56 protein-coding genes (2 of these 56 cut by a window edge) are annotated in these 56,244 nt (G+C 67.2%); 27 read left to right on the top strand and 29 right to left on the bottom strand.

The genetic code is table 11. The features are described 5' to 3' along the window. Positions 1 to 139, bottom strand: partial view of a helix-turn-helix domain-containing protein gene (locus tag OG326_RS27575; protein WP_327140030.1) — the 5' end (the start) only. Its footprint begins 470 nt before the window's first position; only the first 139 of its 609 coding nucleotides appear in the window; its start codon is at positions 137 to 139; the stop codon falls past the left edge of the window. A gap of 100 nt (positions 140 to 239) precedes the next feature. On the opposite strand from OG326_RS27575, the gene OG326_RS27580 reads away from it, so the two are divergent. After that, positions 240 to 1,274 carry a Rieske 2Fe-2S domain-containing protein gene (locus tag OG326_RS27580; protein WP_327140031.1) on the top strand — a complete coding sequence of 345 codons (1,035 nt, stop codon included), beginning with the start codon at positions 240 to 242 and terminating at the stop codon, positions 1,272 to 1,274. Positions 1,275 to 1,456: 182 nt separating this feature from the next. Here OG326_RS27580 and OG326_RS27585 read toward each other — a convergent pair whose 3' ends face one another. The 8 genes from OG326_RS27585 to OG326_RS27620 form a co-directional block, all read right to left on the bottom strand. Continuing rightward, positions 1,457 to 1,591: a hypothetical protein gene (locus OG326_RS27585; RefSeq protein ID WP_327140032.1), complete on the bottom strand. Its 135-nt coding sequence runs from the start codon at positions 1,589 to 1,591 to the stop codon at positions 1,457 to 1,459. Positions 1,592 to 1,762: 171 nt separating this feature from the next. Further along, positions 1,763 to 2,731, bottom strand: a complete 969-nt coding sequence (locus tag OG326_RS27590) for an NAD(P)-dependent alcohol dehydrogenase (protein WP_327140033.1) — start codon at positions 2,729 to 2,731, stop codon at positions 1,763 to 1,765. Then, positions 2,731 to 2,937 (bottom strand): helix-turn-helix transcriptional regulator, encoded by a 207-nt coding sequence (locus tag OG326_RS27595; RefSeq protein ID WP_327140034.1) that lies wholly within the window; start codon positions 2,935 to 2,937, stop codon positions 2,731 to 2,733. The genes OG326_RS27590 and OG326_RS27595 overlap by 1 nt, the downstream gene beginning before the upstream one ends. Before the next feature lie 11 nt (positions 2,938 to 2,948). Next, complete coding sequence (locus OG326_RS27600) at positions 2,949 to 3,374, bottom strand: hypothetical protein (RefSeq protein WP_327140035.1); 426 nt, start codon at positions 3,372 to 3,374, stop codon at positions 2,949 to 2,951. Positions 3,375 to 3,435: 61 nt separating this feature from the next. Then, on the bottom strand, positions 3,436 to 4,704 hold the full coding sequence (locus OG326_RS27605; protein WP_327140036.1) for a cytochrome P450: 1,269 nt from the start codon (positions 4,702 to 4,704) through the stop codon (positions 3,436 to 3,438). A 72-nt stretch (positions 4,705 to 4,776) separates the two neighbouring features. Beyond that, entirely contained in the window at positions 4,777 to 6,105 is a 1,329-nt protein-coding gene (locus OG326_RS27610; RefSeq protein WP_327140037.1) for an FAD-dependent oxidoreductase, read from the bottom strand. Continuing rightward, complete coding sequence (locus tag OG326_RS27615; RefSeq protein ID WP_327140038.1) at positions 6,102 to 7,316, bottom strand: cytochrome P450; 1,215 nt, start codon at positions 7,314 to 7,316, stop codon at positions 6,102 to 6,104. The genes OG326_RS27610 and OG326_RS27615 overlap by 4 nt, the downstream gene beginning before the upstream one ends. Beyond that, positions 7,313 to 8,566 (bottom strand): cytochrome P450, encoded by a 1,254-nt coding sequence (locus OG326_RS27620; protein ID WP_327140039.1) that lies wholly within the window; start codon positions 8,564 to 8,566, stop codon positions 7,313 to 7,315. Before OG326_RS27620 ends, OG326_RS27615 begins: the two co-directional genes overlap by 4 nt. Positions 8,567 to 8,792: 226 nt before the next feature. On the opposite strand from OG326_RS27620, the gene OG326_RS27625 reads away from it, so the two are divergent. Genes OG326_RS27625 through OG326_RS27650 form a run of 6 tightly spaced genes read left to right on the top strand, consistent with a single transcriptional unit; the run spans position 8,793 to position 13,784 of the window. Beyond that, entirely contained in the window at positions 8,793 to 10,448 is a 1,656-nt protein-coding gene (locus OG326_RS27625) for a fatty acyl-AMP ligase (protein WP_327140040.1), read from the top strand. A 6-nt stretch (positions 10,449 to 10,454) separates the two neighbouring features. Then, complete coding sequence (locus OG326_RS27630) at positions 10,455 to 11,276, top strand: ferritin-like domain-containing protein (RefSeq protein WP_327140041.1); 822 nt, start codon at positions 10,455 to 10,457, stop codon at positions 11,274 to 11,276. A 2-nt stretch (positions 11,277 to 11,278) separates the two neighbouring features. Further along, positions 11,279 to 11,830: a PaaI family thioesterase gene (locus tag OG326_RS27635; RefSeq protein ID WP_327140042.1), complete on the top strand. Its 552-nt coding sequence runs from the start codon at positions 11,279 to 11,281 to the stop codon at positions 11,828 to 11,830. Beyond that, positions 11,827 to 12,078 (top strand): acyl carrier protein, encoded by a 252-nt coding sequence (locus OG326_RS27640; protein ID WP_327140043.1) that lies wholly within the window; start codon positions 11,827 to 11,829, stop codon positions 12,076 to 12,078. Before OG326_RS27635 ends, OG326_RS27640 begins: the two co-directional genes overlap by 4 nt. Continuing rightward, positions 12,078 to 12,926, top strand: coding sequence for an SAM-dependent methyltransferase (locus OG326_RS27645; RefSeq protein ID WP_327140044.1), 849 nt, complete (start codon positions 12,078 to 12,080; stop codon positions 12,924 to 12,926). Before OG326_RS27640 ends, OG326_RS27645 begins: the two co-directional genes overlap by 1 nt. A 15-nt stretch (positions 12,927 to 12,941) precedes the next feature. Next, on the top strand, positions 12,942 to 13,784 hold the full coding sequence (locus OG326_RS27650) for an acyl-ACP desaturase (RefSeq protein WP_327140045.1): 843 nt from the start codon (positions 12,942 to 12,944) through the stop codon (positions 13,782 to 13,784). An 83-nt stretch (positions 13,785 to 13,867) separates the two neighbouring features. Here the strand turns inward: OG326_RS27650 and OG326_RS27655 are convergent, their stop codons facing one another. Further along, on the bottom strand, positions 13,868 to 14,332 hold the full coding sequence (locus OG326_RS27655; protein WP_327140046.1) for a PaaI family thioesterase: 465 nt from the start codon (positions 14,330 to 14,332) through the stop codon (positions 13,868 to 13,870). A gap of 153 nt (positions 14,333 to 14,485) precedes the next feature. Between OG326_RS27655 and OG326_RS27660 the strand changes: the two genes are divergently transcribed. Next, positions 14,486 to 15,706: a cytochrome P450 family protein gene (locus tag OG326_RS27660; RefSeq protein ID WP_327140047.1), complete on the top strand. Its 1,221-nt coding sequence runs from the start codon at positions 14,486 to 14,488 to the stop codon at positions 15,704 to 15,706. Here the strand turns inward: OG326_RS27660 and OG326_RS27665 are convergent. Together OG326_RS27665 and OG326_RS27670 are read right to left on the bottom strand one after the other, a co-directional pair. Further along, positions 15,686 to 16,723, bottom strand: a complete 1,038-nt coding sequence (locus OG326_RS27665) for a methyltransferase (protein WP_327140048.1) — start codon at positions 16,721 to 16,723, stop codon at positions 15,686 to 15,688. The two genes, OG326_RS27660 and OG326_RS27665, sit on opposite strands and share 21 nt — an antisense overlap. A 106-nt stretch (positions 16,724 to 16,829) precedes the next feature. Further along, positions 16,830 to 17,282 (bottom strand): winged helix-turn-helix transcriptional regulator, encoded by a 453-nt coding sequence (locus tag OG326_RS27670; protein ID WP_327140049.1) that lies wholly within the window; start codon positions 17,280 to 17,282, stop codon positions 16,830 to 16,832. 90 nt (positions 17,283 to 17,372) lie between these two features. Between OG326_RS27670 and OG326_RS27675 the strand changes: the two genes are divergently transcribed. From OG326_RS27675 to OG326_RS27685, 3 genes are read left to right on the top strand one after another with little or no spacing between them, the layout of a single operon-like run. Next, positions 17,373 to 17,966 carry a dihydrofolate reductase family protein gene (locus OG326_RS27675; protein ID WP_327140050.1) on the top strand — a complete coding sequence of 198 codons (594 nt, stop codon included), beginning with the start codon at positions 17,373 to 17,375 and terminating at the stop codon, positions 17,964 to 17,966. Then, positions 17,963 to 18,328 (top strand): TIGR03618 family F420-dependent PPOX class oxidoreductase, encoded by a 366-nt coding sequence (locus OG326_RS27680; RefSeq protein ID WP_327140051.1) that lies wholly within the window; start codon positions 17,963 to 17,965, stop codon positions 18,326 to 18,328. Before OG326_RS27675 ends, OG326_RS27680 begins: the two co-directional genes overlap by 4 nt. Positions 18,329 to 18,381: 53 nt before the next feature. Beyond that, positions 18,382 to 19,035, top strand: a complete 654-nt coding sequence (locus OG326_RS27685; RefSeq protein ID WP_327140052.1) for a class I SAM-dependent methyltransferase — start codon at positions 18,382 to 18,384, stop codon at positions 19,033 to 19,035. A gap of 117 nt (positions 19,036 to 19,152) precedes the next feature. Here the strand turns inward: OG326_RS27685 and OG326_RS27690 are convergent, their stop codons facing one another. Further along, the gene (locus OG326_RS27690) at positions 19,153 to 19,473 is read right to left on the bottom strand and encodes an EthD family reductase (protein WP_327140053.1); all 321 of its coding nucleotides are present in this window, start codon (positions 19,471 to 19,473) and stop codon (positions 19,153 to 19,155) included. Positions 19,474 to 19,560: 87 nt separating this feature from the next. Here OG326_RS27690 and OG326_RS27695 point away from each other — a divergent pair, with 87 nt between their 5' ends. Then, positions 19,561 to 20,505 carry an AraC family transcriptional regulator gene (locus OG326_RS27695; RefSeq protein ID WP_327140054.1) on the top strand — a complete coding sequence of 315 codons (945 nt, stop codon included), beginning with the start codon at positions 19,561 to 19,563 and terminating at the stop codon, positions 20,503 to 20,505. Positions 20,506 to 20,599: 94 nt separating this feature from the next. On the opposite strand, the gene OG326_RS27700 is transcribed toward OG326_RS27695, so the two are convergent. Continuing rightward, complete coding sequence (locus tag OG326_RS27700; RefSeq protein WP_327140055.1) at positions 20,600 to 21,298, bottom strand: hypothetical protein; 699 nt, start codon at positions 21,296 to 21,298, stop codon at positions 20,600 to 20,602. 106 nt (positions 21,299 to 21,404) lie between these two features. Further along, positions 21,405 to 22,331, bottom strand: a complete 927-nt coding sequence (locus tag OG326_RS27705) for a PDR/VanB family oxidoreductase (protein ID WP_327140056.1) — start codon at positions 22,329 to 22,331, stop codon at positions 21,405 to 21,407. Between the two features lie 144 nt (positions 22,332 to 22,475). Here OG326_RS27705 and OG326_RS27710 point away from each other — a divergent pair, with 144 nt between their 5' ends. The 8 genes from OG326_RS27710 to OG326_RS27745 are packed head-to-tail and all read left to right on the top strand — an operon-like array spanning position 22,476 to position 30,269. Beyond that, positions 22,476 to 23,636, top strand: coding sequence for an acyl-CoA dehydrogenase family protein (locus OG326_RS27710; protein ID WP_327140057.1), 1,161 nt, complete (start codon positions 22,476 to 22,478; stop codon positions 23,634 to 23,636). Positions 23,637 to 23,650: 14 nt separating this feature from the next. Further along, a complete protein-coding gene (locus OG326_RS27715) occupies positions 23,651 to 24,178 on the top strand; it encodes a YiiD C-terminal domain-containing protein (RefSeq protein ID WP_327140058.1) in 528 nt (175 codons plus the stop codon). Continuing rightward, positions 24,175 to 25,068 carry an alpha/beta hydrolase family protein gene (locus OG326_RS27720; protein WP_327140059.1) on the top strand — a complete coding sequence of 298 codons (894 nt, stop codon included), beginning with the start codon at positions 24,175 to 24,177 and terminating at the stop codon, positions 25,066 to 25,068. The genes OG326_RS27715 and OG326_RS27720 overlap by 4 nt, the downstream gene beginning before the upstream one ends. Positions 25,069 to 25,077: 9 nt before the next feature. Beyond that, a complete protein-coding gene (locus OG326_RS27725; RefSeq protein ID WP_327140060.1) occupies positions 25,078 to 26,211 on the top strand; it encodes an ABC transporter ATP-binding protein in 1,134 nt (377 codons plus the stop codon). Positions 26,212 to 26,245: 34 nt separating this feature from the next. After that, complete coding sequence (locus tag OG326_RS27730) at positions 26,246 to 27,616, top strand: ABC transporter substrate-binding protein (protein WP_327140061.1); 1,371 nt, start codon at positions 26,246 to 26,248, stop codon at positions 27,614 to 27,616. Next, complete coding sequence (locus OG326_RS27735; RefSeq protein WP_327140062.1) at positions 27,613 to 28,470, top strand: metallophosphoesterase; 858 nt, start codon at positions 27,613 to 27,615, stop codon at positions 28,468 to 28,470. The genes OG326_RS27730 and OG326_RS27735 overlap by 4 nt, the downstream gene beginning before the upstream one ends. Positions 28,471 to 28,474: 4 nt before the next feature. Further along, on the top strand, positions 28,475 to 29,428 hold the full coding sequence (locus OG326_RS27740) for a carbohydrate ABC transporter permease (RefSeq protein ID WP_327140063.1): 954 nt from the start codon (positions 28,475 to 28,477) through the stop codon (positions 29,426 to 29,428). Next, on the top strand, positions 29,421 to 30,269 hold the full coding sequence (locus tag OG326_RS27745) for a carbohydrate ABC transporter permease (RefSeq protein ID WP_327140064.1): 849 nt from the start codon (positions 29,421 to 29,423) through the stop codon (positions 30,267 to 30,269). The genes OG326_RS27740 and OG326_RS27745 overlap by 8 nt, the downstream gene beginning before the upstream one ends. A gap of 3 nt (positions 30,270 to 30,272) precedes the next feature. Here the strand turns inward: OG326_RS27745 and OG326_RS27750 are convergent, their stop codons facing one another. Continuing rightward, positions 30,273 to 31,082 (bottom strand): amidohydrolase family protein, encoded by an 810-nt coding sequence (locus OG326_RS27750; protein ID WP_327140065.1) that lies wholly within the window; start codon positions 31,080 to 31,082, stop codon positions 30,273 to 30,275. 248 nt (positions 31,083 to 31,330) lie between these two features. Here OG326_RS27750 and ribB point away from each other — a divergent pair, with 248 nt between their 5' ends. Further along, on the top strand, positions 31,331 to 32,101 hold the full coding sequence (ribB, locus tag OG326_RS27755; protein ID WP_327140066.1) for a 3,4-dihydroxy-2-butanone-4-phosphate synthase: 771 nt from the start codon (positions 31,331 to 31,333) through the stop codon (positions 32,099 to 32,101). Further along, positions 32,098 to 32,787 carry an HAD family hydrolase gene (locus OG326_RS27760; protein WP_327140067.1) on the top strand — a complete coding sequence of 230 codons (690 nt, stop codon included), beginning with the start codon at positions 32,098 to 32,100 and terminating at the stop codon, positions 32,785 to 32,787. Before ribB ends, OG326_RS27760 begins: the two co-directional genes overlap by 4 nt. 126 nt (positions 32,788 to 32,913) lie before the next feature. Here OG326_RS27760 and OG326_RS27765 read toward each other — a convergent pair whose 3' ends face one another. Further along, positions 32,914 to 33,417, bottom strand: coding sequence for a DUF6069 family protein (locus OG326_RS27765; RefSeq protein WP_327140068.1), 504 nt, complete (start codon positions 33,415 to 33,417; stop codon positions 32,914 to 32,916). 200 nt (positions 33,418 to 33,617) lie between these two features. Next, a complete protein-coding gene (locus tag OG326_RS27770; RefSeq protein WP_327140069.1) occupies positions 33,618 to 34,265 on the bottom strand; it encodes an NUDIX hydrolase in 648 nt (215 codons plus the stop codon). 216 nt (positions 34,266 to 34,481) lie between these two features. Here OG326_RS27770 and OG326_RS27775 point away from each other — a divergent pair, with 216 nt between their 5' ends. Together OG326_RS27775 and OG326_RS27780 are read left to right on the top strand one after the other, a co-directional pair. Then, positions 34,482 to 34,997, top strand: coding sequence for a hypothetical protein (locus tag OG326_RS27775; RefSeq protein WP_327140070.1), 516 nt, complete (start codon positions 34,482 to 34,484; stop codon positions 34,995 to 34,997). Positions 34,998 to 35,071: 74 nt separating this feature from the next. Beyond that, positions 35,072 to 35,962: a class I SAM-dependent methyltransferase gene (locus OG326_RS27780; protein ID WP_327140071.1), complete on the top strand. Its 891-nt coding sequence runs from the start codon at positions 35,072 to 35,074 to the stop codon at positions 35,960 to 35,962. Positions 35,963 to 36,034: 72 nt separating this feature from the next. Here the strand turns inward: OG326_RS27780 and OG326_RS27785 are convergent, their stop codons facing one another. Then, a complete protein-coding gene (locus tag OG326_RS27785; protein WP_327140073.1) occupies positions 36,035 to 36,433 on the bottom strand; it encodes a DUF4870 domain-containing protein in 399 nt (132 codons plus the stop codon). A 27-nt stretch (positions 36,434 to 36,460) separates the two neighbouring features. Further along, a complete protein-coding gene (locus OG326_RS27790; protein ID WP_327140074.1) occupies positions 36,461 to 36,988 on the bottom strand; it encodes a winged helix-turn-helix transcriptional regulator in 528 nt (175 codons plus the stop codon). Positions 36,989 to 37,031: 43 nt separating this feature from the next. Here OG326_RS27790 and OG326_RS27795 point away from each other — a divergent pair, with 43 nt between their 5' ends. Further along, positions 37,032 to 37,982: an NmrA family NAD(P)-binding protein gene (locus tag OG326_RS27795; protein ID WP_327140075.1), complete on the top strand. Its 951-nt coding sequence runs from the start codon at positions 37,032 to 37,034 to the stop codon at positions 37,980 to 37,982. Positions 37,983 to 38,035: 53 nt separating this feature from the next. Here OG326_RS27795 and arfB read toward each other — a convergent pair whose 3' ends face one another. Then, positions 38,036 to 38,464, bottom strand: coding sequence for an alternative ribosome rescue aminoacyl-tRNA hydrolase ArfB (gene arfB, locus OG326_RS27800; RefSeq protein WP_327140076.1), 429 nt, complete (start codon positions 38,462 to 38,464; stop codon positions 38,036 to 38,038). Between the two features lie 291 nt (positions 38,465 to 38,755). Between arfB and OG326_RS27805 the strand changes: the two genes are divergently transcribed. Then, positions 38,756 to 40,231, top strand: a complete 1,476-nt coding sequence (locus OG326_RS27805; RefSeq protein WP_327140077.1) for a Clp protease N-terminal domain-containing protein — start codon at positions 38,756 to 38,758, stop codon at positions 40,229 to 40,231. Positions 40,232 to 40,312: 81 nt separating this feature from the next. Here OG326_RS27805 and OG326_RS27810 read toward each other — a convergent pair whose 3' ends face one another. Both OG326_RS27810 and OG326_RS27815 read right to left on the bottom strand, forming a co-directional pair. Then, positions 40,313 to 40,831 carry an LppP/LprE family lipoprotein gene (locus OG326_RS27810; protein ID WP_327140078.1) on the bottom strand — a complete coding sequence of 173 codons (519 nt, stop codon included), beginning with the start codon at positions 40,829 to 40,831 and terminating at the stop codon, positions 40,313 to 40,315. Positions 40,832 to 41,189: 358 nt separating this feature from the next. Beyond that, positions 41,190 to 42,002: a sugar phosphate isomerase/epimerase family protein gene (locus tag OG326_RS27815; RefSeq protein WP_327140079.1), complete on the bottom strand. Its 813-nt coding sequence runs from the start codon at positions 42,000 to 42,002 to the stop codon at positions 41,190 to 41,192. Between the two features lie 149 nt (positions 42,003 to 42,151). Between OG326_RS27815 and OG326_RS27820 the strand changes: the two genes are divergently transcribed. Next, on the top strand, positions 42,152 to 42,529 hold the full coding sequence (locus OG326_RS27820) for a hypothetical protein (protein ID WP_327140080.1): 378 nt from the start codon (positions 42,152 to 42,154) through the stop codon (positions 42,527 to 42,529). A gap of 74 nt (positions 42,530 to 42,603) precedes the next feature. Here the strand turns inward: OG326_RS27820 and accC are convergent, their stop codons facing one another. The 6 genes in view from accC to OG326_RS27850 are tightly spaced (each overlapping or abutting the next) and all read right to left on the bottom strand, a layout consistent with a single transcriptional unit that may run on beyond the window. Next, positions 42,604 to 43,974, bottom strand: a complete 1,371-nt coding sequence (gene accC / locus OG326_RS27825) for an acetyl-CoA carboxylase biotin carboxylase subunit (protein ID WP_327140081.1) — start codon at positions 43,972 to 43,974, stop codon at positions 42,604 to 42,606. Continuing rightward, positions 43,971 to 44,522, bottom strand: coding sequence for an acetyl-CoA carboxylase biotin carboxyl carrier protein (locus OG326_RS27830; protein ID WP_327140082.1), 552 nt, complete (start codon positions 44,520 to 44,522; stop codon positions 43,971 to 43,973). The genes accC and OG326_RS27830 overlap by 4 nt, the downstream gene beginning before the upstream one ends. Beyond that, a complete protein-coding gene (gene accD / locus OG326_RS27835) occupies positions 44,522 to 46,201 on the bottom strand; it encodes an acetyl-CoA carboxylase, carboxyltransferase subunit beta (protein WP_327140083.1) in 1,680 nt (559 codons plus the stop codon). The genes OG326_RS27830 and accD overlap by 1 nt, the downstream gene beginning before the upstream one ends. Continuing rightward, positions 46,201 to 47,772 (bottom strand): PfaD family polyunsaturated fatty acid/polyketide biosynthesis protein, encoded by a 1,572-nt coding sequence (locus OG326_RS27840; protein WP_327140084.1) that lies wholly within the window; start codon positions 47,770 to 47,772, stop codon positions 46,201 to 46,203. Before OG326_RS27840 ends, accD begins: the two co-directional genes overlap by 1 nt. Next, on the bottom strand, positions 47,769 to 49,901 hold the full coding sequence (locus OG326_RS27845) for a beta-ketoacyl synthase (protein WP_327140085.1): 2,133 nt from the start codon (positions 49,899 to 49,901) through the stop codon (positions 47,769 to 47,771). The genes OG326_RS27840 and OG326_RS27845 overlap by 4 nt, the downstream gene beginning before the upstream one ends. After that, positions 49,898 to 56,244, bottom strand: the 3' portion of a protein-coding gene (locus OG326_RS27850) for a polyketide synthase (protein WP_327140086.1). 373 nt of this gene lie beyond the right edge of the window; 6,347 of the gene's 6,720 nt are visible here — the last part of the coding sequence; its start codon lies off the right edge, out of view — the gene reads right to left on this strand; it ends in the stop codon at positions 49,898 to 49,900. Before OG326_RS27850 ends, OG326_RS27845 begins: the two co-directional genes overlap by 4 nt.

The raw sequence follows: 56,244 nt of genomic DNA on the forward strand, positions 1-56,244 counted from the left end.
GCCCGGACACCCCGGATTGCCGTGCGAGCTCGGCCACGGACAAACCCAGCGCGGTGCGCCGCGCCCGCACATTGACACCGACGTCCCGGCTCAGATTCGAGCGGTCATCGGTGAGGTCCGCACCCGCATTCCTGGTCAAAAGCGAAGCCTGTCCACTCGCTGTGCTGTCTGGTATTCGATGTTTCACCCTACCGAAGCCGCTGCCGCACGCGCGATCCACGACCCGATTACGGAGCATCATGACTACGACGTTTTCCAATACTGATCCGGGACTGCGGCGGTTCTGGCATCCGGTGGCCACCCAGGAGGCCGTCGCGGCCGCCAATCCGCTACAGGTGTGGCTGCTCGGGGAGCCCTGGGTGCTGGCGCGGCTCGACGGTGAGCTCATCGCACTGCGAGATCGCTGCCCGCACCGGCTGGTACCGCTGAGCGAGGGCACCGTCGTCGGCGCCACCCTGCAGTGCAAGTACCACGGCTACCGCTTCGATGCCACGGGCCGCTGCGTGCACATCCCGGCGGTCGGCCCCGGTGGCCCGATTCCGGCTCGCGCGCGCACGGACGCGGCCCGCGTCCGGCTGGCCTTCGGATTGGTATGGCTCACCACCGATCCCGATCCGATCGACAGCGACTTCTCCGAATCCCCGTACCTGGACAGTGATTTCGACACATTCCTGGCGGGTCCGTTCACCACCGCGGTGGGCGCGGGGCTGATCACCGATAACTTCATGGACGTCACCCATCTGCCCTTCCTGCATGCGGAGACCTTCGCCGGCCACGAGAGCGGCATATCGGATCTGCATGCGAGCCGGGACGGCTGGACGATTCGGCAGCGCACGCCCGGGTTGCTCGCCGACGAGTCGACCGGCGCACCGATCGACGTCACCTACGACTACATCGTGCGCGCACCGTTCAGCGCCGAGCTGAAGATCACCTACGACGACGGGCGATCAGACTACATCTGGTCCTTCTGCCAGCCCGAAACCACCGGCCGCACAACGTGGTACATGGTCCAGGCCTACGGCGGCCTGCACCACGACGGGGAGATGATCGACCGTGCGGCGCGCACGCAGCGGGCCGTCGGTCTCGAGGATCTCGCGATTCTGGAATCCATGCCCGATCCGCAGATCCCGATCGACCTGACGGCGGAGGTCCACACGAAGGGCGATCGAGGGTGCGTGCGCTATCGGCGCATGCTGCGCGATATCGCCGACGGCGCCCTCACATCGGCGCACACGACAGATATCGACCGACACCAGGAGCATATTCGCGGATGACCGAAGTTCCATCGGAGACGACGCCCCCCTCCACCGGTGTGCGGGCGAAGGGGGTCGCCGTATGCGGAGCTGTCGGCCCCGACGGCTCGTCGGCCTGGGCCGCAGCAGCGGATGCACTGCGCACGAAGAGCATCCGCACCGGCCCATGGGGAAATCGGGCGACAGTCCGCACGGGTGCGGGTTCAGCTCAGCGGGTACTGCCCTGCGCCGCCGGTGCCGCCCATTCCGACAACATCGCCGAACAGGGACACCATCCCCTGTCCGATCGACAGCACGTCATACCCGATCGTTCCGAGATTGGTTGCGAAGTTCTGCATGTCCATCTCCTATCGGTGATTTCGAAGACGGCCGTGGGCCGCGTCGAGATACAGCGAAGCAGGCGGGTGGCGGCAATACGCTGTCATCTGCGGCAAGTCGGCGTACTCGTAGCTGATTCACTGCCAGATTCTCAGAAATCTCACAGTCATATTTCCCGAGTGTCGCGCGGCCTAATCGGAGCCGAGGGTGAGCGCGATCTTCCCACGAGGGTGCGCCGTCACCAGGTAGTCGACCGCCGCGGCGGCATCGGGGAGTGCGAAGGTGCGGTCAATCTTCGGAAGCACGGCGCCCGCTGTCGCGAGTTCGGCTAGGACAGAAAGGGATTCGGGCTTGGGCAGGGAGAGCAGGCCGCGCAGCCGCTGCCGCACGAAGGGGGTGACGAACAGCGCGCGGATCGAGCGCTCGGTGCTGCCGAGGATGCGGCCGCCGCCTTCGCCGCCGCCGAGCACCAGGGTTCCGGCCGGGGTGAGCAGCGCCCGCAGTTCGGTCAGCGATCGGCCGCCCGCCATATCGAGAATGAGATCGTAACTGCCACTGAGCTTCTCACCGGTGTAGTCGATGATGTGGTCGGCGCCCAGCGCGCTGACGAACTCCGCCTTGGCGGCGCTGCACACGCCGGTGACCTCCGCACCGAAGTGCTTGGCCAGCTGTACCGCCAGATGCCCGACACCGCCACCCGCACCGATGATCAGCACCCGCTGCCCGGCCCGGATACCACCGGCGTCCCGCAGTCCGGTGAGCGCGGTGGTACCGGATACCGGCAGTGCCGCCGCCTCCTCGAAACTCAGATTCGGGGGTTTGAGCTGAAGCTTCCGCTCTGGGGCGCAGGCGAATTCGGCGAAGGAACCGTCGGTGGTGCCGAAGACCGCATCGCCGCGCCGGAAGCGGGTCACCTGCGCGCCGACGCCCTCGACGATGCCCGCCACATCCCAGCCGCGAATGGCGACCTTGGGCTTGCGCAGTCCCAGCACCAGCCGCCCGGCCAGCGGCAATCCGGTCATCATGTGCCAGACGCCGGGGTCCACACCCGCGGCCCGCACCCGGATGAGGACGCCGTCCGGGCCGACCACCGGCATCGGCGCGTCCGCGTAGGAGAGCATCTCGGTGGAGCCGTACGCCTGTTGCACAATGGCTTTCATCAGGATTCTTCTTCCGGGTATTCGAAAACCTCGTCCAGCGATGCGCGAAACACCCTGGCGATCTGGAACGCCACCTCGAGTGACGGCGAATATTTGCCCTGTTCGATGGCGATGACCGTCTGCCGCGTAATGCCGAGGCGGTCGGCCAGTTCGGCCTGGGTCATCTCACCGCGCGAGAAGCGCAGGGCGCGAATGTTATTGGTCACCCTGGTCGGTTTCACCACGGCCACAGCCCCCGCCGGTAGGCCACGATCTTGGCGACGGCGCCGACCACCGCGGACAGTGTGAAGCCGAGGTAGATGACATTGGCAATCCAGAACCGATCGCCGTCGGCCAGGGCAAGCAGCAGGGCCGCCACCGCGCCCAGCACCACGAAGGCATTGCCGACCTGGGCGCCCGCCCGGTCGATCTCGCGGTCGCGCTGATCCTTGCGATCGCGGTCCCGGGAGGTCAGCGAAACGACAATGGTGGCCACGATGGACGCCGCTATCGAGCCGGCTACGGCCCACAGCAGCGGCCACACGTAGGCCACCATCGTCAATGCGTCATGCCGTGCCCGAATCAGTACCACGACCAGGTAGATCGTGTACGAGACGACCGCGGCCACACCCAGTATCCAGGTGCGCTTCTCCTCGAACGGCATGCGCTCAGTGTAAAGAACTTCAGACACCATGTAAACAATTTTTTACATGGCCCGATCCGGCTCAGGCAGGCTTGAATCCGACCTGCAGCGATTCCAGCCCCCGGATGACGACATTCGGCTTGAACGGCGGATTCTCCGAAAGCAGTTCCATCGCACCGACTTTGCGCAGCAGCACCTCCAGCAGCACCTCCATCTCGAGCAGCGCCAGCGGCGCGCCGAGGCAGTAGTGGATGCCGAGGCTGAAGCCCAGATGCTTCTTGGCCGGATTCATCGGATCCGAGTAGCGGGTCACATCGGTGCGGTCCGGATTCGTGAAGGCGGCATCATCGTGGTTGGCCGAATTGATCAGCACCACAACGCCTTCGCCCTTCTCGAAATCGTGGCCCGCCACGGTGATGGGCCGGGTCGCGGCGCGGGTGGTGATCTGCACCGACGGCTCCAGCCGCAGCAGTTCGTCGGGAGCGACGGCCACCAGTTCGGGCCGCGCGCGCAGCAGTTCGACCTGACCGGGTTCCCGCAGCAGGCGCAGCATGCCGGTGCCGACCAGATTCGCGGTGGTCTCGTGCCCGGCGACGAAGGTGGTGATGCAGGTGGCCAGCAGTTCCTGCTCGGTCAGCACATCCCCGCGGTCCTCGACCTGGGACAGCACGCTGAGCAGATCGTCGGTCGGGTTGACCCGGCGCTCGTTCAGCAGTTCGCGGAAGTAGTTCATGAATCCACGCGACGCCGCACTGCGCGCCTTCAGGGATTCCTCCGGAAGCGTGTAGTCGTGGTCGAAACCGCGCGCCAGGTCCTGCGACCACTGGTGCACCTGCTGGTACGCCTCACGCGGGACGCCGATGAGCTCGCAGGCGATGATGAGCGGCAGCGGGTAGGCGATGAACTCGATCAGATCGAATTCCCCGGCCTCCAGGGCCTTGTCGACGAGCTGTTCGGTGAGTTCCTCGATGCGCGGGCGCAGCCGCGTCACCATGCGCGGGGTGAAGCCCTTGGTGACCAGATTGCGCAGGCGGGTGTGGTCCGGCGGCTCCATCCACAGGAAGGAGGTGGGCAGTTCGTCGGCGGCACTCTCCGGCGTGACGGTCGGGTGCATCATCCCGGCCTCTTCGGCATGGCTCCACGCGGTGGTGGACAGCACCGCGGCGCAGTCCTCGTACCGGGTGAGGACGTGGTGGCCGATCGGGGTCATATGGATGGGCCCGGCCTCGCGCAGCACGCGCGCCGGAGTGTAGGGATCGGCCCGGCCATCGGGTCCGAAGAGCTGTGCCATTGCCGTGAGAATGGCGGGATCTTGGTCGGCGGCAACGGTGTTCACGTCTGGTGCGGCCATGCGTATCCTCCTGAATTCGACAGCGCGATGACGGTCGACGGCGGCGATGACGTTCGACTGGACATAGGTGGTTCAGCTCGGTGTGGATTTGACCTGGGCGAACCCGCTGCCGCGCAGGATGATCCGGCCTGCTGTGACCGGATGTGCCAGTGCGGCGGGCGGTTCGACCAGATGGGCGACGCGCATGAAGGTCCGCGCCACCACCGCATCGTGGTGGGCGGCTCGTTGCACCTGGGCCACATAGACATTGGTGAGCCGGGTCCGCAGCGAGCGCGGTCCGATCACACCGGGATGGCTCAGATCGGAGGAGGCGGCCAGCCGCCAGGCCGCGGCCACGGGCTCGGCGGCCGCGGCGTAGAACCGCGCGGACAGGGTGTCGGGTGGGCCGTCCAGGCATTCGCGCAGTGCGGCGGCCTGCAGGGCGGCCACCGTCATACCCTGCGCGTAGAGCGGATTGAAGGCGCACTGCGCATCACCGACGACCAGCAGGCCCGCGGGCACGGCGGTCATACGGTCGAAATGCCGGCGCACCGATGCCCGGAACCGGTAGGGCACCGGATCGTCGAGCGGTTCGGACTCCATGACGATGTCGTGGATATCCGGGGCCGCGAGGGTGGCGGCGTAGTGCGGAAACTCGGCGGGATCGGCCGGTGGATGGTCACCGAGCATGCCCGCGAGGGTGACCAGCCAGCGGTCACCTTCGATGCGCACCGCCCCGCCGCCGCGCCCGTTCGTTCCCGTCGAGACGATGACCGAGGAGTGCCCGCCCAGTTGCCCGGGCCGGTGCCGGTACATCCGGGAGGCGTAGCCGAGATCCACATCGAGCCGTTCCGAATCGGGCAGCGCCGCGCCGATATCGGTGAGCCACTCGTCGATTCGCGATCCGCGACCGGTCGCATCCACGACCAGTTCGGCGCTGATGTCCTCGGCGCGACCGTCGGCGACAGTGGCCACCCCGGTCACGGCATCGGCATTGCCGAGCAGGCCACGCACCGTAATGCCCTCGCGCAAGCGCACATTCGGAATCTGACAGGTGCGCTGGCGCAGCACGGCCTCCAGCAGCGGGCGACTCGCGATCACCGAGGTCAGTCCGGTCGAGGTGGGCGTGAGCCGCGCACCGCCCACATACCAGCGCGTCTGGACCAGCACCTCGGCAGCGGTCGCACCACGCCGCACCAGTTCCGCCGTACATCCCGGATACAGCTCTTCGAAGACGGCGCGGCCGCTGTCCAGCAGCCCGTGCAGATGGCGGCCCTGCGGTACGCCCCGGCGCACCTGCACGCCCTCGGAGCGATCGCGCTCCAGAATCGTCACGCGCGCATACTCTTCCGACAGCACCCGCGCCGCCAGCAGACCGGCGATACCCGCGCCGAGGACAACCGCGTGCCGTCCGGTGGTCACAATGTCACCGGCAATGCCGTGACGCCCCGGTGAATGAGGCTGGGGCGATATTCGATGGCGTCGGAGGCCAGGCGCAGTTCCGGCGCCCGATCCAGCAGTGCGAGCACAGCGGCCTCGGCTTCGATCCGCGCCAGCGGCGCGCCCACGCAGTAGTGGATGCCGAGGCTGAAGCCGAGATGCTTACGGGCGGGGCGGGTTCCGGCATAGCGGGTGATATCGAAGGTATCGGCGTCGGGGAAGACCCGATCGTCCCGGCTCGCGGAGGCGGTCAGTACCACCACGCCGTCACCGCGCTTGAACTCACGTCCGCCGACCACGGTGTCGGCCAGCGCCACCCGGATGGTGAACTGGGTGGGCGCGTCATAACGCAGCATCTCGTCCAGCGCCGAGCCGATCAGCTCGGGCCGTTCGCGCAGCAACCGCATCTGCTCGGGATGCCGCAGCAGCGCCAGCATCCCATTGCCGATGAGGTTGATCGAGGTCTCCATACCCGCCACGAGCAGCAGCAGCGATATGCCGATCACCTCGGCTTCGGTGAGCATGTCGCCGTCCACGCTGGCGGCCACCAGTTCACTGAGCAGATCCGGTGTCGGACTGTGCTTCCTGCGGGCGATCAGCTCGGCGAAGTAGCCCATGCAGGCCACGGCCGCCGCACCGCGCGCGGTCACATCGGCCTCGCCCAGGAGCGCGTCCGGATCACTGCCGCGGGCAATCGCCAACTGCCACTCCCGGAATCGCGCACCGTCGGCGGGATCGGCGCCGAGCAGCCGCACCGGGATCATGGCGACCGCGAGCGGGATGGCCAGATCGGCCAGGATGTCGAGTTCACCGCGCCGCACCGCGGCATCCACCAGCTCGTTCACCACCTGTCCGGCGACGGGCGCCAGTTCGCCGACCATGCGCGGGGTGAACGCCTTGGCCACGAGCTTGCGATAGCGGGCGTGTTCGGGCGGGTCCATACGGACGAAGGAGCCGGGAATGGCGGCGGTGGTATCGCGGAAAGGGCTGATGCCCGCGGCATATCCGTGGCCCCAGTCCGCGCCGGTGAGTACGGCCGAGCATTCCTCGTACCGTGTCACCAGGGTGACCGGCACCTCGTCGAAGGCGTAGGGGAACAGTGCGGCCGCATCGCGCACGCGGCGGTAGGCGGGATAGGGATCGGCGCGCTCACTCGATTCGAAAGCGTCGAACGTGATTTCGGCAGTGCTCATCGGCCCTCCACACGGACAAGAAGTTCGGACATGCCGCGCACGACCACATTCGGCCGGTACGGCGGTTCCTCGAGCAGGGTCAGGTTCTCCACGCGCAGGGCGAGGGCGTGCAATACCTCGCGCATTTCCAGGCGGGCCAGCGGTGCGCCCAGGCAGTAGTGCAGTCCGAGACCGAAGGACAGGTGCCGTTCGGCGCGGCGGCCCGGCCGGTACCGGCGGATATCGAAGCGGGCGGGTTCGGGGAAGGCCGCCGGATCACGATTGGCGGAGCCGAGCAGCACGATGACGGCATCGCCGGGCGCGAATGCCCTTCCGCCGACCATGATTTCGGCGCGTGCGGTGCGGGTGGTGAGATGCACGGGCGCGTCGTAGCGCAGCACCTCGTCCACCGCCGGCGCGGCCAGGTCCGGATCCTGACGCAGCCGCTGGAATTCGCCGGGATGACGAATGAGGGCGAGCACGCCGTTGCCGATCAGGTTGACCGAGGTCTCGTGCCCCGCGACCACCAGGATGAGCAGGGTGCCGATCAGTTCGGTGTGGGTCAGCCGCACCCCGGCGTCCTCGGCCTGCACCAGCGCGGTGATGAGATCCGGGCGCGGCGTCCGGCGGCGCTGCTCCACCAGATCGCCGAAGAATTCGGTGAATTCGTGCACGGCCGCGGTACGCGCCGCCAGTTCTTCCGCGGACAGCAGCACATCGGGGTCCAGGCCGCGCGCAATTCCGGCCGACATGAACCGCACCTGCTCGTGGGCTTCGACCGGTACGCCGAGCAATTCACAGATGAGCGTGAGCGGCACCGGATATGCCAGCGCCTCCAGCAGATCCACCTCACCGGCGGCGAGCATTCGGGTCAGGAGTTCCTCGACCAGCTGTTCGGCGCGCGCCTGCAATCCGGTGATGGTGCGCGCGGTGAACGCCTTGCCGACCAGTCCGCGCAGCCGCGTGTGGTCCGGCGGCTCCATCCACAGGAACGAGCCGGGCAGTTCGACCTCGCTGTCGCCGTGCAGCAGTTCCGGTTCCTCGGCGTGGCTCCAGCGCGGATCCAGCAGAATGGCCTGTGCCTCGGCATGTCTGGGCACCAGGTGGGTGTCGTGCGGTCCGGGGACGAACGGCCCGGCGGTGCGCAGTGTCTCGTAACTGTCGTAGGGGTTGTGCCGTAGGTGCGGTGCGACGCTCTCGACCACCGCCAGCTGTACCGGGGTCACGTCTGGAATTACCACTGCCGGAGCGGTGGCCTGGTCGGAACTCACCGGCAACTCCTGAAAGAAATCACTGCGATATCGGATACTCGAACAATTCCGCCGTTCATATTCGCCGCCCGGCCGGGTGCGGTTACCCGGCTATCGCCGGAAGCTATCGCGCGATCACCGTGTCCCTTTATCGTGCAACGTAATTGGTTGATCGAGCCTGCTTATCACAGCGCGGGTTTCACAATGCGTTCAGCGGCTGGACACAATTCGCTGTTGTGGTTGCCCCATGAATTCCTCGGATTCTTCGGGCACCTTGCCGGGGATGCTCGCCGGTATTGCGGCAGCGCATCCCCGGGTAGCGGCAACCTTCTGGTCCACGGCCGAGAGCATCGAGTACGCCGAACTGCACCGGGCGGCCGGCAGTGCGGCGGCGGTGCTGATCGAGCGCGGGGTGCGGCGCGGCGAGCCGGTCGGCATCCTGTGCCCGAACGCCCCGGAGTTCATCGTGAGCTTCTTCGCCATTGCCGCCGCCGGTGGTGCGGCGACTCCGCTGCCGCTGCCCGCGGGGATCCGCCGGGCCGCCGGATATCCGGAGCAGCTGGCCGCCATCACGGCTGCGGCGGGGATGCGCACCGTGCTGGTCTCACCGGCATTCGCCGAACTGGTGCCGCTGCTCGCGGGGGTGAATGTCGAATTCGTCGACACCGCAACCCTTTCCGGACCGGATGATGGGGATGCCCCGGCGCTGCCCACCCCCGGACCGGACGATCTCGCCGTCGTGCAGTTCACCTCCGGCAGCACCGCCGCACCCAAGGGCGTCCAGCTCACCCACCGCCAGGTGACCAGCGGGCTGGCCGCCATCCGCACGGGCATTGCCCTCGATCTCGATGATCAGGGCGGGTTCTGGCTGCCGCTGTTCCACGATATGGGCCTGTTCGGCACGCTGTCGGCGATCCTGCGCGGGATTCCGGCGCACGTCTGGTCGCCGCTGGCCTTCGTCAAGGATCCGGCGCGCTGGTTGCGCGAATTCGCCGCCAGCGGAACCACTATCACCGCCATGCCGAACTTCGGCTACGAGGCGCTGCTCGCCGCGGTGCCCCCGGAGCGGGTGGCCGAATACGATCTGTCGCACTGGCGCATCGCTTTCAATGGGGCGGAACCGATTTCGCACGATGTGGTGACGCGGTTCTGCGAGCGTTTCGCGCCCGCGGGGTTCGCGCCGAGCACCATGTTCGGGGTGTACGGGATGGCGGAGGCCACCCTGGCGGTCGCCTTCCCGCCGCTGGGGCGCGAGACGGTCTTCGAATGGGTCGATCGCGCCACGCTCGCGGATGACAGTCTCGCGCAACCGGTTTCCGCCACTCGCCCCGGTGCGAGAGCGGTGGCCGGAGTGGGTTCGGCGGTGGAGGGCCTGTCCCTGCGCATCGTCGATATCGAGACCGCGGCGCAGCTGCCGGACCGGCACGTGGGCGAGATCCTGATCCAGGGCGCCTCGGTCACCGACGGCTATCTGGCGGTCGATCCGGCGGCGGTCGCGGATCGGTTCATCGACGGCTGGCTGCGCACCGGCGATCTCGGATACCTCTGCGACGGTGAACTTTTCGTCACCGGTCGTTGCAAGGACATGATCACCGTGCGCGGGGTCAATCACTACGCCCAGGATGTGGAGGCCGTCGTCTGCGACCTGGACGGAATCTACAAGGGCCGCTGCACAGCGGCCATCGATCCGGACGGCGCGGACGTCATCGCCCTGATCGCCGAATCCGAACTCACCGGCCCCGATGCCGAGGCCCTGGACCGCGCCATTCGGGACCGGGTCGCGGCCGAACTCGGACTGGCCGCCGTGGCGGTGTACCTCGTGCCGCCGCGCAGCATTCCCCGTACCAGCAGCGGCAAGCTGCAGCGGCTCGCCGCCCGTGAACTCATCGCCCAGCAACGCTGAAGCCCAGTGGTTTTCGCCTCTCACGAACTGGAGTCTCCCGTGCACAGTTATGACGTCTTCCGCCACTACGAGCGCCTGCACTGGAAGTTGACCGACCTCAACTTCGATGCCGTCGACCCCACCCTGGTGCGGCCGGAGTACATCACCCTGGCCAAGAGTTCGGCCATGGGCGAATCCAATGTCATTGCGGCGGTGCACGGATTCCTCGCGGAGTTCGTGGACGACTACGACTTCTCCACCTTCGCGGTGGTGTGGGGTTATCAGGAAGTTCAGCACCACTACGCTTTCCGCACCTGGCTGCGCGCGATCGGTGAGGACGTGCAGGACAAGGCCGTGGATGCGATGCGCGAGCCGTACGCGCCCGGCAGCACGCCGTCGGCCACGCTGGCCACGAATATCATTTCCGAGCTCACGGTGAATCACATCTACCGCGCGGTGTCGGCGTGGGTGGAGGAGCCGATCCTGAAAGCCCTGCTGCTCAATGCAAGTCGCGATGAGGCCGGGCATGCGCGCGAATTCATCCACTACGCCACCGAGCGGCTGCGGCGTCGTCCGGAGGAGCTGCCCTCGGTGCTCGAGACGCTGTACGTGTACAGCTCCGAGGCCAAGATCAAGCATCCGGTCAGCACCTTCAAGGCCGGCCTGACCGAACTCGGCGATCACGAGACCATCGACACCGGTTTCGATCTGTTCCTGGAGCAGGTGGCGGCCGAGGGTGAGCTGGAGGTGCTGCACGACAAGGTGCGCCGCACCTTCGCGACGCTCACCGGGCTCGATCTGTCCAGCAATGCCAAGGTGCGCCGCGCGCTGGCCGACGCGATCGCCTAGCGGTGGAGCATTGCGCCCATCCGGCCGATCCGCCCGCCGTCGCGGTGCCCTGGTCGGTGATTCCGGACTATCACTGCTTCGGCTGCTCCCCGCACAATCCGTCCGGATTGCGGCTGACCTTCACCCCGCACCCGGACGGCCTGCAGGCCCGGTTCCGCCTGAACCGGTCCTTCGAGTCCTATCCCGGGGTGGTGCACGGCGGGCTCACCGGCGTGATCTGCGATGAGGTGATGGGCAATCTCATCGTGCTGGTCCGGCATGTGCCCGCCTTCACCATCTCGCAGCGCACGCGATTCCTGACCCCGCTGCTGATCGACCGCGAATACCGCTGTATCGCAACACTCTCCGACAACAGCGCCGAGGCCCCGATCCGCGCGTCCGCCGACATCCTGGACGCCGACGGCGATCTCTGCGCCTCCTCCAGCGCGACCTACCAGCCGTTCGTGCTGGCGGACGTCCGCCATCAGCTCTCCCTCGACGACGACGAAGTCGCACTGCTCTCGCACGCCCTGACCACGGCCGATGCCGTGCCATCGAATGGAGTTCAGCCATGACCACCGACGACATCCTGCGTACCGTCACCGAAATCGCCGCGGCCGAAACCGGTCTGCCCGAGACCGTGCTGGCGCCCGACGCCGATCTGCGCGCCATGGCGGGTGTGGATTCGGTGCGGGTGCTGCGCATGATCGCGCGCATCGAGCGCACCTATGACATCGAGCTCGAGGACAAGGATGTGTTCGGCACCTCCACGCTGTCCGAGGTGACGGCCGTGGTGGACAAGCTTGTGCGGACGGCCGCCTGATGTCCGCGCCCGAGGTGACCGTCACCGCCGATACCAATCAGCACTACGATCTCGATCCCGACATTTTCGGGCAGTTCCTGGATCCGCTGCGCAAATACAGTTCGGCGCTGTACGAAAATGACAGTGACTCACTGGAATTGGCGCAGCGCAATAAGCTGCGGTTCGTGGCCAGGCGACTGGGCCTCAATGGCGGTGAAGAGCTCCTGGATATCGGCTGCGGCTGGGGATCGCTCATTCTGTTCATGGCGCAGGAGTACGGCTGCGATACGCTCGGCATCAGCCCGGCCCCGCGGCAGCACGAATACATTGCCGAGCAGGCGGCCGCGCGGGGCGTCACCAACCAGGTGCGCACTCGCGTAGGGCATTTCGAGCAGCTCACCCTGCCCGATGCCAGCGTGGACGCGGTCACCATGCTCGGATCCATCGTGCACATGCCCGATCTGGACGAGGTGTTCCGGCGGGCGCGCGCGGTGCTGCGGCGCGGCGGCAGCCTCTACGTCTCGGAGAGCTGCTTCCGGAATGCGGCCGCCCGCAGGGCTTTCGACGAACGCGCGGGGACCGAGTTCGTGCGCTCGGACATCTTCGGCTGGGGTGATCTGCGGCCGCTGTCGGATCTGATCACGGCCGCCGAGGATGCCGGGTTCTCCATCGCCTCGGTCGACGATCTCACCAATGACTACCGCCGCACCATCGACCACTGGATCGACAATGTGGATATCGCCGCCGAGCGCATCGATGCCCATCAGCCGGGCCTGGCCGCGAAGCTGCGGCACTACCTGGAGGTCGCCAATGCCGGATGGGGTTACACCACAAAGCATTACGCGCTGGTCTGCCGCAAGGCCCGATAGCTGTCAGGAGCAGTCATGACGATCGAATCCGCACTGCTGCCGGTGGAGGATCTGGTGGTGGCAGTCGACAGCTTTCTGGCGGCCTCCCCCGCCGCGCGCGCCTGGGATGTGGAGACGGCCTTCGACTGGGCCACCGCCGATGCCGGCCGGCTGTCGGAGGGACAGCGGTCGGCGGTGCAGTTCGTCACCCTCATCGAGGATCATCTGCCCGGGTATTTCGATGTGTACCAGCGCAGTTTCCCGGTGGACGACACGGTGGACCTGCCGACCTTCATTCACAATCGGGAGCTGCACCACTTCACCGTGCGCTGGGCGCTCGAGGAGGACACGCACTCGCGGGCGCTGGCGCGATATCAGGAAGCCTCCGGTATGGCCGATCGCAGCGCACTGCGCGGTGAGCTGGCGGTGGAGGGGCAGAAGTCCTTCGAGCTGCCGTACACCCATCCGGTGCAGTACTTCGCCTATGCGCTGGTGCAGGAGAAGGCAACTCAGATGTACTACCACCAGCTGCGGGATGTGGTGGACGATCCGGTGCTCGGGGCGGTGCTCACCCGGCTCTCGCGGGACGAGGCGCGGCACTTCAGCTTCATGGCCGATGTGGTGACCCGGTATCTGCGGGCGCAGGGCGATGACGCCGTGGAGCCGATTCGCGAGGTAATCGCGGGATTCCGTATGCCCCTTGCCGATACGCTGCGCGGCTACTGGCGATGGGCTCTGCGCATTGCCGATGTCGCGGACTACGACCACACCGCGGCATACGACCATCTGATCAAGGTGATCGACCGGGCGGTGGATGCGCGCACCGACCGGGTGGACGAACTGGCCGACTTCGTCGCGCAGTGCCGCACGCTGGGCTGAGCAGCTGCGCACTGAGTGAGGCGGTCACAGAAAAAGGGCCCTGCTCCCGACTTCCCCGGGGGCAGGGCCTTTCTCGTGGATTGCTAGTCCGCGCGGAGAATCAGGATCGTGGTCGAGCCGTGCGCGATCAGCTTGCCCGCGGCGTCGGTGATCCGGCCTTCCGCGGTGGCGGTGCGGCGGCCGACGTGGACGGCCGTGGCGTCACAGGTGAGCCGGGAGCCGTCCAGGGTCACGCCCCGAATGAAGTTCACCTTCAGTTCCAGCGTCGTATAGGCAACGCCGTCATCGAGTTTCGTGAATACGGCGCTGCCCATGGCGGTATCCATGAGGGTCGCGATCACACCGCCGTGCACGGTGAACATGGCATTGATGGTCGCCACATTCGGGTCCAGGTAGTAGCGGGTGCAGCCCGCGCCCGCGCTTTCCAATCGGATCCCCAGCGAGGCGCCGACGCCGAGCTTCTCGTCGAGCCCGCGCTGGAATACCTCGGTGAGTTCACCGACCCGCTTGGCGACCTTGTCCTCGACGTGATTGTCGATGCTGGTCATGAATTCTTCCTTCCTGCCGAACGATTCCCTTCATTCGAGCAGTCGGCGGTGAATTCCGTCTGCCGGCAACCCATTCCATTTCAATATCCGATCGGCTGATCGAGACCGGTGCACCCCCGCGTCCGCCCGCACGCCAGTCGATAGCGTCGCGCCATGGTCGATATCGAAACACCGGACCGGATCGAGACCATCGGCGCGGACTTCTTCGCCGATCCGCACCGGCACTATCGCCGCTGGCGCGAATACGGTCCGGTGCGGCGGGTTCGCTTCCCCGACGGCGTGATTCGCTGGGTGATCCTCGGCCACGCGGAGGGCCGCGCCGCACTCGCGGATCCGCGGCTGCGCAAGAACATCGCGCATGTCGAAGCGCTGGTGAGCAGCAAACGTCAGACGCCGCCCATGGATCCGCGGCAGATCGCGCTGCTGACGCACATGCTCAATATCGACCCGCCCGACCACTCTCGCCTGCGCAAGTTGGTCAGCAAGGCATTCACGGCGCACCGTGTGGCAGCGTTGCGGCCGCGCATCGAGCAGATTGCCGATGCCCTGCTGGACGGGATCGCCGACCGTGACGAAGTCGATCTGCTGCGCGAATTCGCTGTGCCACTGCCTATTACGGTCATCTGCGAACTACTCGGCGTACCACCGGCCGAACGCGACGACTTCCAGCAGTGGACCCAGGACATCGTCGGCGTCGTAGGCCGCGAAGCGGAACGCACCCGCGCCTCCCTCGCCATGATCGCCTACCTGACGAGGCTGGTCCGCGCGAAACAGGCCGCGCCCGCCGACGATCTCCTCTCCGGGCTGGTCCAGGTCGGAGAGGACGGCGACGCCCTCACCGAAGCCGAGCTGGTGGCAATGTCCTTCCTGCTCCTCGTCGCCGGCTACGAAACGACAGTGAACCTCATCGCCAACGGCACATATGCGCTGCTCCTGCACCCCGATCGACTGCATGCCCTGCGCTCCGACCCCGCCGCCATCCCCGCCGCCGTCGAGGAATTCCTCCGCTACGACGGCCCGGTCAACCTCTCCACCGTCCGCTTCACATCCGAACCGATCCACATCGCCGACGTCACCATCCCCCCAGGCGAACTCGTCTACATCGCCCTAGAAGCCGCCAACCGCGACCCCGCCCGCTACCCCGACCCCCACACCCTCGACCCCACCCGCGACACCTCCGCCCACCTGGCCTTCGGCCACGGCATCCACTTCTGCCTCGGCGCCCCACTCGCACGCATGGAAGCCCACACAGCCTTCACCTCCCTCCTACAACACTTCCCAAACCTCCACCTCTCCCCCACCGCCCCCACCCCCACCTGGCAATCCAGCACCCTCATCCGCGGACTCCTGGAACTACCGGTCCGCCTCCACTGACGACGAGTGGTGTTGCGGTGTCAATCGGAATTCCAGAGCGGTTCGCCCGTCTGCCACAGCAACTGACGCGTGGAGCATCAGGCCACATTTCTGGGCCATCGCGGTCAACTCCTCCACTGAGCGCTCATGACCGTCGAAACACATCAGCATGAACAGGTCCATCGCGGTGTCGGCCCCTTTGCCCCGGATGGGCTCGATCACCACGACGACGCCGTTCGGACCGGCCGCCTGGGCACACGCGGAGAGGATGGCGTGTGCGCGCTCGTCATTCCAATCGTGCAGGATGTCGGACAGGACATAGGCCTCGGCCCCGGTCGGGAGCGTGTCGAAGAAGCTCCCGGCTATAGCGTCCGCCCGGCCGGAAAGCCCTGCTGCGGTGAATCTCTCGGTGGCCGCAGCGGCGGTCGGAGCACGATCCAGCACCCGGCCCCGAACAGCGGGATGGGCATACAGAATCGCTGCGAGTAGGGTCCCGTCGCCGCCGCCGACATCGAGGATGTCGGAGAAACGGCCCCAATCGAATCGCTCGGCGATCTGGGTCGCCTGAATTCGGAAGCGCCAGTTCATCTGTGCATCGAAGGACGTCCGCAATGCAGGCTCGGCATCGAGGTCGGCCCAGAACTCCCGCCCGTACCGCCGCGGGTAAGCCGTTGTGCCCGTTCGGATTGTCGCGAGCAACTCGACAAAGGCCAGTTCGGCACGTCCGCCCGCGCTATCTATATCGAGCAGGACCTTGACCCCCTCCGGTGAGTCCCCGCTCATCTGATTGCCGAGGCCAGTGGGCCGATAGCGACCGGATTCCTGGTCGAGATCGAACACCCCGATCGCCACCAGATGGTCCAGCAACCGCCGCAGTGCGGGTCCGAAAGTTCCAGTGCGGGAGGCGAGTTCCTCAGTCGTCGCACCCACGGCGCCCGCGCACTCCACCAAGCCGAGCGTCGCGGCCACCCGAATACTCATCGGGGTCGCAAGATCCGCCATGGCCAGAATCGAATGTCCACTCTCCGAAGCGTTCACGACCGGAGCCTACCTACGGACTCCTGCGTGACCATCGGATCGGATCAGGCAGGATCCACGGCACGGTGGCGCGGAAAGGCGTTGCGTTGCTTTGGATTACTCCAATTCATCGGGCCGCGCCCGGGCCTGGTAGGACGTCGATGTCGTTTGCGTGCATCGGGTGACCGCAGTGGGTGCAGCGGAGGTCTACGTCGCTGATCTCGCCGCAGGTGTGGTGGCGGTATAGGACGGGCGGGCCGGCGTCGCCTGCGCACCATTTGTCGCCCCAGCCTTTCATGACGAGGAGTAGGTCGATGAGCTCTGTTCCCTTCTCGGTCAGGACGTATTCGTAGCGTGGGCGCTGGTCGTAGGCTTTTTTGTCCAGTACGCCCTGCTCGACGAGGTGGTTGAGCCGCTCGGTCAGGACCTTGCGGGAGATGCCCAGGTCGGCCTGGATCTGCTCGAAGCGGGAGAAGCCGACCCAGACGTCGCGCAGGATCAAGGGTGACCACGGCTCGCCGATGACGTCGAGGGCGCGGGCGATCGAGCACGCCATCTCGCCGAAGTTCGTCCGTTGCATATCAGCAGTCTAACCATTGGGGTTCCCTTAGGGAACTTCAGTTGCTACAGTTTTGGAGTCTCCTGAAGGAACTTAGAAAGGAACCTGGCGATGACCAAAGTCTTCAGCGCCCACGCCGTGTCGGTCGATGGGTACATCACCGGCCGCAATCCCGACGCCGAACACGGACTCGGTGACGGCGGAATGCTCTTCGACTGGTATTTCAACGGCGATACCCCTAGTCAGGTATTCGACGGATTCGCACTGAGCGAGCCGAGCGCAAAAGTCTTCGACACCCTGGCCGCGCGCGTGGGAGCGGTTGTGGCAGGGCGCAATACGTATGAGGACTCCAGCCACTTCGGCGGCGGCAGCCCGCACCCGTCTGCCCGGCTGCACGTCCTGAGCCACCGCCCCGCACCGGAGATCACCGAGCGGCAGACGCTCGTCACCACGGGAATCGAGGATGCGATCGCGGCAGCTCGCGCGGCCGCAGGCGACCGCGATGTCGCTCTCATGGGCGGCGGCGTCGTCACCGCGGCCCTGCGGGCCGGACTGGTCGACGAGGTGATCCTGCATCAGGTCCCCATCCTGCTCGGCAGCGGGCGCCCCTTCTTCCCATCACTCCCCGAGCACGTGCGCCTGCACCTGGTCGAAGCCATCCCGGCCCCGGGCGTCACCCATCTGCACTACGAGGTGCGGCGATGAGCCTCGATCCGGATGTGCGCCGCGTACTCGACGGCGCCCCGCACGCCCACGTCGCCACCGTCCTCCCCGACGGCGCTCCCCATGCCGTCCCCGTCTACATCGGCACCGAAGGCGACCGCATCGCGATGTTCACCGGCCCGGGCTCCCGCAAAGCTCGCAACCTGCGCCGAGATCCACGAGTGGCCCTCTCGATCACCCCCGCCGACAACTTCTTCCACCCGGTGATCATTCGAGGCAGGGTGGTCGAGTGGCTCGACGGCGATGCTGCCTGGACCATCGTCGACCGAATCGCCATGAAGTACACCGGCTCCCCCTACCCCCGGACCCACGATCGAGTCGTCCTCCTCATCGACCCCGAGTAGCAGCCGCCTTGCCGTCGAGAGACGGAAATACGGCCGTGCGGCAGGATATCGATGTGACTGAGTTTCTCGACGATACGCGGCTGGAACAGAGTTCGGTCGTGGCCAACTCCGCGATGAACCGTGACCGCCGACTCCCCGCGTACCGCCGCGAACTCGGCTTCGACCCGGTGGCATGGCTGGCCGCACGACAGGCGCCCCAGCGCTGGCTGGACATCGGATGCGGCAGCGGCCACGCCCTCTTCGAAGCAGCTCGGTCGCTGCCCCGACAGGTCCAGATCATCGGCCTCGACCTCGTCGGCTACTTTGCCGGATCCCCGTGCCCCGGAATCGATTTGGTCACCGGTTCGGTGCTGACCTGGACCCCGGACACTCAGGTGGACCTCATCACAGCCGTCCACAGCCTGCACTACATCGGCGACAAACTCGAAGCGCTGACACGAATGTCGTCCTGGCTCACCACCGATGGACAATTCGCCGCCAACTTCGATGCCTCCTCGGTGCGCTGGGCCGACGGCTCCCCGATCGGCAGGAGATTCACTACCGCCCTGCGGGGCAACGGATTCCACTACGACGCCCGGAATCGAAGACTTACCCGCACCGGGCACGCGATTCCTGGATGGGAGTTCCGGTATCTCGGCGCCGATGACCACGCCGGGCCGAACTACACCGGACAGGACAGCGTCAGCTCGCATTACGACCGCAGCTGAACACCGGCCTGAGCGGTCAGAAATCGTTCCCGGGCAACAAATATTGCCGGGATGTCGAGATATTTGACCGCTCAGGCCGAGCCGCTCTGGATATCGGGCTGCCTTTCGAGGGGCGGGTCAGTCGTCCTCGAGGATTTCCGCGAAGGCGATGATCACGCCCCCGGTGGCGTGTTCGAGGGTGGCGGCGACCAGGGGGCCTGCTTCGGAGGCAGCGGCGCTGGCGGAGGCGTAATCGGTGAAGTAGAGATCCAGGAGTCGGTAGGCGGGGGTTGGGCTGCCGTCTTCCTTGGGCCAGACCTTGGAGGTCTGCAGTTTGGTGAGACCGGGGAGTTTGCGCGCCAGGGTGAGTTGGTCGGGGTAGGCCGACTCGAAGGCGCCGGGGTCGGTGGGATTGGAATAGACGAAGGTGATCTTGGTGGTATTGCCGTGCTCGGTCATTGCTGACCTCTCCGTTAGTCTCCGTTGATACCAGCGAGCGCACCCGCTCACGGTTGTCGACACTAGCCAGAGGAATGGGTAGCGACTATGACCCAACCGCCGGTAAATCTTGCCGATCGTCCAGCGACACAGGCTGATTCGCCAGCTGACCAGTCGGACGACCTACTCTCGGAACTACTCCGGAGCGTGCGTCTGAGCGGTGAACGGACCACCGAATACGGTCCGCCGCACACCTTCTCGATCGGCTTCGCCGATACCGGCAGCCTGCACATCATCGAAGCGGGCGAGCTCGAGCTCCGAATCGACGGCGATTCCCACGTCGAACAACTCAGGTGCGGCGATGTTGTCCTGCTCCCGCGCGGCGACCCCCACCACATCAGCAATGCGGGCAACCGCACATCAGCGAGCGCCGCGGAGAACAACGCATCCGAGCCGGCGCGCTGGCTCTGCGGCACATTCGCCATCGGCGACCCACAGGCGAGCCACCTGCTCGGGAGCCTGCCGCCCGTGATCATCCTCGGCGACGCCCGCGCCCCGGCCCCCGAGGGCCTCGCAGTGGCGCGCAGGATGCTCCTGATCGAAATGCATTCGCCCTCACAGGGATCGGCGGTCATGATCGCCCGCATCCTCGATCTGATCTTCATCCAGATCCTGCGCGCCTGGGCCGCGGGCAAGGACGCCGAACCCAACTGGCTCGCCGGTGCATTCGACCCGCAGATCGGGTTGACCCTCAGCGCGATCCACCGAAACCCCGGCCACGACTGGACAGTCGAGGAGCTGGCCCACACCTGCAACCTGTCCCGGTCGACCTTCGCCGCACGGTTCGTCGCTCGCGTCGGGAAGCCCCCGGCCACCTATCTCGCGCACGTCCGCCTCGATGCCGCCACCGAACTGCTCCGCAGCACCTCCCTGCCGGTCACGCTCATCGCGGAGCGCGTCGGCTACACCTCGGAGGCCGCATTCAGCCGGGCGTTCAAGAACCGCTACGGCACACCACCCGCGCGCTGGCGACGAGAGAGGCCGGGACGCTGACGAACCCGGTCCGAAGCACGCGAAAGACCCCGCCCGGATGTAGGGTCCGGGCGGGGTCCGTGTCCCCCGGGCGAGGTTCGCCGGGTCAGGCCAGCTACTTCGCGGGAGTGAAGGGCTGGTTGATCGTGGTGAAGTACTGCACCGCGGCCAGGATGGCGACCGGGGCGGTAATCAGGAGCTGCCCGGCGAGGGTGCCGAGGAAGCCGATGGCCGCCATGCCGCCGATGCAGCCGAGGACGGCGGCGGGAACGATGGGGCCGAAGAGACCGACGATGGCGGCAGCGGCAGCGCCGGCGCCGACAACGCCGCCGATGATGCAACCGACAGCGCCGCCGCCGAGACCACCGGTCAGGGTGCCGATGGCGGCACCGGTGGCGATGGTGTCACGCATACGGCCCCAGGCGGCCTGCTCGCGGTCGTAGGGGGTCTTCCAGGGGGCTGTGTCGTCGAAGGGCAGCGCGACCGGCTGGTAGACAGCCTTGTCGATCTCCAGCTCCGGGGTCAGGGTGGCGGTGTGGTCGCTGATCTCAGCGGCGATCGGGAAGACGAAATCGTCCACCCGGAAGGACAATTCGGTGCCGCCGAGCACGGCGCCATTGGCAGCCTTGATCTTGAAGACGCCGTTCTCATTGGTCAGCGAGCCGGCATCGGTCTTGATGATCGTCGACTTCTCGGTATTGGTCGCCGTGAAGTTCACGGCCTCGTTCTGATCAGCCTGGGCCGCTCCGGTGGCCCCGGCGGCAAAGCCCAGCGCGGCGACGAGCAGCGCGGACGCCGCAGCAGTCTTCCTCATCTTGGTTTCTTCTTCTCTCTGTCATTCCCCGAATCGGGAACTAGGCACGTGGATTTACGTGCTTGTCTGTCGCGCGTGATTCCCTCGGGGACAGGGCCTTTCGCCGTCACAGGTCCAGGACCAGCAGATCCGAGCGCGCCCGGGAGACGCAGGGCATGAGGGTCGCCCCGGCCTCGCGCTCGGCGGCGGTCAGCACCGTGTCGCGGTGCTCGATCTCGCCTTCCAGCACCGGCGTCTCACAGCTGCCGCAGGTGCCTTCCCGGCACGAGGTGATGACCTCGATGCCCGCGCTCTCCAGCACCTCGACGATGGTCCGGTCCGCCGCGACCCGCAGCGTGCGCCCGGTGCGAGCCAGTCGCAGTTCGAACGCCCGATCACCGGTCGTATCCACCTGTTTCGGCACGAATCGCTCGGTGCGCACCTCGAGTCCCGCCAGCGCGCCTTCGGTTTCGACGACGTTCAGCAGCGGCTCGGGTCCACAGCAGTACACCGTGCTGCCCGCATGCTCGGCGAGGATCGTCGCGATCGGCAGCAGCCCGCTCTCGTCCTGCGGCATGAGATGCACCCGCTGGTGCCGCAATTCGCTCTCGAAGGACAGGTGTGCCCGCGTCCGCGCCCCGTAGTAGAGCGACCAGCGCGCTCCCGCACGCTGCGCCGCCGCCAGCATGGGCAGGATCGGCGTAATGCCGATCCCGCCCGCTACGAACAGGTACGCGTCACTGGGCACCAGTTCGAAGTTGTTGCGCGGCTGCGAAACCCGGAGCTGCGTCCCGGGCTCAGCGGTGCGGTGCAGATGATCGGAACCGCCGCGCCCGGCCGGTTCGTGCAGGATGGCAATGCGCCAGTGCCGCTCATCGGCAGGATCGCCGCACAGCGAGTACTGCCGCACACCGGCCGCACCGGCGCTCACATCGATGTGCGCGCCCGGCGTCCAGTGCGGCAGCGGCCCGCCATCGACGTCCGCCAGCTCGAGAGCGAATACACCCTCGGCCACATCACGTCGATCGGTCACCCGAACCGTCAGGTCGGTCATCGCATCCCCTCGGTGGAATCAGCGTCGGGATCACCCTGACCGAGCAGTACCGTTGATCGCGCGCCGGTAGCGGGAGTCGATTCGTACGATCGGCTCTGCCTATCGCCCGGACCTGACACGCTGCGGCGGACCGACACTGACCCCATGAGCGCTGTGACGGAGCTGGTCGAGCAGACCAGACAGTTCGTTATTGATCACGTCATACCGGTCGAACGGGAGGTGGTGGTCGACGGTCGCGTCACCGATGACGAGATGCGACTGGACCTGCAGAAGAAGGCGAAGGCCGCAGGGGTTTTCGGTCCCCTGTCGGACCCGCGCTACGGCGGTCTCGGCCTGGACACCCGCGGCCAGGCGCAGGTGCTGGAGGCCGCGGGCGCCAGCCTGCTCGGCCCCCTGGCGGTGAACGCCTGGGCCCCCGACGACGGCAATATCCACCTGCTGGCGCATGTCGCCAATGCCGAACAGCAGGAACGGTATCTGGCCCCGCTGGCCTCCGGCGAGGTCCGCTCGGCCATCGCCCTGACCGAGCCCGCCCCCGGCGCCGGCTCGGATCCGCGCATGCTGCAGACCACCGCGCAGGAGACCGACACCGGCTGGGTCATCAATGGCGCCAAGCACTTCACCACCGGTGCGAACGGCGCGGCCTTCATCATCTGTGTCGCCATGACCACCGACGGCCCCACCATGTTCCTGGTCGATCAGGACAATCCGGGTCTGCAGGTGGGCCGCCGCATGCGCACCCTGGATCACACCAGCGCTCCCGGCGGGCACTGCGAGGTCAATTTCGCCGACTGCGAGGTGTCCGACGCCGCGGTGCTCGGCCAGGTGGGCCGCGGCCTGGAGCTGGCGCAGGTCCGCCTCGCCCCGTCGCGCCTGACCTTCTGCATGAACTGGCTCGGCCTCGCGGTGCGGGCGCAGCAGTTGACCATCGACCACATCACCGGCCGGCACTCCTTCGGTGTTCCGATCGCCGAACACGGTCTGGCGCAGGGCCTCATCGCCGACAGCGAGATCGATATCGCCGCCGCCCGCAGCCTGGTCCGCGCGACCGCCGAGACCATCGATATCCACGGACCGACCTCCCCGCAGGCCCGCCACGAGACCTCGATCGCGAAAACCTTCGTCTCCGAGGCGGTCTGGCGGGTGCTCGATCGCGCGGTGCAGCTGCACGGCGCACTGGGCGTCACCGAAGACCACCTGGTCGCCCGATTCCTGGTCGAGGCCAGGGCATTCCGCATCTACGAGGGTCCGTCCGAGGTACTGCGCTGGTCGATCGCCCGGCGCGTACTGCGCGGACCGCGCTGAAAGGAACGATCATCATGACCACCAGAACCCTCCCCGGATTCGGCGCCGCCTACCCGGACCTCGATCCCGCCGCCATCGATTACGAATACCTGCGGGCGGTGTCGCAGGCCCTGGTCCCCTTCGGCCGCCACGTCGGCACCGTCATCAGCGAAATCAGCCCCGACCGCTCGGTCGTGGAGATCCCGCCGGGCGATACCGTCGGCAATCACATGGGCACCGTGCACGCCGGTGCGCTGTTCACCGCCGCCGATATCGCCGGTGCGGCAGCGTTTGTCGGCGCGGCGGCCGCTCGCCTGCACACCGTGGAGGCGCTGGTGCTGCGCGGCGGCACCGCCTCGTACCGCAAACCGGCGCAGGGCCGCATTCGTGCCGTCGCCACCGTCGATCTGCGCGAACTCGCCGACATTCTCGCCGCGACCACCTCCTCGCGCTTCGAATTGTCCGGCAAGGCAGTACTTCTCGACGACAACGAGGTGGCGGTCGCCAAATTCACCTTCGACTACGTCTGCATGGTGACCATCGCCGGAACGGAACTGTCGTGACCACCGCGACGCCCAAACCGCCGTCGGAGTTCAGCACTCTGGAATCCACGCGGGTCTCCCCCGCCGACGGTATCGAGTTCACCCTCCGCTGGCTGCCCGCCGAGCGCGCCGACGCACCGGTCGTGCTGATCCTGCCCGCCATGGCGATGAAGGCGCGCAATTACCTGGCGCTCGCCAAAGGACTTCAGGCGCAGGGCCTTTCGGTGGCAACTGTCGATCTGCGCGCACACGGTGAGGCCCGGCCCGCACTGGGCGATCACACCGACTTCGGCTACCGCGAGATGATCGAGATCGATCTGCCCGCCATTGTCGCCGCGGTCGAAGAGCGCTTCCCGGGAGCGCCGGTCCACCTGTTCGGCCACAGTCTGGGCGGTCAGCTCGCCCTGCTGTTCGCCGCCGCCGAACCCGGCCGCGTCGCCGGCGTGACCGTCATCGGCACCGGCACGGTGTTCTGGTGGGCATTCGGCCCGCGCCGCTGGTTCGAGGCGCTGAGCCAGATCCAGTGGATCGGCATCAAATCGCGGATCTCGGGCCACTGGCCCGGCGGTGTGCTGATTCCGGCCCCGATGCCCGGCGGCGTCATGATCGACTGGTCGATCCACTCGCTGACCAGCTACTACCGCCCGCGCGGCACCAGCCGCAAATACAACACCCTGCTCGCCGCCCTGAAGCTGCCGGTGCTGGTCATCTCGCTGGATCAGGACGTGCTCGGCCCGAAATCCAATGTGGACTTCCTGGTGTCGCGCATGCCCGCCGCCCAGGTGACCCAGTGGCATATCGACGAGAACTCGCCGATCCAGCATCGCGATCACTTCCTGTGGGTGAAGGACGCACCGGCCGTCGCGGCGGGTGTGGCGGGATGGATCACGACCGGCGCACAGCCGGTCTGAAGGAGAAACGTGGCACGCCTGCAGATCGACACGGTGTCGAAACAATTCGGCGCCGACTACGCGGTGCGCGAGGTGAGCCTCGACATCGCCGATGGGGAATTCCTGGTGCTGCTCGGCCCCAGCGGCTGCGGCAAATCCACGCTGCTGCGCATGATCGCGGGGCTGGAGCAGCCGTCGTCCGGCCGAATCCTGCTGGACGGCAATGACATTACGCAGGAGGCCCCGCAGCGCCGGGATCTGGCGATGGTGTTCCAGAGCTATGCGCTGTACCCGCACCTGACGGTGGCGAAGAACATCGGCTTCCCGCTGCGCGCCCGCCGCCGTCCCCGCGCGACCATTGCCGCGCGGGTCGCGGAGGTCGCGGCCACGCTGGAGCTCTCGCAACTGCTCGACCGCCGTCCCGCCGCGCTCTCCGGCGGCCAGCGGCAGCGAGTTGCCCTGGCGCGCGCCATGGTTCGCGATCCGGGCGCCTTCCTGATGGACGAGCCGCTGTCCAACCTGGATGCGAAGCTGCGCAGTGCGACCCGCGCCGAGCTCATCGCCCTGCACCGCCGCCTGGGCGCCACCTTCCTGTACGTGACCCACGATCAGGTCGAGGCCATGACCATGGCCACCCGAATCGCACTGCTCAATGGGGGGCGGATCGAACAGGTCGGCACCCCCGAGGAGCTGTACGACCGGCCGCGGACAACCTTCGTGGCCGGATTCCTCGGCTCCCCGCCGATGAATCTCTTTCCGGCACAGGTGATCCGGCGTGAAGGCGAACTGTGGGTGCGGGCCGACGGGGTGGAAGCGGCTCTCGACATCACCGCCTCCGAGAACGACGAAGAGACGTCGGTCATCGCCGGAATCCGCCCCGAACGCCTGCGCATCGACGATGCCGCCACTGCCGTACGCGGGCAGGTGACCATGGTGGAGAACCTCGGCAGCGAGGAGCTCGTCCATGTCACGGCGGGCTCGGTCGAATTGTGCGTCCGCGCCGCCCGGCCCGCCGGGGTGCGCGCGGGCGAGGACATCGGTCTCAGTGTGCACCCCAGCGATATTCACCTTTTCGAAGCCGACTCCGGGCTCCGACTCTCGTGGCAGCAGCCCGAGCAGCTCGAGATACCCGTTCCCGAAGCGACGGCCGTGTCCGTCGCCTGACTTCCGTACGACCCATTCGATGAGGAGAAATACCGTGAAACGCACCCTGCCCCTTGCGGGCTTGGTGTTCGCCGCCACGCTCGCGCTCACCAGCTGCGGGCTCGGCGGCACCACCTCCACCGACTCCACCGCCACCGGACAGGTCCCCGAGCTCAAGCCGGACCAGCAGGTGTCGATCGTGTTCGAGTCCTACAACTACGGCCTGGCCGGCGCGTGGACCGACACCTTCAACTCGCTGATCTCCGATTTCGGCAAGAGATTCCCGAATATCAAGGTCACCGCGCAGAAGCCGCAGGGCAACAGCCCGAACCCGGCCACCGACACCATCTCCAGCATTCAGAACCAGATGGTCGCCGGCACGCCGCCGGATGTGGCCCAATTGGGTTTCAGCGACCTGGATTTCACCATCCACCAGCTGCAGGCGAAATCCCTCGACACGCTATTCGGCAAGCAGGCGGTCCAGGCGAATTTCGACGGCGCCACCTTCCCGTTCGCCCCGAAGGCCCGCACCCTCGACGATTGGGACGGGCAGACCTACGGTGTGCCGTTCGTCTTCTCCACCCCGGTGCTGTATTACAACGCCAGCCTCTTCAGCCAGGCCGGGCTCGATCCGAACAAGCCGCCGGCCACCTGGCAGGAGGTCGCGGACGCGTCCAAGGCGATCAATACCAAGACCGGTAAGGACGGCGTCTACATCGACTGCCTGACCAAGGCCGCCAAGGACTGGTGCTTCCAGTCCATGGTGCGTTCCAATGGCGGGCGGGTCATCTCCGAGGATCGCCATTCGCTGACCTATGCCGACGATCCGTCCGTACAGGTCACCAAGATGGCCCAGGATCTGGTCAATGCCGGCGAAATGCCGAAGCTGGCGCAGAAGCAGGGCTACGAGGCGTTCGCTCGCGGCGATATCGGCATGATCCTGGAGACCAGCTCCATTCAGGGCACCTTCACGGCGGGCGCCAAGGACAAGTGGGATCTGCGCGCCGCGGCCATGCCGAGCTTCGGACCCAAGCCGACCGTGCCCACCAATTCCGGTGCGGGCCTGCACATCCTGTCCAAGGACCCGGCCAAGCAGCGGGCGGCCTGGGAGCTGATCAAGTTCCTCACCAGTGAGGATTCCTACACCAGGATCACCACCAATATCGGCTACCTGCCGCTGCGCAGCGATATGCTCACCGCGCCGGGCGTGCTGCACGACTGGGCCGCGAAGAATCCGCTGGTCACCCCGAATGTCGCGCAGCTGGCGAATATGGAGCCGTGGGTTTCCATGCCGGGCAATAACTATCTGCAGGTCCGCGACGGCATGATGGACGCGGTCGAGTCGATCGTCTTCCAGGGCAAGGATCCGCAGTCCACACTCACCGCCGCTCGTAACGAGGGCGCCAAACTGCTGCCGGCATCATGAACGAATTGACGCTGATCCAGCTGACCGACACCCATATTCGCGCCAGCGGTGAGCAGGTGCTCGATACGGTGGACACCTACGCCGCACTCGATCGCGCACTGCAGCAACTGCTTTCGAGCGGACGGCACATCGACGCGCTGCTGCTGACCGGTGACCTCACCGACAACGGCTCGATCGAGGGCTACCGCCGCCTGCGCGAAGCCGTCGAACCGGTGGCCGAGAAGCTCGGGGCCGAACTGGTCTACGTCATGGGAAATCATGACGAGCGCACCGCGTTCGGCGTCGAACTGCTCGGCCGCGAGCCGGGTTCGGTCGATCCGGCAGCCCCGCACGATCGGGTCACCGAGGTATCCGGACTGCGAATCATCGCGCTGGACAGCACCATTCCGGGTCTGGCCGACGGCAGGCTGGAGCCCGAGCAGCTGGCTTGGCTCGCCGAGGAACTGCGCACCCCCGCACCGCGGGGCACGCTGCTGGTGCTGCACCATCCGCCGCTGCCGTCCGCCATCGCGGCCGCGCAGGTGCTGAAGCTGCAGCATGCCGAACAACTGGCGGCAGTGGTCGCGGGCACCGATGTGCGCATGATCCTGTGCGGGCACAACCATATGACCGCCGCCTCCGCACTGGCCGGAATTCCGGTGTGGGTCGGTCCGGCCCTGGCCTACCGCCTCGACGCCATGTCGCCGGTGGGACGCCAGCGCAGTATCACCGGATCCGGTTACAGCCGAATCGATGTGCTGCCCTCGGCGGTGATCGCCACCGCCGTGGAGACCACCCCCGCGACCGAGATCTACAACAATGACGAGGCCGCCGTGCTCGAACGACTGGCGACCGTGGTCGCACACTCCGGGTGATGCGGTGTTCGTCGTAGACGCTCCGCAGGCCGCGCCGCTGGTGACCGTTACGGCACCGGCGGCGCGGCCGCGCCGCATCCTGGCTCGCCGGGTGCTGCGCATTGTCTCGCCGTATCTCTATCTGGCGCCGGCGCTGTTCCTGGTCGTGGTGTGGACCTATCGGCCGCTGCTGCAGGCGTTCGAATTGTCCACCTACTCATGGAATCTGCTCCCGTCCTCGCCTATGAAGCCGGTGGGCGCCGCGAATTACACTCGGCTGCTGGAACTTCCGACCTTCTGGGCGTCTCTGCGGCGAACCGCGGAGATGATCGCGGGCCTGCTGCCGTTCACGGTGGCGCTGCCGCTGCTCGTGGCCCTGGCCAGTCAGCGGGTGCGGGGCCGCGCCCAGACGCTGTACCACGCCTTCATTTTCGCGCCCTTCCTCGTCGCTCCGGTCGCCGCGGCGGCGGTATGGCGCTGGCTCCTGCATCCGGGCAGCGGATTCGTCGATCAGCTGCTCGGCAGCAAGCGGAACTGGGTGTACGACGTCTCGACGGCACACGGGGTGATCATCGTGATCACCGGCTGGCAGCTGCTGGGCTTCGCGGTGCTGGTGGTGTGGGCCGGATTGGCCGGTATCAGCGGCGATTACAACGAGGCGGCCCAGGTGGACGGCGCCAGCCCCGGCCAGATCCTGCGCTGGATCACCCTGCCGATGCTCTCGCCCACCCTCATGTTCCTGGTGCTCACCACCGTATTGCTCAGTCCCACACTGACTTTCCCGCTCATCGATACGATGACCCAGGGCGGGCCCGCGCAGGCCACCACGAATATCTATTACCTGCTGTGGGATTACGCATTCCACAGCTTCGACGCCGGATTGAGCGCCGCCGCAGGCGTTCTGCTCTTCCTCGGCTTCGGCGTGGTGGCCGGGATACTCGTCTGGATCTCGGAAAAGGTTGCCTTCAACGATGACTGATACGTCGCCTGCCACGATCACCGACACCTCGATCGGTGCACGCGTGCGGACCGCGAGCAGTCATCTGCTGCTGGCGGTCACCGCGCTCCTGTGCGTCTTCCCCATCTACTGGCTCTTCGCCACGGCTCTGCGCCGGCCCGAGGACGTCAACTCGCAGTCACCGCTGCCGTGGCCGCTGTCGTTCAGCAGCTTCTCCACCGCGGCACACGAGGTCGACATCGCCGGCCTGATCGCGAATACCTTCTTCGTGGCGATACTCTCGGCCACCGGACAGCTGCTGGTCGCACTGCTGGCCGCGTACGCCTTCGCCATGTACACCTTCCCGCTGCAGAAGCTGCTGTATCTGGCGTTCGTCGGCATCTGGCTGGTGCCGTTCCAGGTGACCATGCTGCCGAACTTCATTCTGCTCACCCGGCTGGGACTGATCGACTCCCTGATCGGCATCGTCCTGCCCACGCTGTGCTCGGCGCTCGGGGTGCTGATGATGAAACAGCATATGGCAGCCTTTCCGAAGGAGTTGGTGGCCGCGGCGAAGATGGACGGGCGCTCCTCCTGGTCGATTCTCTGGACGGTCGTGGTGCCGAATCTGCGCTCCGCCCTGGCGGCCCTGGGCATTCTGCTGTTCATCAATGCCTGGAACGACTACTTCTGGCCCGCGGTGGTGCTGCGCAAGTCCAATGGGGTGCTGCAACTGGGCCTGCGCAGCTTCATGGGCACCGAGGGCACGCAGTGGGGGCCGATGATGGCCGTCGCGGGCCTGGCCTGCCTGCCGGTGCTCGCGCTCTATCTGCTGCTGCAGCGGCACATTGTCAATGCCTTCGTCCGCTCCGGACTGAAGTAGGCGCTACAGCCCGAAGACGCGGCGCGCGTTGCCCTCCAGATACAGTGCGCGCGTCCCGTCATCGAGGCCGAGCTCGTCCAGACCGGCCAGCGCGTGCTGCGGGAAGATCATCGGATAGTTGGTGCCGAACAACACCTTCCGGCGGCCGCTGCGGGTCTTCAGATACGAGACGAGCTCGGGCGGAAGGCGTTTCGTGGTGTAGGCCGAGGTGTCGATGACCACGTTCTCATGCTTGCGGGCGACCGCGATCATCTCCTCGGTCCACGGGTAGCCGATATGGCCGCAGACGATGGTCAGCTCCGGGAAATCCAGCGCCACGCGGTCGATATACGGAATCGGCCGCCCAGGCTCCGAGGAGCGCAGTGGGCCGGTGTGACCGACCTGGGTGCAGAACGGAATGCCCAGGTCCACACACGCGGCGTACAGCGGGTAGAAGCGGGCATCGGTGGGCGGCACCTCCCACAGCCACGGCAGCACCCGCAGGCCCACGAAACCCTGCTCGGCACACCGGCGCAGCTCACGCACGGACTCCATGGGCTTGCGCAGATCCACCGAGGCGATACCGGAGAACCGGTCGGGCGCCTCGGCCACCCATTTGGCGACCTCGTCATTGCTGATCAGCACGCCCTCCGGCGCCGACCAGGCCGAGATGAGCGCCCGGTCCACACCGGCGGCATCCATCACCGCCAGGGTCGCCGACAGCGGGATCTCACCCGCGGGGATGGCATCACCGGTCCACTTCCGCAGTGAGGCGAACATGTCCTGTGCGAGAAAGCGGGCGGTGGGATGTTGCGCCCAAGCGTCGATCGTCATGCGCCGGTGCTCCTTTCGACCTCGTGTCCATCATGGCCGTAGATCGATCAGTTTTGAAGACGCTGTTGCCGCAGCGGCTGATCGAACTCAAAGCGACCCGGATGTGGCCCACCAACGTGGTCCTGCGGGTTACTCGGGAGGGGGTGCTCGCATCGTGTGAGGTGGTGAGGATAATGATCTTGGTTTGTTTGCCGTCTGCTGCGTTGTGCGTGTGATTCCATCCCGAGACAGGGCGGAGGCCACTGACGATGACCGTTTCAGCGAGCATGCAGTACCGGGTGAATCTCTTCGACGAGCTTGAGGATGCGGTGCGCGAGATAGCCGCCGGTCGTGCGGTGATCGTGGTCGATGACGAGCACCGGGAGAACGAGGGCGATCTCATCATGGCCGCCGAGATGGCCACGCCCGAGGCACTGGGATTCTTCATCCGCTACACCGGTGGCGTGGTGTGTGCGCCCATGCCGGCCGAGCGGGCGGATCTGCTCGGGCTGCCATTGATGACCTCGGCGAACGAGGACGAGAAGCAGACCGCGTTCACGGTGACCGTCGATGCGGTGGCGGGCGTGGTGTCCGGGATCAGCGCTGCCGATCGGGCCGCGACCCTGCGGACGCTGGCGGGCGCGGGCACCACTGCGGGTGATCTGCAGCGGCCGGGGCATGTGTTTCCGCTGCGCGCGCACCCGGGAGGTTTGGCCGAGCGGCAGGGTCACACCGAAGCCGGCGTGGAGTTGATGCGGCTGGCCGGATTGTCGCCGGTCGCGGTGATCAGCGAGGTGTGCCACGACAACGGGTCGGTCATGCGGCTGCACGATCTTCGGGTATTCGCCGATACCCATGGGCTGAAACTGATTTCGATCGATCAGCTCATCGCCGCGGCCACTCGTCCCGTGTCGGCAACCGCTCGTCCTGTGTCCGCAGCAGCTCGTCCCGAGTCCGCAGCAACTCATCCCGAGTCCGCAGCAGCTCGTCCCGAGTCCGCAGCGGCTCATCCCGAGTCCGACGTGATCGTTCCGGCATGAGCGGGCGCGTCGATGCGGTCCTGTTCGATCTGGACGGGACGCTGGCCGCGACCATGGAGCCGTGGGACCGCTGCTGGTCGGATTACGCTGCCCGCCATGGCCACAACTGGTCCGATGGCGACCGCCGCCGGACACATGGCCACGGTGACTGGGACCGGTATCTCGCGCGAGTGTGCGGTGTCGAGCCGGCCGATCGAGTGGTCACCGACTGTGTGGATCTGATGGTCGGCCAGGTGCGGTCCGGGCGAATCGCCTTGCTGCCGGGTGCGGAGGCGCTGCTGGCCACGGCCGTGAGCAGTGCGATGGCCGGTGTGGTGTCGGCGTCGCCGCGCCGATTCGTGCATGCCACGCTCGACCATTTCGGGCTGGACCGGTTCCTGCGGGTCGTGGTGGCCCGCGAGGACCAACCAGCCACGAAACCACACCCCGACCCCTGGTTGCACGCTGCGGCCCTTCTGGGAGTCGATCCGCAATACTGTGTGGCAGTGGAGGATTCGGCTGCCGGCATTCGGTCCGCGCACGCGGCGGGTATGCGAGTGCTGGCCATTCCGAGCTGGAGCCCGGCGCTGCATCCGGTGGAGGTGGAGTTGGCCGATCACCTCGCCACCGATGCCGTCCATGCCGACCGCTGGCTGCGCGCCACGCTCACCGCCGCAGGCTCCACACCGATGCCCGCGGGCATGTGACCGATCCAGCCGTGACCGGGGAGTTTTGGACGACGCAGGGGAACTCAACTCGGCCCCCAGCTATAGATCCAGGAGCTTCCCCGCGTCGCGGCGATCACTCTAACGGTGAGATCCGAACAATGCCACTCAATAATTCGGTTCGCTGATCGAGGCGCGGGCAGCAGAGCCCAGCACGGCTATCAGGGCGGAACCGGCGACGAGATTGATACAGGCGGTGGCGATTTGGGACGTCTGGTCGGCGGTGAGGGTGAACGGGACGATCACCGCGACGGCGGTGACCAGGGCCACGATCCAATAGAAGAGGGTCATGGGATTGGGCATGAACAGCAGCAACAGTGTGAGCAGCGCCGTCGACAGCAGCGCCACCGCCGCACCGCCGAGCGCATACCCGGTCGTACTCGCATTGCCGTAGCTCCCATTGCCCTCGGGAGCCAGGAGCGCGAACCCGAACACCCCGCGCACCAGCAGCACTCCGACCACGATCACCAATGCCACGACAATGGCCGCCCCCACACCACCGGCCCACAATTTGCCGAAATCGATGCCACGGTCGGACCCCGGCTCCTCATGCCCGGAGTCGGCTCGCGGTGCGTACGGTTCACCCTGAACTGGCACGTTGTAGTCGCGCATGCGCCAGACCGTACCGGCACGACCGCCCTCCCCACGCGAATACGCCGTCCACACAACACGACACGGCACCGACGCGCCGTATGACCACCGCGCAACCACGCAAAACGTACACCCAGCCTGCGAGCCGCTGCCGAGTCACAACCCGCGGCAAACCTCCAGCGGCCCGATCGAGCCCGTGACCAATGAGGCCTCGCCAGCGCTCATTCCCACGCGAAGCGGGGCTGGTCCATGTGGTCGACGCGAGTGGTGCGGTGATGCAGGGCCACTTCACGGAATTGATAGAGGATCGCAGCGGTCGGGGCATGGAGATGGCCGCCCAGCAGGGGCAGCTGGATGGCGAGCCGGTCGGAACCCCGGACGGGCACAAAGCGCGGTTCGACATCGAGATCCGAGAGCGGAATCCAGTGCACCACAGCCACTTCAGCGGGATTCGGGGTCGGGGTCGGCGAATCGCCGATCCAGGCCACCACCGGCGTCATCACATACCCGGAGCGAGTCGGGTAGTCATCGAGCAGCCCGAGCACCGTAGAGCGTTCCACTGCAATCCCCAACTCCTCATGCAACTCCCGCAACGCCGCCTCTTCCGCATCCTCCCCCGGATCCACCCGTCCGCCCGGCAATGCCAATTGCCCCGCATGAGCCCGCAGCCCCGAAGACCGCTCCGTCAGCCAAATCCCCTGTTCCCCACCACGCTCGGCAATCGCAATCAACACCGCAGCAGCCTTACGACCGACAGGATCAACCCCCCGCCGCGAAAACCCACCCACCGCCTCCGCAATCCCCCGCCGCAACTCATCCCCCGGCACCTCACCCCAGCGGTATCCGCCACCGTCCCCATCGACCGCCATCAGCCGAACCTAATTCGCCCTCCACCCACCGTCAAACCCCCACCCCGGCAGACTCGGTGCCGCGCAGGACAAAGATCAACTCATCAGTGCGTTCCACAGTTCAGTGTGCTCAGCAGGTCGAGATGATTTCTGTGTGTTGCGTTTCGGCCACGGCTTAGGGTTGACCCAAGACAGCAGCACGTGTGTGCGGGTCCTGACGTTTCGTTAGAATTGCTCATGACGCCGAGGGACCTGTTCTTCCGATTGGACGCCGATCACCGACGGCAGGTTCACCTTTCGCTGTGCGAGGATGCCCTGCCGACCTGGATCGGTTACATCCGGAACAAAGCCACCCCACTTCGCTACCGCGACTCGCTTGTCGGGATGCGGCACCACGTGGATCTCGAGCTTCCGGCCGACGCCCTTCGGTCCGCACGCGCCGGAGTGGATCTCGCGGATGTCGGCACCCGATACCTAGAGCCCATCACCGCACTGCAAGACAACGATCTGACCTTCCCCGACCCCGTCGAGTTCGCCTACTACGCGATCTACAACTGCTTCCGCAAGTACGTCCGCGGCGGCGACATACCGGATTGGCTGATCGTCAACCAGGCCTTATCAGTTCACGACGTCAGCGAGGTCGCGTCACGCCTGACCCGCACGATCAACGACGCCGATCCGGCTACGAGCGGCAACGCCGAGATCCCAGCCGAGAAGGAGGGAACGGATCATCCCGCGGATTCGTCGCTCTGATCGCCCAACTGGGCTCGGGAGTGAGATGACCGAGTTCGCGGTACCTGGGTCATGATCGTGAGTAGCTTCTGTGTATGGACAATGAGGGACCCAGTCGGACGGCGCTCGTGACTGCTTATGCGCGGGCTTATCACCAGATTGCGGACCGGCCGCGGATTCTCACTGATCCGCTGGCGGCGCGTCTGCTGGGTGCCACGGTTGAGGAGTTGACCGAATTGGGACGGGCCGTACAGGAGCGTCCTGGTAGCGGGATCGATCTGGGAATACTGCGGATGGGGGTCAGTGATCGGCCGCGCCGTTTGTTCTTTGCCGCTCGTGCGCGTTTCGCCGAGGATCGTGTGGCCGAAGCCGTCGCCGCCGGCGTGCGACAGGTCGTGATTCTCGGTGCGGGCCTGGATACCTTCGCCTTCCGCAACCCGCATCCCTCACTGCGGGTATTCGAGGTCGACCATCCCGCTACCCAAGCGTGGAAACGCCAGCGGCTCGCCGCATCCAGTATGGATCTGCCTGAGCGGTTGACGTTCGTGCCGGTCGACTTCGAAACCGACACGCTGGCAGCACGATTGGAGGCCGCCGGATTCAGCCGGACGGATCCGGCCGTATTCGTGTGGCTCGGTGTCGTCTTCTATCTGACCCCCGACGCCGCCCGCACCACCCTCGAATACATTGCCGGTCAATCCGAAGCGGTCGAGGTGATCTTCGACTATCTGCAGCCGGGTGACACCGATGAGGAGCGGGCGCAGCTGAAGGCGCGCGCACATCGAGGAGCAGCCGTCGGCGAACCCTGGTTCAGCTACTTCACTCCCGATGACATCGCCGCACAGTTGCGCTCGCTCGGCTTCACCGAGGTCGAAGACCACTCCGCGACGGACCTCATCACCGGATACCTCGAGGGATCCGCGGAATTCGACGGCGAACCGCCCCGGTCATTGCGCCCGGTCCGCATCCTGCGAGCAAGCCGCTGAGGACTTCGACGACGGCAGCCGTACGGCCCGAGATCGCCTCGGGCCGTTGATGTTCGGATGTCGAGTGTGCCGCTACTTGATCGAATTGGCCAGCTGATCGGCGTACGGGGCGGTGAATTTCCCGACGATGGGAAGCGGCGCGCGGACACCGCCGGTGTTGTTCGCCTGGACCATGGCCATGATCCAGACGACGACTGCGAGGACCCCGACTGCGAGGCCGATAAGGCTGAAGATGATCCCCAGGGCTCCGAGGAGCGAGCCGACGATGCTCAGCACGATATTGATCACCGAGACCGCCCCGAAGAAGACGATCGATTGCGAGGCATGGAATTTCACATCGGGATCGTTCTTTCCGATGAATAGGAAGATGATTCCGGTGAGCCAGCCCAGCGCGTAGGACAGGATGGCGCTGGTCTTCTTGTCCAAGCCGGTGGACTGCGGTTGGTTCATGGGGTGCTGAGAAGATGTCATGAGTCGAGTAGATGACGCGCGCTCCTCCTACCGATCCCAACTTTCCGTGCCGGAGCGGCGTCGGCGCGCGGCGCGCAGGTCGGGATCAAGTCGCTCACGCATGTCCTCGTCGGCGCCCGCCCCGGCGAGAAACGCGGTGTTCAAATCCGCCAGGGGCCGCCCACTGTTCCGATCGACCATGACCGGGAGGATCTCCTCATCGGTGTCCTGGTCGATCATGACTACACTCGGCGCACCGGTATCGACATGCTTTCTGCCCCAGGCATACAGGGCCACGATGACCGGTCCAAGATCGCGGCCCTTCGCAGTCGCGACATATTCGTACCTCGGCGGCGCAGCCGAGTACTGCCTGCGTTCGAGCAGGCCCGCCTCGACCAGGGTGCGCAATCGCCGGGTCAGCATTGTCGGAGCGATGCCGAGGTTGCGTTCGAACTCGTCGAATCGGGAGTACCCGTCCAGGGCGTCTCTCATGATCAACAGCGACCACCATTCACCGACGAGCTCCAGCGTTCCGGCCACCGGGCAGCCCATCGGTTCGAAACTCGTCCGCCGCATCACCGCTCCTTCCACATTGGGTTACTTGCATTATAGTAGTCACATGACTTCGATACACGATTCCGAGTCGACCGTTCTGGTGATCGGAGCAGGTGGGCGCCACGGCCGCACAGGTTCCCGGGTGGTGGAGCAACTCCGTGAACGAGGCCGCGGGGTCCGGGTGCTGCTTCGCGCCGATGACGGTCGCGCGCAGCGGCTTCGACAGGACGGCGTCGGCGTCGTCATCGGAGATCTGCAGGATCGGCGGACCCTCGACGCCGCCGTCGACGGTGTGGATGCGGTGTACTTCGCCTATCCGGTCGGCCCCGGGGTGGTCTCCGCCGCGGCCAATCTGGCATCGGCACTGCGCCGATCGGACCGGACGCCGCATCTGGTGGTCATGTCCATGGCGGCGTCGGCTGCGGAGAGCCCCAGCGGCCTCGGCCGGGCGCAGTGGGCGGCCGAGGAGGTGTTCACCTGGGCAGGACTGGAGCCGACGGTATTGCGGGTCGCGGCATTGTTCTACGAGAACATCCTGCTCCTGCACGCCGCGGAGATTCGCCGTACCGGCCGGATTGCCAACAGCTTCGGGAACGGCACAGTGCCCTGGATCAGCGGCCGCGACGCCGCCGACCTGGCCGCTGCCGCACTGACCGATACGGACCGGTTTCCGAAGGGCTCAACCCTGTATCCGCAGGCGCCAGTTGCGCTGAGCCACAACGCGATCGCCGAGATGATCGCCACAGAGACCGGCCGGCCGATCCGGTATGAACACATTTCCCGAGAGCAGTGGCAGAGCGAGTTGGAAGACCTCGCCCGAGCGGACGCATCGGCCACGATCAACATCCCTATGGCCCAGCACATCTCGGCGATCGGCGAGACCATCGCCCAACTCGGCCCCTCGGCCAGGTCTGCTCCGAACCCGGCTGCCCTGACCCAGGCCATCGGGCACGAGCCTTTGTCGTTCCCGGAATTCATCGAGTCCCACCGGGATCAGTTCACCACCGTGAGCTGACGCCGAAGCCGCAAGACAAGCGATCGCACGCTGATCGGTAAAGAGTACTGCCGCTAGTCGTCCGGGGAAGCGCGGCGGTTGCGTTTGGTTACGCCACGACGCTTCTTCGCGGCAATGCGCCGCTCCTTGGCTCCACGCGACGGCTTCGTCGCACGGCGAACCGGTGGTGGTGCGGCAGCCGCGTCACGTAATAGCGAGGCCAGGCGTTCCCGGGCAGCAGCCCGGTTCTGCAACTGCGCGCGTTGCTCGGACGCGGCGATCGTCACCACCCCATCGACCAGCCGCGTGGCCAGGCGATCGAGCATCCGGACGCGCAGCGACTCCGGCACGGAAGGCGAGTTGGCCAGATCGAACGACAGCTCGACCCGACTGTCCGTGGTGTTGACATGCTGCCCGCCCGGACCGGACGAACGCGAAAACCGCTCGCGCAACTCCGAACCAGGTATCACCAGCGTCCGAGTCACCATCAGATCCTCGGCCATAATCACCCCCTCTGCGCCCAGTGCTTCGCCCGATAGCCAGCTGCCTCGGACTCGGCCGAGACCTCGGCCGATTCTGCGGATCATTACACCCCACAACCAGCAACGCCAGCGTGACCACGATCGGCACGTTCAGCGTCTGCCGATCGCGGCGACCCCGCGCAGCAGACAGCAGTGCAGGACATTCCGCTGGAACCCAGCCTCGTCGCGGCCCTATATTGGGCCACAACGGCTTCGGCCCGGCGGGGTGTGCGGCTCGGTCAGCGAAAGAGTGCGTATGTCGAAAGAGTGCGTATGTCAGAGAGATTCACCGATCGCGCCCGTCGCATCGTCGATTTCGCCGAGGCGGACGCCAGGGCGCGCGGACACGACCATGTCGGTTGCGAGCATCTGCTGTTGGGCCTGATCGAAGACAGCGAGGGCGTCGGGGCGAAAACCCTGGAAGGGCTGGATATTTCGCTCGAGGATTTGCAGAGGCAAGTCGATGCGGTCATCGGGCGGGGTGAGCCGGGGCCGCCGTTCGGCGAGATACCGCACACCGCGGGGGCGACCAAGGTGCTGGAGTTGGCGCTCGAGGAAGGGCAGCGAATCGGGCTGATGTTCGTGGGCAGCGAGACGATCCTGCTGGGTCTGGTCCGCGAGGGTGACAGCCGTGCGGCGCACCTGCTGCTGCGGCTCGGTGCGGATCTGGGCCGGGTGCGTGAGGGGATTCTGCGGCTGCTCATGACCTACGCCGGGCCGGGGCCGAGATCGAATGGAACGGCGTGGTCGGAGAAATCGCCGCTGGAACGCTTCGGCCGCAATCTGATGGAGGGCACGGGCCGGCTGGAGCCGGTGATCGGCCGCACCGAGCAGATCCGTGAGGTGATGCGCGTCCTGCTGCGACATGCGACACCGTATCCGATCCTGATCGGTGAGCCCGGCGTCGGCAAGACCTCGGTGGTCGAGGGGCTGGCGCGGGCAATCGCCTCCGGGCCTGTCCCGAAATGCTTGGCGGGCAAGCACATTTACACTCTCGAGCTGGATTCCCTCGTTGCCGGAAGCCGCGATCGCGATGAGGTGGAAGCGCGGCTGGAGCCGGTCTTCGAGGAAATCATCAGGCGCGGCAACATCATTGTGTTCCTCGACGATGTGCACACGCTCATCGGGGCGAGAGACACCTATCCGAGCCCCGCGGCGAGGCCTCTGGCCGAGGCCGTGCGGTCCAGGATTTCCCAGCGTGAGCTGCAATTCATCGGCGCGACCACCCCGGACGCCTACGACGGGCTCATCGCGGTCACTCCCGCCCTGCGCCATCGAGTTCAGCCGATCCATATCCCCGAACCGAGTATCGATCAGGCCATCGACATGCTGCGCGGGCTGCGCCCCCTGTACCAGTCACATCATGACGTGATCATCACCGATGCGGCGTTGACCGCCGCCGTAGCCCAGTCTCACCACTTTGTCGGTGCGCGAAGGCTTCCGGAGAAGGCGATCAACCTGATCGACGAAGCCGCCGCCCGCGCACGCCTCACCGATCCGCCGGACCTACACGGATTCGACACTGAAATCGCCGCCGCGCGCAGAGATCAGCACGCTGCCGCCGAGGCCGGGGACTGGACGAAGGCCGCCCGGTTCCGCGACACCCAACAGCGGTTGATCGCCGAGCGCGCCGCACGCGAGAAGGATTGGCAGAACAGCACTTCGGGAACGACGATCGATCGGGAACACGTGCTCGAGGTGCTCGAAGACTGGACAGGAATCACCCTGTCCACGCTCCCCGACCCCTGACATGCCGTCGGGACAGTGCGTCGTCTGCGCGCGGCGTGGGTGGCCGGAATCGTTCCAGCACTGACGATTCCGGCAGGCCGCTCAGTTGGCCGGGGGGAACTGGCCGCTGGCCTGCACCTTGCCGCCCGAGAGGGTGAAGGTGACCACGCTGGGGCCGCCGGTGGGGCAGCACAGGGCGTCGTCGGACTTTGCCCAGCGGTACCGGACCGAGACCACGTTCGCGGATTTGCCGAGCACCTCGGTGTAGCCGTACGGGCTGGAGGTGGCGGTGCCCAGGTAGGTGCCGTTGGTGAAGAACAACACGTGGGTGTAGGGGTGAATATTGCCTGATTCCACGGTCATCCACGACAGCACGCCGTCACAGCCCGCTGAGATCGGGTCGTTGCTCGCGAACGGGTTGGTCCACGCCCCGGTCGACGGCACCGCGAGCCCCTTGATCGCGGTGTCCGCCAGCCTGGAATTGAGGTCGAAGCACAGTCCGTGCCCGCTGCCGTTCGGCGCCGAGGTCACCGGCGCCACCGTGGGCGGGGCTGTCTCCGTCTGACCGGCCTTGTCCGGCACGGTCTCCGGCGGATTGTCGTCGCCTGCGGGCGACTGCACGGTTTGCCCGCCCGGTGCCGAGGAAGGTCCCGGCGCGGGCTGTGTTCCCTGCGTCGGGTGTGCCGCACCGCTGGTCGTCGACTGCACCGAGGTCGTTCCCGACTGGGTGGACGTCGTGCTTCCGCACCCGCTCACGGATACCATCACACCGGCGGTTAGCGCTGCGAACAGCACCGTTGTCGCTTTCATGTATTCCCCTCGGTTCGATCGGAGCTCTACCCGGATGGCCGATGACTCTTCGGCATCTACCCGCCCCCATTCCGAATGGAAGGACAATTGGACATCGACGCCCGCGAAACCGGTGTTACTGGGGCATTGCCGGTTCGTATGCCCCAAAAGTTATGGGCACGAATGCAATTCAAGCACCGGCCAGTAGGGCGCGGGTGGCGTCGAGGCAGGGGCGGAGGCGGTCGGCGGGAGAGACGCCTGCCAGGGCCAATGCCCGTCTCGGTATCTCGAGCCCGATCACGATGTCGGGGGGAAGGGCGGCGAGGATGTCGTGGAGGGGAAGTTCGCCTTCGCCGGGGACCATGCGTTCGTACATGGCTTCCTCGGCGTAGTGGACGGTGCGGGGTTGCAGGGTGGTGTCACTGATTTGGGCGTAGGCGATGTGGTGGGGATCCAGCGCGGCGAGGTCGGCAGCGGTGGACCCCGAACGCACGAGGTGCATGGTGTCGATCAGCAATCGGAAATCGGGGCTCGCGACGTGGTTCAGCGCTGCCAGGGCGGTGGGCAGGTCGCCGACGGTCAGGCCGGGCACCGGTTCGATCACCGTTTCGATGTGCCGCTGCGACGCCGATTCGGCCAGTGTCGCGAATTGATCGAAGGAGCGCAGGCGGTCCGGATCGAGGCTCACCACATTGATCCGAGGTACTCCGAGTTCCGCGAGAATGTCGAGATCGCCGCGAAAGGAACGCATATCGGCGCCCGGTAGCACCAGGAATCCGTCACCGAGCGAGAGGGAGACGCCGCGATAATCCATCGCCGCCAGCAGGTCTTTTCGCAGTGCGGCATCGTCCCGCAGCGAGAACGGTGGATAGCCGAGCGGTATCGACGCCAGATCATGCAGAAAGACGGTGATGCGGCGACATCCCAGATCTGCGGCGAGATCAACGAATTCCAGAGGTGGCAAACCGAACACGCTGAGAGCCTCGATACTGAGCCGATCCATCGCCCGAGTGAACCACACCGGCACGTTGTTACGCGGTCACTACCAGCACGCCGATGTCTGTGGCGAGGAGACAAGCCGATACGAACGCAGATCCCTACGCTGAGCCGGCACCCACACAGCCGAAACGATGCAGGACTATTTGAATCAGCGTGAAAAGCATCGACACCGCGGCATTGCGCGCGACCTGGCGTGACGTACTCGCAGCAACCTGCACCGATTCGGAGGAGTTCGTCATTCTGCAGTGGGGCCGCCCCGAGGCCGTACTGCTGTCCGAATCGAAATGGCTGCTCGGCTGTACGAGAGTCCCTGTGCCCGAGACGAATCAGCGATTGCGCGCGGCCTCGGACGCACGCAGCAGCCTGCGCGCCGTCCGCATGGCCGCCCATCGCGGCGGGCAGCACACCCTGATCCGGAAGTTGTACGGAACGCTCTTCAAGGATGGTTCCGCCGCACAACTCGTCGCGGTGATCGCCCCGTACGACTGGGTGCGGATATCACTTCCCGAACTCGAGGACTCGGTCGCCTGATCCGGGAACGGCTCGCACCGGAAAACGGTGGGCTGAGGACCGACCATCACGGCCCTCAGCCCACCGCCCTTCCGTTATACCGACGCGGTGGCGGCTTCGGTGAGCGAGCCGATCAGAGCGGTGTCGTGGGTGACGGCCCGGAAGCGCGGGTGATCGAGCACATCGTGCAGGAACTCCGCGGTGGTTGCCACGCCCGCGCCGCGAATACTGGTCTCCGCGAGGGCGCGGCGCATGCGGGCGATCGCGGCGGGGCGGTCCGGGGCCCAGACCACGATCTTGGCCAGCAGCGAATCGTAGTGCGGCGGAATGGCATAACCGGTGTGGATGTGGGTGTCGACGCGCACGAACTGCCCGCCGGGCAGCACACATTCGGTGAGTGTTCCCGGCGCCGGGGCGAATTCGCGTTCCGGATCCTCGGCATTGATCCGGCATTCGATGGACACGCCCTGCGGTCGTGCGTTCAGCTCACTCGACAGCGGCAGACCCGAGGCGATCCGCAATTGCTCGGCCACCAGATCGATGCCGGTGACCATCTCGGTGACCGGATGCTCCACCTGCAGACGGCAATTCACCTCCATGAAGTAGAACCGCCCGTCGGCATCGAGCAGGAATTCCACCGTGCCCGCACCCACGTACCCGGCCGCGGCCGCCCCGCGCACCGCGGCCGCGCCGATCTGCTCGACGAGCTCCGGGGACAGTCCGGGCGCGGGCGCCTCCTCCACCAGCTTCTGGTGCCGTCGCTGCAGTGAGCAGTCCCGCAGGCCCAGATGCACCACATTGCCATGGGTATCGGCCAGAATCTGCACCTCGACGTGCCGGGCCGGCTCCAGATACCGTTCGACGTACAGTCGCCCGTCACCGAAGATCGCGGTGGCGTTGGCGCGCGTCTGCTGCCACGCCGCGGCGAAATCGCCGGGCTCGCGCACCACCCGCATACCGCGCCCGCCGCCGCCCGCGACGGCCTTCATGATCACCGGATAGCCGATGTCGGCGGCCAGCTCTCGCGCCTCGTCCACGCTCTCGATGGGATCGCGACTGCCGGGCAGCAGCGGCAGACCCGCATCCGACATCAGGGCCCGCGCGGTCGACTTATCACCGAGCCGGGCCATGACCTCGGCCGGAGCGCCGACAAAAATGAAGCCCTCGGCCTCGCACACCTCCGCGAAATCCGGGTTCTCCGAAAGGAATCCGTATCCGGGATGGATCGCATCCGCGCCGGTGGCCCGGGCCGCCTCGATAATCGCCGGAATGTAGAGGTAGCTCCGCTTGGCCGGACCCGGGCCGATCTGCACCGACTCGTCGGCCATGCGCACCGCCAGGGAATCGCGATCCGCCGCCGAATGCACGGCGACAGTGGCGATTCCGAGCTCCGCGCAGGTGCGCAGCACCCGGACGGCGATCTCGCCGCGATTGGCCACCAGGACCTTGCGAATGGGCCGCGTCACCGCAGCGCCTCGAACTCGATGAGCGGCTGGCCGTGCTCGATGGCCGCGCCGTCCTCGACCAGGAACTCCGCCACCACACCCTCGCGGGAGGCGGTGATCGGAATCATCAGCTTCATGGCCTCGACAATCGCGACCTGCTGACCGGCGCGCACCGGATCGCCCTCGGTGATGAAGGGTGCGGCGCCCGGCTCGGGCGAGCGATAGAACACGCCGACGGTCTCCGCGGTCAATGCGAAAGTCGCCGTCTGCGACTTGATTTCACCGGTGGAGCCATTGCCGTGCGACGAGCCGTTCTCGGCGGCGGGAGCTGCGGCCCGGTGCGATTCCCCGGCCGGAGCCGGAACGAGGCCGTTGGCGCCGCCGTCCCAGCTCACGCGCAGCACAACGGGACCGTTGGCCACGGTCACCGAGGACGGAGCGGCGTCGGCCCGGACGGCGAGCGCATGCCGGGTCAGCACCGTGAGGCTGTGATCGGCCTCGGCGGCACTCACACCACGACCGCCGGTCACGGTGTCGGGAAAGGATTCGGTGGTGACGGAGTCGGTCATCAGTTCTCCTGGAGATCGTGTCGGGCCACGCCGAAGGCTCGGAATCTGGCGTGCCGGTGCGCAATGAGATCGGTGGCGGACCAGGCGCGCAGTTCGTGGACGGCCTGGCGCAGGGCCCGGCGCAGCAGTTCGGTGGCGGCTGCGGGATGCTGATCCGCGCCGCCCTCGGGCTCGGGGATCACCGCATCGGCAATGCCCAGCTCCAGCAGTGCCGCCGAATCCACACGCAGCGCACGCGCCGCCCGGGGCGCCTCGGCGCCGTCCTGCCAGAGGATGGACGCGCAGCCCTCGGCGCTGATGACCGAGTACACGGCGTTCTCGCACACCAGCACCCGATCGGCCACGGCGAGCGCCAGCGCTCCCCCGCTGCCGCCCTCACCGGTGATCACCGCGACCACCGGTACAGGTAGTCCGGCAAGCAGTTTCAGATTCTCGGCAATGGCCACCGCCTGGCCCTGCTCCTCGGCGGCAATGCCCGGATACGCACCGGCGGTGTCCACCAGCGTGACCACCGGCAGTCCGAGTTTGGCCGCGAGCCGCAGCACCCGGGCGGCCTTGCGATATCCGGCGGGGATCGGCATACCGTAGTTGCGGTGCAGCAGCTCGGCGGCCGTATGCCCCTTCTGGGTGCCGAGCACCACGACCGGTACGCCGTCGAGGCGAGCGAGTCCGGTCACCATGGCCGGGCAGTCCGCGCTCATGCGGTCACCGTGCAGCTCGACGAACTCCTCGAAGGCGCCGGCCACATGGTCGAGCGTGGTGGGCCGGCCCAGTCGCCGGGCCGCGCGGACCCGCTCCCAGGAATCGACCACCGGCAGCGCCGCCGGATCGGTGATGACCGCATCGGCATCGTTCGAGTACGGCCGGGCCGAGCGCACCGTCATGGCCACCAGCCGGATCAGCCTGTCGCGCAGGGCGGATCGGTGGCAGATCATATCCACAATGCCGTGCTCGAGCAGGAATTCGGCGGTCTGGAAGCCGGGCGGCAGCGTCTGCCCGATGGTCTGGCGAATGACCCGCGGACCCGCGAACCCCAGGCGCGCACCGGGTTCGGCGACGATCACATCGGTGGAGGTGGCGAACGAGGCCGCGACACCGCCGTAGGTGGGGTCGGAGATCACCGAGACGGTGAGCACGCCCGCCTCGTCCAGGCGCTGCAGCGCGCGACTGGTCTTGGCCATCTGCATGAGCGCGAGAATGCCCTCCTGCATGCGCGCCCCGCCGGAGGCGGTCACCAGAATGAGCGGACGGCGTTCCGCCAGTGCGGCTTCGGCGGCCGCGGTGATGGCTTCGCCGACGGCACTGCCCAGACTGCCCCCGAGGAAGCGGAAGTCCATGACCGCCAGCACCACCGGCGTCTCACCGAGAGTGCCGCGCACACAGCGCACCGCATCGGACATCCCGGTCCGGTCGCGCGCCTGTTCCAGGCGCTCCGGGTAGGCCCGGGAATCGGTGAACCCCAGGGGATCGGCGAGAGTCTCGGCATATTCCACCGGCTCCGCGGAGCCCGGATCCAGCAGCAGTTCGATGCGCTGATCAGCGGTCAGCATGCCGTGGTTGTCACACTCGGGGCAGACCCGGTCGGCGCGCTCATAGCGTTTGACGTAGATCATCGCCGCGCACCCCGGGCACAGCATCCAGGATGTGCCCGCCGCCGTTGCGGTTTCGAGAATCGTCATCATTCCTCCGTCGGACGGGGCGCGTACCGGGCGCATTCGGCCGGCAGCCGCACACCGGCGGCACGCAATTGCGCGACCCGGGTGAGGTAGGCCGCGCCCGTCATGAGCTGGTCCGCGATATCGGCCACGGACCGGTGTTCCGGCGCCGCGAGGTAGGTGCCCGCCACCCAGCTGTTGAAGCCGCCCATGGCCGGTCCGCACCAGATCTGGAAGTCGGCGAGGCGATCGGCCTCGCCGCGAATGCTCCAGCCCGAGGACAGGCCCAGGTACCAGCGGAACACCAGCGCCATGCGCGCCTTGGGATCACCCTCGGCGGCGACCAGCTGCGCCGGATCACGTGCGGTGAAGTAGCTGACGCACTCCTGCCAGATATCCGCGAGCGGGCGCCGGAAGAGCTTGTCCTCCAGCTCCTTTCGCACGAGCTCCGGCAGCGCTTCGATGCCGTCGTAGGCCCGGTACAGGTCGTAGAGCCGGTGCGCCCGGGCAGCGAACATGGTGCCGCGCCGCAGCACCTGCACCTGTACGCCGAGTTCGAACATGTCCGAGGACGGCGCCATGGTGCAGTCGGCGAATTGCGCGGTGGCGAGCAGCTTCTTGGTGGCCGCGGACTGATTCGCCTCGCGGGCGGCCTGATTGACCGAACCGGTGACGATATAGGCCGCGCCCAGGGCGAAGGCCGAGGCCGCGGCATCCGGGGTGCCGATGCCGCCCGCCGCGCCGATGCGGACCGCGGCCGCACCGGGAACGGTGACCGCGATCCGGTCTCGGGCCGCGACCAGTTCGGGCAGCAGCACCAGCAGCGGCCTGCGATCGGTGTGGCCGCCCGAATCCGCCTCCGCCGTAATGTCATCGGCCATCGGCACCCGCTCGGCCAGTTCGGCCTGCTCGGCGGTGATCTGACCGCTCTCGACCAGCTGGCGCAGCAATCGCGCCGGGGCGGGGCGCAGGAACAGCTCCGCCACCTCGACCCGGGAAACCTTGGCGATCAGCCGGTTCCGGCATTCGATGCCGCCCTGCCGGTCCGCCACCAACCCGGAGGCCCGGTAGCGCACCACCTCCGCCGTGAGATCCATGAAGGCCGAGGCCTCCAGGCAGCGCACGCCGTATCGCAGGCAGGCGTCCACGATCGCTCGCTCCAGCGCGGGCTCGGACGGACTGTGAATCAGGTTGCAGGCGAATGGCTTATCGCCCAGCCGCCCGGAGATCTCGGCGAGTGCGGCGTCGACCGCCGGCGGGGGCACGCCCGCCGCACCATAACTGGCCAGGTACCCGGCCTCGGCCATGGCGATCACCAGCGCGGGCGAGGCGATGCCATTGGCCATAGCTCCCGCCGCGTAGGCCGCACGCACAGCGTGTGCGGCCCGGAAGGCGCTGTCGCCCAGCCGATGCGCGGGCAGCGGCGGCACCGCCGCGAGCACCTGCCCGCGCGCGCCGGCGGCCCAGTCGTCGGTGGTGGCGGCGACCGCGCCGCTGTCGGTCCGGACGATCCAGCACGGGCGGTCCAGTTCGAGCAGCCGCGCGGTGATATCCGCGGGCGTCTCGGCCAGGGCCGGACTGCGGAAGGTGGTCATGGGCGCGCCTTTCGATCGGCGAGTTCGACTGCCAGATCCACGAGTTCGTAGATGCGCAGTCCGGGCTTCCACAGCGAGCCGTCCACGACGACGGTCACCCCGTGCGGTCCGCGCCGCACCGATTTGATGTGCGCCTCGAGTTCCACGCTGCCGTCGCTGGGCAGGAACTGACCGCGATAGCGCCAGCTGAACGCGAGGTCCTGCGGAATCCGGAACACCGGATCGGCCATGCCCTCGGCGAATCCGGCGTCCAGCATCCACTCCTGGACGGCGTGGATGACCGACTCGACACCGAGCGAGCCCGGAATCACCGGGTCCAGGTAGAAGTGCCGGGTGAAGAACCAGTCGGAGTCGTCGATGGCGCGCAGCGAACGCAGGTAGCCCGCACCGTAATTGCCGCCGCCGTCGACGACCTCGACGCGGTCGATGAGGGCTAACCTGTCGTGCGAGCACGCCATTGCGGCCGGATCCGCCCGCCGAGCAGCCACATCGATGACGCGCGGCTGCACGCCCGGCTGACCGGCCAGCCAGGTCGGCACGAAACGCCCGGCGTCCAAGCCGGTCTGGTTGCCCAGGGCTTCATCGCTGAAGTAGCCGAACATGGTTTCGCCCCGGTAGAACGGCTCACCGTCCACGCTCAGCGTGTAATCGAAGGTCTGCAGCGAGGATCCGGGCAGGATCGTGGTCGAGAGCAATCGCGAGGTCTGCTCGATGGTGGCATTACGCAGATCCACCTGGCGCAGCACCGTCGCGGTGCCGCCCAGATTCCGCAGGCTCAGGGTCACACCGGGCTGGGTGAGCGTGGGCCCGGCGTAATAGCCCATGAGCAGCGCGGCCTGCAGCGAGGTCTCCATGTAGACGAAGTGCGGCATGGAGTCGTTCGCGGTATCGGCGTAGTACCAGGAGTCGGCAGGTGAATCGTATTCGGTGATATACGTGGCGCCGTCGAGATTGCCGCGCGCACCGTCGAACTCGCGTACCCGGTCCACCAGCAGCAGCCCGCCGGTGGGAAGCCGGGTCGCCCGGATGCCGGTGTATTCGGCGAATTCCGGGCCCATGGCAATGCTCTGATCGCCGCGCGCCAGGTGCGCCATATGGAACTCGTTGAGCAGCAGGGCGCCCGCCGCACTGCCGGGGCCGACGTCGGCACCCTGCGGTTCGACGACCGTGACCGTCACGCCGACCGGCGCGATGCCCGGCCCGAACGAGGCTGTCGCCACCAGATGCGGTCGCGGCACCAGGTCGAGGCTCTCGATGACGAGTTCGACCGTGCCGGTGGTACTTCCGGCGGCGGATTCCGAAACACCGCCGGTGAGAGCACTACCCGAAATGCACAGCGGCATCCCGGTGTACAGCGCGAACACCTCTGCCGCCTGGAGCGCGGCCGCACGCGGGTCACTCTCGAATTGCGCGGTGATAAAACCGTTTCCGCCGCCGCCGTACAGATCGATCCGGCTGACCTCGGTCAGCACCAGGGCGGTGGTGGCCGCAAGACGAGCCACCGACTCGACGCCGGCCCGGTGATACCCGGCACCGAACACGGCGCCGAACTCACCATGGACCAGCTGCTCGAGCGCCGCCCGATCCAGCCACACCCGATCGGTGCGGGCCAGCGCCTTGAACGCACCCTCCGGCGCGACAGCGGCCGCAGGGACCACCGCCACCGGCGAAGCGTCCGCCGCAAGAGTATCGCCCGCGCCCTGCCGCAGCAGGGCCTGTCGCCAAATCCCCCGCTGCAGTGCGATCTGCGCGGACAGCGCGGAACGATGCGCGGCAACCACACCCGCCCGAATCTCCGCGATGGGATCGATTCGATGAACTGCGGGCACCGCGGGAACCGCGCCTGCCGACAGAGAAGCGCGGTTCACCGGAGCGACAGCGCCCGTAGGGTCCGCGCCGCTCACTGCGGCCGGATCGGACGCAGGCGCAACACCCGCGACCGAGGACGACTGCTGGGGCGAATCGGTACCTACCGGTGAGATCGGAGCCGCTGCCGAGGCGGTGCCCGACACTGGAGCGGGATTCGCATCAGGTGAACTCGCCGCCGTAGCAACGGAATCCGCTGTTTGCCGGGCCTGCGGTGCGCCCAGGGGGTCGAAGGGAATGCCGTCGAATTCGAGCACTGTCATGCCTGCCACCCCTTCACGGAGATTCGGAACTTATCCGTCAGATCGGGTGTCGTGAGTACGGTGACATCCGAGAACCGTTGCAGCACTGTGCCGTCGAGCGACAGCGCCGTCGCGTCGATGACCGCTTCCATGCGTGCCGCGCGGGGGTTGTCCACTACCACCAGGAAGGGATCACCTGCGGGCAGCGGAGCGAAGTAGTCGATCTTCCCGACGCCCAGCGGCAGGCATGCCGTGCCGAGCAGGCGATGCCCCAGCACCGGGGGTACCTGCAGGATCAGGTCGGCGAGCACCGGATTGTGCAGACGGCCCGCGTACGCGCCGTTCGCCACCGGGTCCGCAGGCAGTGCGCATTCCAGCACAAGAGCCTCGTCGCTCTCCGCGCGCAGCGACCGCAGCCCCTGCAGAGCGGGACCGTGGAATTGGATCGCCTCGCGGTAGATCCGTTCGGCACTGACGCCGGGGCCTGCCGGAACCTGTTCACGCGGAGCGGAATCCGGCGCCTCGGCGAGCAATAGTGTTGCCCGGAAACGGGCGGCGTCATCACCGAAGACGGTCGCGCGGACCGCCGTCCGGCCGTCCACCGGCTCGATCGGAGTCAGCTCGATATCCAGCGTCGCCACCGGATGGTCGAAGACCACCCCGCGCAGCACCTGGAAGTCCCGCGCACCCACCACGATTCGACCGGGCCGGGTGCGCTCGGCGAGGTGGATCATGGCGCCCAGTCCGAAGGTGGCGGGCAGCACGATGTGCTCCCCGACGCGGTGTGCCGCGATCACGGGCTCGTCGGTGAGCCCGAGAATGCCGCGGCGGGCCCGCAGCGGTGCGGTCACCGCCTCACCTGTCGACAGCGCGGTCGCCGCGCCGACCAGCAGCACCGGCTCTTCCCGGCGCGATGTCGTGAACTGCGCCGTGAAGGCGGCCGCCCCGGCGGCCGGAGCCAGCAGCGGGATGCCCTTGGCGCTGAAGTGCTCGCGCAGTGCGGGAGTCACCATGCCGCCGTCCCATGCGCCCCAGTCCAGGGCGGTGACGTAGCGATCGGGGTTGCGCTGGCCCCAGCTCACCGCGAACCGGCACAGCGCCTCATTGGCCGCCGCGTAGTCGGCCTGTCCGGCATTGCCGAACAATCCGGCCACCGAGGTGAACAGCACCAGGTGGTTCGGCTCACCGGCCGCGGCCAGTACCGCGCCGAGTCCGGCGAGCTTGGGACGCAGCACCCGTTCGATGGAGGCTGCGGTCTTGTCGGGGATGAGCGAATCGGCCAGTACGCCCGCGCCGTGCACCACACCGGTGATGGTGTCGCGCCATGGCGCCAGGACCTCGGTGAGCGCCGCCGCATCGGTGGCGTCGACAGCGAGATACTGTGCCCGATCGCCCAGTTCGGCCAGGGTCGCACGGATTTCGCGCACCGCGCGCACCTCCGCACAGGCCCGGTCGATATCCCGCGGCGTGACACCGGTTCCGGCCAGCGCCCGGACCGCCGCGGGCTTCAACCCGGTATCGGCGGTTCCCTGCGCCCACTCCGGTTCCGGAACCAGGACGGTCCGGCCCAGCAGCAGGAAGCGGCAGTCGGACAGTCGTGCCAGCTCCAGCACGCAGGTCGCGGTGACGCCGCGTGCGCCGCCGGTGACCAGCAGTACATCGGATTCGGTGAGCAGTACCGGGCCGAATTCGGTTCCGGCACGCACGATCTCGGTGACCTGCGCCGGAGCGTGCCGTCCGGGTACCGGGGTGCGGCGCACACCGGTGTTGTCGATGCCGATCTCCGGGGTGTCCCATGCCTCATCGCACAGCTCTTCGAGCACATGTTCGGCGAGCCGCTGCGGCAGGACCGCCGGATCGATGTCCAGCGCCCGGCAGAACAGCGAAGGCTGTTCCGCGGCAAGGCTCTTGACGACACCGCCGAGTCCGCCGAGCAGTGCGGCCACCGGCTCCGCATCACCGCGCAGACCGAGGTGTCCGTCCAGCCGGGTGACGGTCGTGAAACCGGCCCGCCCGGTCGCGCCCCGCAGGCGGGGCAGTGCCTGTCCGGCCACCAGAATGGCCTCGGACAGAATGCGCTGCGCCTGTTCCCATTCGGCGGCCACACCGGCGACCACCACGCAGGCGTCGACCGTTCCGGTCCCGGTCAGCGCGCCGAGCCCTGCGGCCCGGACCACGGTCCAGCTGCGCGCCCGGAGCTCCTCTTCGATTGCCTCGCAATCGGTTTCCGCGGAGTCGTCCAGGCAGACCAGCAGGGCGGTGCATGCCGGACGGTAGGGGTCCACGGCCAGATCCACCGCGGGCAGCTCGACGAGTTCGACTACATGCCGCGGCGTTTCGGCCGCGGCCTCAGCTTTTGGGTGGACATCACCCCCGGCCAGCTCGCCCACGATTTGATCGAGTGTGCGTAGCGTGCCGAGTTTCTCCGGTCCCAGCACCGGCAGGTGCGGGAAGCGTTCCTGCAGTGCGCCGATGACCTGGACCCGCTTGATCGAATCCACACCCAGATCCGCTTCCAGATCCATGGTCGGATCGACCATCTCCACCGGATACCCGGTCTTGTCCGCGACCACCTCGCGCAGTGCCTGCCGCAGGGCATCGCCGGAAGGCGCATCGGCCGAACCGTTCGCGTGGACCGCACCCGCGGCTACACCGTTCGAAGGGGCCACAGTATTCGAAGACACCACAGTGTTCGCGGCGACCTCAGCGTTCGCGGGGGCCACCGTGTTCTCGGGAGCCTCCGCAACCGCAGCCGTCGGCTGGACCTCGGCCCCGGCCAGCTCGGTCACGATCTGGTCCAGGGTGCGCAGCGTGCCGAGCTTCTCCGGCCCCAGGACGGGGAGCTCCGGGAAGCGTTCCTGCAGAGCGCCGATGACCTGCACCCGCTTGATCGAATCCACACCCAGATCCGCTTCCAGATCCATGGTCGGATCGACCATCTCCACCGGATAACCGGTCTTGTCCGCGACCACCTCGCGCAGGGCCTGCCGCAGGGCATCGCCGGAAAGCGCGCTCGGGGCGGGAACCGCCGCCGCCGCGGCAATCACCGCGGACGGTGCGGAAGCAGTCGTGGCGGCCGCCGCCTGCACCGAGGGCGAACCCGTGGCGGGTGCCGATGCGGGCTGGTCGAATACCGCTGCGGGGGAAGCGGACTGCGCCGCGTACGCGGTCGGCGCGGCATGGCCGGCCGTCGCGGCGGGAGCGAGCGCGGCCGCACCGTTCGCGGGCGCCGCAGAGCTGTTCACGGGAGCGGCGGTGCCGTTCACCGGGGCGGCAATGCTGTTCGCGTGCGCGCCATTGCGGCCGAGCGCCGGATCGGTGGCCGCCCGATCGACGTACGAGGGCACCGAACGCGGGCGGGTCACCTCCGCACCGGTCTCCAGTTCGGCCAGCTGCGCCACCACATCACCGGCGCGGGAATGACTTTCACTGATCGCGACGCCGTGGTCCTTCACGGCTTCGATGGCGCGCACGGTCAGCTCGTCGAGCCCGCCGTGGCGCAGGGCGCACGCCAGATCGCGAGCCAGCTCCAGCTGACCGTCCAGGTAGTGGCGGTGGGTGTCCAGATGCTGCACCAGCGCGCTGTCGAGAGCGCCCGGTGCGGGAAGTCGGTACTGCGGGTCGGCTGACACGTGTTTCTCCGGGTTCTCCGAGTGTCCGTTGGACAGGATGGGCACGGGCTGAGGTGCCGGAACGGGTGCGGCCACCAGCGGGGCCGTGGGGACGTGCTGCGGCGCGGAAGCCACCCGGGCTGCCGCGGCGAACTGCGACACGGGTGCTGCCTGGGCTGCCGCCGCGAACTGCGGTACAGGTGCCACCTGGGCTGCCGCGAACTGCGGTGCGGGTGCTGCCTGGGCTGCGGCGAACTGCGGTGCCGAGGCCGCCGGGGCGAGCTGCGGTGCGGGTGCGTCGGTGACGACGCGATAGCCGTCCGCGAGCAGTGCCGCGTGCGCGGCGCGGCGGGTCTCGGGCACGTACTCCGGCGCCGAAAGGGTCACCGCCATAGCAGGTTTGCCGGTGCGCACCGGCGCTCCGGGCGCGGTGTAGCGGTTGATGCCGCGCACCTCGAAGCCGAGCACGGCCAGCCGTACCGCCGCGCGCTTGAGCGCGAGGTCACCATTGCCGATGGGTCCGGGATCGGTGGCGATGGCAATGACCTCACTACCGAAGGTGCGCCGCACCAGCGAGGTCAGCACCTGCTTCGGGCCGAATTCGACGAAGACCGTGCAGCCGTCGGCCCGCATGGCGGTGAGCGCGTCGTAGAACTCGACCGGATTGCTCAGCTGAGCGGTCAGCGTGGCGCGGTTGCCCTCGACATCGTCGCCGTAGGACGCGCCCCGGGTGTCGGCGTATACGGGAGCATCCGGAGCGCCGATCTCGATCGCCGCCACCGCCTCTCCGAAGGCCGTCACCGCATGTGCCACGTACGGCGTGTGGAAAGCGCCGGACACCGGCAGATACCTGGTGACCCAGCCCTTTTCGACACAGCGATCATTCACCGCGGCGATGCCCTCGGCGCCACCACCCACGACCACCTGATCGACGGCATTGTGATTGCAGATCCACACGTCCTCGACACCCGTGATGATCTCCTCGATATCCGCGCGCGTGGCGCCGACCGCGACCATGGTCCCGGCATCCGTGCCCTCGGGCACGGTCATCGCGGCGCCGCGGGCGCGGGCCAGGGCGAAGAAGTCGGTCGTGGCCACGGCGCCGGCGGCCCACAGTGCGGTGAGCTCACCGAAGCTGTGGCCCAGGTACCCGTCCGGCCGGAAGCCGCACTCACGCAGCACGCCGAACTGACCGGCCGCCAGCGCACCGATCGCGGGCTGCGCGAATTCGGTACGGCGCAAAGCGATTTCCTGCTCGGCGCGGGTCTCGTCATCGAACGCCGGGGGCGGGAAGACGACACTGCCCAGCCGCACGGCGGCCTCGGCGAACGCCGCATTGGCAGCGTCGAACGCCGCGCCGACCGGCGGATTGTTCAGTGCCGCATCCAGTCCCATATCGACGTACTGACTGCCCTGACCCGCGAACAGCGCGCCCGCCTTGCGGTCGGGCAGCGCCGCGGCGCGGAAGTACACGCCCTCCGGGTGATCCCAGTGCGCCGCATCGGCATTGCGCACCAGCTCGTCCACCGCGAGCGTGCGCAGGTCCGCCGCGGTGTCGTCATCGAGCGAGACGAACCCGACACGCGCGTGATTCTCCGGAATGTCGCCGCCGTCGGCGCCCTCGGTACTGCGCACCGCGTCGATCAGTCCGGATACGTCCGGGGCATGCCAGATATGCGCCTGCGGGGTGCGGTGCAGGATCTCGAGCTCGTCCCGGCCGGTGGTCGCCTCTTCGAGCACAACGTGGAAGTTGGTGCCGCCGAAGCCCATTGCCGAGGCCGCCGCGCGGCGCACCGGACGGTTCGGGTCCAGAATCCACGGCCGGGTACGGGTGTTCACATAGAAGGGCACCGCGCCCGAGGTGATCGCGGCATTGGGCGCATCGACATTGATGGTGCCCGGCAACACCTTCTGGTGCAGTGCGAGCGCCAGCTTCATGACGCTGGCGGTGCCGGCCGCGCCCTTGGTGTGCCCGATCTGCGATTTCACGCTGCCCAGCGCGGCGAAGCGGGTCTCCGAAGTCGCGTCCGAGAGCAGCCCTTTGAGCGCGGTCAGCTCGGTCTTGTCACCGACGGCGGTGCCGGTGGCATGCGCCTCGATCAGCTCGACATCGGCCGGGGAGCAGTCGGCGTCGGCATAGGCGCGGTCCAGCGCGACCCGCTGACCCTCCGCGCGCGGGGCGTAGATGCTGTTGGCGCGCCCGTCACTGGAGGATCCGATACCGCTGATCACCGCGTAGATGCGGTTCCCGTCGCGGCGCGCATCCTCGAGGCGGCGCAGCGCCAGCATCGAAATGCCTTCGCCCAGCATGGTTCCGTCGGCGTCGGACGCGAACGGGCTGATGCGATCGGTCGGCGAGAGCGCACCGACCTTGCTGAAGCACATGTAGATGAAAATGGTGTTCTCGGTGTCGACCCCGCCGGTGATCATCATATCGGCGCGGCCGTCCCGCAGTTCCGCGATGGCCGTGCGAATGGCCGCCAGCGAGGCGGCGCACGCGGCGTCCACGGTGCAGTTCATACCGCCGAGACCGAGGCGGTTGGCCACCCGCCCGGCGACCACGTTCGCGAGCAGACCCGGGAACGAATTCTCTTCCCACGGTGCGAAAGCCGCGACGAAGCGCTCGGCGATGGCGTCGGCGTCACCCTCGGTGAGACCCACCGAACGCGCCGCCTCCTTGAGCACCGGCGTGGACAGCCGGGCGGCCAGCGGGTGCATGAGCGGTACCGGACCGGTGGTGCCCAGCACCACGC

Source organism: Nocardia sp. NBC_01327 (genome assembly GCF_035958815.1).
GTDB lineage: Bacteria > Actinomycetota > Actinomycetes > Mycobacteriales > Mycobacteriaceae > Nocardia.

What these genes read in the sequence shown, in the direction of transcription:
- OG326_RS27580 (WP_327140031.1), top strand. Translation starts at nt 240, where the DNA reads ATGACTACGACGTTTTCCAATACTGATCCGGGACTGCGGCGGTTCTGG.
- OG326_RS27585 (WP_327140032.1), bottom strand. Translation starts at nt 1,591, where the DNA reads ATGCAGAACTTCGCAACCAATCTCGGAACGATCGGGTATGACGTGCTG.
- OG326_RS27590 (WP_327140033.1), bottom strand. Translation starts at nt 2,731, where the DNA reads ATGAAAGCCATTGTGCAACAGGCGTACGGCTCCACCGAGATGCTCTCC.
- OG326_RS27600 (WP_327140035.1), bottom strand. Translation starts at nt 3,374, where the DNA reads ATGCCGTTCGAGGAGAAGCGCACCTGGATACTGGGTGTGGCCGCGGTC.
- OG326_RS27605 (WP_327140036.1), bottom strand. Translation starts at nt 4,704, where the DNA reads ATGGCCGCACCAGACGTGAACACCGTTGCCGCCGACCAAGATCCCGCC.
- OG326_RS27615 (WP_327140038.1), bottom strand. Translation starts at nt 7,316, where the DNA reads ATGAGCACTGCCGAAATCACGTTCGACGCTTTCGAATCGAGTGAGCGC.
- OG326_RS27625 (WP_327140040.1), top strand. Translation starts at nt 8,793, where the DNA reads ATGAATTCCTCGGATTCTTCGGGCACCTTGCCGGGGATGCTCGCCGGT.
- OG326_RS27640 (WP_327140043.1), top strand. Translation starts at nt 11,827, where the DNA reads ATGACCACCGACGACATCCTGCGTACCGTCACCGAAATCGCCGCGGCC.
- OG326_RS27645 (WP_327140044.1), top strand. Translation starts at nt 12,078, where the DNA reads ATGTCCGCGCCCGAGGTGACCGTCACCGCCGATACCAATCAGCACTAC.
- OG326_RS27650 (WP_327140045.1), top strand. Translation starts at nt 12,942, where the DNA reads ATGACGATCGAATCCGCACTGCTGCCGGTGGAGGATCTGGTGGTGGCA.
- OG326_RS27655 (WP_327140046.1), bottom strand. Translation starts at nt 14,332, where the DNA reads ATGACCAGCATCGACAATCACGTCGAGGACAAGGTCGCCAAGCGGGTC.
- OG326_RS27660 (WP_327140047.1), top strand. Translation starts at nt 14,486, where the DNA reads ATGGTCGATATCGAAACACCGGACCGGATCGAGACCATCGGCGCGGAC.
- OG326_RS27670 (WP_327140049.1), bottom strand. Translation starts at nt 17,282, where the DNA reads ATGCAACGGACGAACTTCGGCGAGATGGCGTGCTCGATCGCCCGCGCC.
- OG326_RS27675 (WP_327140050.1), top strand. Translation starts at nt 17,373, where the DNA reads ATGACCAAAGTCTTCAGCGCCCACGCCGTGTCGGTCGATGGGTACATC.
- OG326_RS27680 (WP_327140051.1), top strand. Translation starts at nt 17,963, where the DNA reads ATGAGCCTCGATCCGGATGTGCGCCGCGTACTCGACGGCGCCCCGCAC.
- OG326_RS27690 (WP_327140053.1), bottom strand. Translation starts at nt 19,473, where the DNA reads ATGACCGAGCACGGCAATACCACCAAGATCACCTTCGTCTATTCCAAT.
- OG326_RS27695 (WP_327140054.1), top strand. Translation starts at nt 19,561, where the DNA reads ATGACCCAACCGCCGGTAAATCTTGCCGATCGTCCAGCGACACAGGCT.
- OG326_RS27700 (WP_327140055.1), bottom strand. Translation starts at nt 21,298, where the DNA reads ATGAGGAAGACTGCTGCGGCGTCCGCGCTGCTCGTCGCCGCGCTGGGC.
- OG326_RS27705 (WP_327140056.1), bottom strand. Translation starts at nt 22,331, where the DNA reads ATGACCGACCTGACGGTTCGGGTGACCGATCGACGTGATGTGGCCGAG.
- OG326_RS27710 (WP_327140057.1), top strand. Translation starts at nt 22,476, where the DNA reads ATGAGCGCTGTGACGGAGCTGGTCGAGCAGACCAGACAGTTCGTTATT.
- OG326_RS27715 (WP_327140058.1), top strand. Translation starts at nt 23,651, where the DNA reads ATGACCACCAGAACCCTCCCCGGATTCGGCGCCGCCTACCCGGACCTC.
- OG326_RS27735 (WP_327140062.1), top strand. Translation starts at nt 27,613, where the DNA reads ATGAACGAATTGACGCTGATCCAGCTGACCGACACCCATATTCGCGCC.
- OG326_RS27745 (WP_327140064.1), top strand. Translation starts at nt 29,421, where the DNA reads ATGACTGATACGTCGCCTGCCACGATCACCGACACCTCGATCGGTGCA.
- OG326_RS27750 (WP_327140065.1), bottom strand. Translation starts at nt 31,082, where the DNA reads ATGACGATCGACGCTTGGGCGCAACATCCCACCGCCCGCTTTCTCGCA.
- ribB (WP_327140066.1), top strand. Translation starts at nt 31,331, where the DNA reads ATGACCGTTTCAGCGAGCATGCAGTACCGGGTGAATCTCTTCGACGAG.
- OG326_RS27760 (WP_327140067.1), top strand. Translation starts at nt 32,098, where the DNA reads ATGAGCGGGCGCGTCGATGCGGTCCTGTTCGATCTGGACGGGACGCTG.
- OG326_RS27765 (WP_327140068.1), bottom strand. Translation starts at nt 33,417, where the DNA reads ATGCGCGACTACAACGTGCCAGTTCAGGGTGAACCGTACGCACCGCGA.
- OG326_RS27770 (WP_327140069.1), bottom strand. Translation starts at nt 34,265, where the DNA reads ATGGCGGTCGATGGGGACGGTGGCGGATACCGCTGGGGTGAGGTGCCG.
- OG326_RS27775 (WP_327140070.1), top strand. Translation starts at nt 34,482, where the DNA reads ATGACGCCGAGGGACCTGTTCTTCCGATTGGACGCCGATCACCGACGG.
- OG326_RS27780 (WP_327140071.1), top strand. Translation starts at nt 35,072, where the DNA reads ATGGACAATGAGGGACCCAGTCGGACGGCGCTCGTGACTGCTTATGCG.
- OG326_RS27785 (WP_327140073.1), bottom strand. Translation starts at nt 36,433, where the DNA reads ATGACATCTTCTCAGCACCCCATGAACCAACCGCAGTCCACCGGCTTG.
- OG326_RS27790 (WP_327140074.1), bottom strand. Translation starts at nt 36,988, where the DNA reads ATGCGGCGGACGAGTTTCGAACCGATGGGCTGCCCGGTGGCCGGAACG.
- OG326_RS27795 (WP_327140075.1), top strand. Translation starts at nt 37,032, where the DNA reads ATGACTTCGATACACGATTCCGAGTCGACCGTTCTGGTGATCGGAGCA.
- arfB (WP_327140076.1), bottom strand. Translation starts at nt 38,464, where the DNA reads ATGGCCGAGGATCTGATGGTGACTCGGACGCTGGTGATACCTGGTTCG.
- OG326_RS27805 (WP_327140077.1), top strand. Translation starts at nt 38,756, where the DNA reads ATGTCAGAGAGATTCACCGATCGCGCCCGTCGCATCGTCGATTTCGCC.
- OG326_RS27815 (WP_327140079.1), bottom strand. Translation starts at nt 42,002, where the DNA reads ATGGATCGGCTCAGTATCGAGGCTCTCAGCGTGTTCGGTTTGCCACCT.
- OG326_RS27830 (WP_327140082.1), bottom strand. Translation starts at nt 44,522, where the DNA reads ATGACCGACTCCGTCACCACCGAATCCTTTCCCGACACCGTGACCGGC.
- accD (WP_327140083.1), bottom strand. Translation starts at nt 46,201, where the DNA reads ATGACGATTCTCGAAACCGCAACGGCGGCGGGCACATCCTGGATGCTG.
- OG326_RS27840 (WP_327140084.1), bottom strand. Translation starts at nt 47,772, where the DNA reads ATGACCACCTTCCGCAGTCCGGCCCTGGCCGAGACGCCCGCGGATATC.
- OG326_RS27845 (WP_327140085.1), bottom strand. Translation starts at nt 49,901, where the DNA reads ATGACAGTGCTCGAATTCGACGGCATTCCCTTCGACCCCCTGGGCGCA.